Consider the following 55,435-nt stretch of genomic DNA (forward strand, 5'->3'; position numbering starts at 1 on the left):
ACGCTTCCAGTAATGACCATATATATCAGCGTATTAGGTGAACATCTTTTTGTCGAACCGATCCAGGTTGCCTCGCCGGCCTTCCGCTGGGTGATGTCTTCGTTTGCACGAAAGTTGCCCCATAAACCTTACTTCCGGATGTTAAGTTACGAAGCCGGCAAAATCGTCCGACTCGCCGACGTTACCAGCGGCGAATCCAGGCGAATCTTGCCCCGACGAGGAGAATCGCCGCGCCGAGGTAGGTCAGCGATTCCACCGTCCAGACCTTCTCCTGCATGACGAAGTGCACTCCCCCCAACAAAACGGCGACATAGACGAGTCGATGCAGGCGCCCCCAGGCCTTGGCGCCCAGCCTTCGGATCGCCCCCTGCCAAGACGTCGCCGCCAGCGGGATCAGAAGAACGAACGCCGCGAAGCCTACCGTCAGATACGGGCGCTTCGCGATCTCCGCGCCGATCATGGTCCATCGGAGCTGAAGGTCGAGCGTGAGCCAGACAAGGAAATGCAGGGCGATGTAGCCGAAGGCCAGAAGGCCGAGCACCTTGCGGAACTTCAGAAGGTTGATCCGGAAAAACCGCAGCAACGGACTGATGGTCAGCGAGGCCAGAAGGAACTGCAGCGACAGCAATCCCAGCTCAAGTTCGAGCGTTTTGACAGGATCGAAACCCAACTGCCCTGCAACTGCGCGATACAGAAGCCATGCGCCCGGCATCATGCCGATGAGGTAGACGGGCCAGGCCGGAACCTTCCGGGCAACGCCCGTCACCGCGGGCCCGAACGCAGCCACCGCCATTAGAAGTTCGCTCGCAGGTCCATCCCGTCATAGAGCGACGCCACCTGGTCTGCGTATCCATTGAACGGCAAGGTCGGAATCCGGCCACCGAACAGCCCCGCGCCGATCACGCGCTCGGATGCCTGGCTCCAGCGTGGGTGGTCCACCTCGGGATTCACGTTGGCGTAGAAACCGTATTCGTCGGCATTGGTATCCTGCCAGGTCGCGAACGGCTGGTCCTCCACCAGAGAGATGCGGACGATCGACTTGATCGACTTGAAGCCGTATTTCCATGGCACGACCAGCCGCATCGGCGCGCCGTTCTGGTTGGGGATCGGGCGGCCGTAGATGCCCGTCGCCATCATGGTCAGCGGATGCATCGCCTCGTCGAGGCGCAGCCCCTCGCGGTACGGCCAGTCGAGGATGGGGCGCCGCACGCCGGGCATCACCTCGGGAAGGACCGCCGTCTCGAAAGCCACGAACTTCGCATCATCCTGCACGCCCACCTTTTCAAGCAGACGGCTCAGCGCGAACCCGTTCCACGGAATGACCATCGACCAGGCTTCGACACAGCGGAACCGATAGATGCGCTCCTCGGTCGGGATATCGCCGATCAGATCGTCCAGAAGATAGTCGCCCGGCCTGTCGACCAGCCCGTCCACCTTGACCGTCCAGGGGGAGGTCTCCATCGCGGGGGCGTTCTTCGACGGGTCCCCCTTGCCGGTGCCGAACTCGTAGAAGTTGTTGTAGCCGGTGATCTCGTCCCATTCGTTGGGCTCCAGATCCTCCGCACGGGCCCGTGCACCCAGACCAGCAGCCAGCGACCCGGCCCCCAGCCCCGCGATGAGCTGCCGGCGGTTGAGCCAGAAACGCTCCGGCGTGACATCGCTGCGGGTCAGATCGGGCTTGAACATGGTCGCTCCTGCTTGCTGTCGGTCGAGGTTCACATCTAGGGCATCGGCCGCCTGCGTGAAACGAAAGCGGGCGACCCTCACGTGAATGTAACTCCTCATCGTCCACAAAGGATCGGTTCCTTCACGAAAAAGGCCCCGGAATCTCTCCGGGGCCGTCTCATTTCAGGATGAAGTGCAGGTCACTCGGGCAGCATCACCGTGTCGATCACGTGGATCACGCCGTTGGACGCCTCGACGTCTGCCTGCGTCACGGTCGCGTCGCCGAGCATGACGGCATCGCCGTCCATGGAGACGGTCAACGTCTGATCGCCCGCGGTGGTGGCTTCCATGCCGTCGGAAAGGTCGCCGGACATCACCTTGCCCGGAACGACGTGATACATCAGGATCGAGGTAAGCTGATCCTTGTTCTCCGGCATCAGAAGCGTTTCGACGGTGCCATCGGGCAGGGCGGCGAAGGCTTCGTCGGTCGGCGCGAAGACCGTCAGCGGCCCCTCGCCTTTCAGCGTCTCGACCAACCCGGCCGCTTCGGCGGCGGCCAGAAGGGTCGTGAAGTTGCCCTGGGCCGCTGCGGTGTCGACGATGTCCATGTCCTGCGCGAAGGCAGGTGTGGAAAGGGCGGTGACAGCGGTCAGTGCGATGAAGGTTCTGCGAAACATATCGGTATTCTCCCATCAGGTGATGTGCGGGGCCTTCTGGCATCCACATGGAACACTACGGCCCGTACCCCGTGGCGGTTTCCGCCGATCGCGGTATTTCCCTATCACATCTGCGATTGTGCCTGTTTACGCACCAGAACCGGCGGAAACTCGCCCGTTCCGTGTTCAGCCCTCACGAAAGGGGGCGGCCCGAAGACCGCCCCTCATCTAGGTTCCGCAGCTCAGATCAGTGAACCACCGCATCCTCGGGGGGGCGATGGTCCGACGTGGCCAGGCGGTCGCCAATGACCAGACCGTCGGGCCCCGCGCGGACCGGGATGACGCTGCCGTCGCCCACGTCCCCTGACAGCAGCATCTCGGCGAGCGGGTTCTGCAGGCTACGCTGGATGACCCGCTTCAGCGGGCGCGCCCCGAAGACCGGATCGTAACCTTCCTCCGCCAGCCAGGACCGCGCGCTGTCGTCGAGCTGCAGCGTGATGTGGCGCCCCGCAAGGCGCCGCACCAGACGTGCGATCTGAATATCGACGATCCCCGCCATGTCGCTCCGCGCCAGACGGTCGAAGATGATCGTCTCGTCCAGGCGGTTCAGGAACTCCGGCCGGAAGTGGGCGCGCACGGCGTCCATCACGTCCCGCTTGGCCTCCGCCGGATCGGCTCCGTCGGGCAGACGGCTCAGCGCCTGCGTGCCGAGGTTCGACGTCAGGATGATCAGCGTCTGCTTGAAATCGACCGTCCGTCCCTGCCCGTCGGTCAGCACGCCGTCATCCAGCACCTGAAGCAGCACGTTGAACACGTCCGGATGCGCCTTCTCGACCTCGTCGAACAGCACGACCTGATAGGGCCGGCGCCGCACGGCTTCCGTCAGCACACCGCCCTCCTCATAACCGACATACCCCGGAGGTGCGCCGATCAGACGGGCCACGGAGTGCTTCTCCATGAACTCCGACATGTCGATGCGGACCATGGCGCCATCATCGTCGAACAGGAATTCGGCCAGCGCCTTGGTCAGCTCGGTCTTGCCGACGCCCGTCGGTCCGAGGAACAGGAAGCTGCCCAGCGGCCGCGCCTCGTCGTTCAGACCCGCGCGCGCCCGGCGCACGGCATTCGACACGGCGGTGACGGCCTGACGCTGACCGATGACACGGCGGCCAAGCTCTTCCTCCATGCGCAGCAGCTTCTCGCGCTCGCCTTCCAGCATCCGCGCGACCGGGATGCCGGTCCAGCGTTCCACGACGCTCGCGATCTGCTCGGGGCGCACGGCCTCCTCGACCATCATGTCGCCTTCGCGGCTCTCGGCCTCGGCCAGTTCCTTCTCCAGCGAGGGGATGCGTCCGTACTGCAGCTCGCCCGCCTTGCCGAAGTTGCCCTCGCGCTTGGCCTGGTCCAACTCGACGCGCGCGTGATCCAGCCGCTCCTTCAGGTCGCGCGCCGACTCCAGCTTGTCGCGCTCGGCCTGCCAGGCGGCGGTCATCTCCGACGACTGCTCCTGCAGGTCGCCCAACTCCCGCTCCAGCTTCTCGAGCCGGTCCTTCGACGCCTGGTCGTCCTCCAGCCGCAACGCCTCGACCTCGATCTGCTTCTGCAGGATGTCGCGGTCCAGCGCGTCCAGTTCCTCGGGCTTGGAATCCACCTCCATCCGCAGGCGGCTCGCGGCCTCGTCCACAAGGTCAATGGCCTTGTCGGGCAGGAACCGGTCGGTGATGTAGCGGTTCGACAGCGTCGCCGCCGCCACCAGCGCAGAATCCGAGACCCGCACCCCGTGGTGCAGCTCGTACTTCTCCTTGATGCCGCGCAGAATGCTGATGGTGTCCTGCACCGTCGGCTCCTCGACCAGCAGCGGCTGGAACCTCCGCGCCAGCGCCGCGTCCTTCTCGACGTACTTGCGATATTCGTCGAGCGTGGTCGCACCGATGCAGTGCAGCTCGCCCCGCGCCAGAGCCGGCTTGATCAGGTTCGCGGCATCCATCGCGCCATCGCCCTTTCCAGCGCCGACCAGCGTGTGCATCTCGTCGATGAACAGGATGATCTCGCCCGCGGCTGCGGTGACTTCGGACAGGACGGCCTTCAGCCGCTCCTCGAACTCGCCGCGATATTTCGCGCCCGCGATCAGCGCACCCATATCGAGCGCCATCAGACGCTTGTTGCGCAGGCTCTCCGGCACGTCGCCGTCGACAATCCGCAGCGCAAGGCCCTCGGCGATGGCGGTCTTGCCGACGCCCGGCTCACCGATCAGGACGGGGTTGTTCTTCGTGCGCCGCGACAACACCTGCATGGCGCGGCGGATCTCCTCGTCGCGGCCGATGATCGGGTCGATCTTGCCCTCGCGCGCGGCCTCTGTCAGGTCGCGGGCGTATTTCGATAGCGCCTCATAGGTGTCCTCCGCCGAAGCGGAATCGGCTGTCCGGCCCTTGCGGACCTCGTTGATCGCGGCGTTCAGCGCCTGGGCGTTCACCGCGCCCGCGTCCAGCGCCTCCTTGGCCTTCGACTTGACCATGGCCAGCGCCATCAGCACCCGCTCGACGGGCACGAAGCTGTCTCCGGCCTTCTTGGCCACCGTCTCGGCCTCGTCCAGAACGCGTGTCAATTCGCGCGACAGGAACACCTGCCCCGCGTCGCCCGACACCTTGGGCAGCTTGGCCACCGACACGTCCACCGCCTGCCGCACCCGGTCGGGCGCGCCCCCTGCGGCCGCGATCAGATTGGCTGCCATGCCCTGTTCGTCGTCCATGATCGCCTTGAGCAGGTGCTCGGGCATCAACTGCTGGTTGCCTTCGCGCGTGGCGATCGTCTGGGCTGCCTGCAGAAAGCCGCGCGCCCGTTCGGTGAACTTTTCCATGTTCATGGGATACTCCTTCGAAAAGCGTCCGCATTCCTGCGCCCGCCCCTGTCGGGCACGGCCGCGTCGCGGACCTCAATGAGCAAGATGGGGGCCGCCCCCGCGCCCCGCAAGCCCTGTTCCCCGAACGCAAACTGGTGCCGGACCGGTCGGTGGACACCCGTGGAAACGCGGTGATCTCGTATCAGCCGTAGACGCTTTCCTTGCCGAAGTGCTTGGTCAAAAGATAGTAGACGACGGCCCGATATTTGCTCCGCTCGGACCTGCCGTATTTGTCCATGACGGTATCGATCCCCTCGTCCAGCTTCGGGCCGTCGCTCAGGCCCAGCTTCTTGATGAGGAAATTGTTCTTCAACGTCTCCATCTCGCCGGGCTGGCTCGCCGCGACGGTCTCGCTGTCGGAATTGTAGATCGAGGGTCCGCAACCGATGGTCACCTTCCGTAGAAGGTCCATGTCCGGCTCCTCGCCGATCTTGCCGCGGATGGTACCCGCGTATTTTCCGATCAGTTCGTCGCGTTTGCTCATCGTTCGGTCCCTTCTGTCATGATGCGGAGGCCGGGCCTCCGGGCGGCATGATCGCGCCCGCTTCTGCGAAAAGAAAGTGAAACCTCGGGTCCGTCCCGATGCCCGGATCGACGGCCCAATAGAAAAGGCCCCCGAAACGGGGGCCCCTCCTGTCACGATGGCGGTCGGCTTACAGGTCGCCGACGAGCGTGTCTGTGGGGACAAGCTCACCCGCATTGCTGTCCCAGGCGGGCATGCCCTGCAGTTCGCTTTCGGTCATCGAATTCAGGACGACGACACCGTCGCGCACCTCGAGTTCGTCGAGCGGAATGGCGACGCTGTGCTTGCCGAGCCCGAGGAACCCGCCGACACCGACCACGGCCGCGACTTCGTCGCCCATCATGACGACCCCGTCGATCTTGCCGAGGTTGTTGCCGGTCTCGCCCATGACGTCGACACCGTTCAGGTCACCAACGCGATATTCCGCGAACATGGCATAGCGGCTGTCCATGTCGGCATCGACCGCGACGTTCGCATCGCCCGTCTCCTCGATCTGGACTTCGGCCTCGGCCTGTTCCACGGCCACGTCGGCACCTTCGGCTTCCTCGATGTTCACCACCGGATCGGCCTCGGTCACGTTGACGTCGCCGCCACCTTCCTGTTCGATCTGGACGTCGGCATCGGCCTGCTCGACAGCCACTTCGGCGGCGTCGGCGCGGTTCACGCGGACTTCGGGCTCAGCCGAGGTCACGTTCACCTGCGGTTCGGCCTCCTCGATCGTGATGCGCGGCTCGGGGCGCACGAAACGAACGATCGGCTCGGGCTGATCGACGGAGATCTCGGGCTGGGAAGTCGACACGTTCACGTCGGGCTCAGGCATCCGTACGGTGACGACCGGCTCGGGGATGGTCACCAGGACCTCGGGCTGCGCCTGCTCGATCGTGATGATCGGAGCCTGCTGCTCGACCGTCACGGTCGGTTCGGCCACGGTCACGGTGATCTCGGGCTCGGCCTGTTCGACCAGAACCTCCGGACGCGCCTGATCGACGGTCACGGTGGGGTCGGCGACGGTGACGTCGACGTCCGCGTCGGGCTGTTCGACGACGATCTGGCCGCCCATCGCACCCGTGGTCGCATCGGCGTCGATCGGATTGCCGTCCGCGTCCAGAACGATCTGGGCGTCATCGGTTGGGGTCGTGGCGTCCTGGGCGAACGCGCCAGTGGCGAGCAGTGCAGCGGTGGCGACACTGCCGAGAAGCAGCTTGTGCGTGGTCATCGGAATCTCCCGGTTTTCTGTTTGCAGTGCCATCTCAACAAGTGACTCTGCGACAGGTTCCTTACGTTCCGCGATCGGCATGATCCGGCCGGTGGCCGAACGGGCGGGCCGGGTCGCCCCGGCCCGTCGCGCTCACTCCGTGGGCGCGGTGGCCGGGTCGGCCGCGGGGTCGGCGGGAACGGCCTCAGGGACAGGCTCCCCCGAGACGGTGACATCCATGGGAAGCTCCTCGCCCATGCCATCGTACTCCGGCATCGCCTCCAGCGCCTCCCGGTCGAGGGCCTGCAGCAGCAGCATCCCCTCCGCCGGGGCCAGTTCGGTCAGCGGCACGGCGACCTTGTGCTCGCCCAGTCCCAGGAACCCGCCGACACCCAGGACCGCCATGATCGTACCGCCCGCGGACACGAGGCTTTCCACCTCGCCCACCGAATCCCCGGCATTCGTGGTGACGTTCTGGCCGATAACATCGGCGACCGGCATGTCGGCGAAGGCGCCCGGCGCGTCCGTAGCGGCGGGGTCGGCGGGGGCGACCTCGGGCGCCGCGGTTGCGGCTTCGGGCGCGGCCGCTTCCGGCGCGGCGGGGTCCGTTGTCGTGGCGTCCTGTGCAAAGGCCGGCGCCAGGGAACTCGCCAGCAACAGGGCGCTGGCGCTCAGGGAAACGCGTAGGGACATCGCAGGGCTCCTCAGAATGATCTGCACCGGCAGGATGGGCCGGCCGGGAAAGCCTAGGCCTCCCCCGCGCCCTTTCGCGCCCGCCATCCGTGCGGCATCCGCAAGCCGCTGCTTTCCGCTCAAACCGGCCCATGGCGCAGGCACGAAAACGCCGCGCCCCGGATCTCTGCGGAACGCGGCCGGAAATCGCCGACGACGCCTCAGTAGCGGTAGTGTTCCGGCTTGAAGGGCCCCGCCACGGTCACGCCGATATAATCGGCCTGCTCCTTGCGAAGTTCGGTCAGCTTCACGCCGATCCGCGCGAGATGCAGCCGCGCCACCTTCTCGTCGAGATGCTTGGGCAGGATGTAGACGCCGGGCTTGTAATCGTCGCCCTTCGTCCAAAGCTCGATCTGCGCCAGCACCTGGTTGGTGAAGGACGCGGACATGACGAACGAGGGATGTCCCGTCGCGTTGCCCAGGTTCAGAAGACGCCCCTGCGACAGCAGGATGATCCGGTTGCCGGACGGCATCTCGATCATGTCCACCTGATCCTTGACGTTGGTCCACTTGTGGTTGCGCAGCGACGCGACCTGGATCTCGTTGTCGAAGTGGCCGATGTTGCCGACGATGGCCATGTCCTTCATCTCGCGCATGTGCTCGATCCGGATGACGTCGCGGTTGCCGGTGGTGGTGATGAAGATGTCCGCCGTCTCGACGGCATCCTCCAATGTCACCACCTCATAGCCATCCATCGCCGCCTGCAGCGCGCAGATCGGATCGACCTCCGTCACCTTCACCCGCGCGCCCGCGCCCGACAGCGAGGCCGCCGACCCCTTGCCCACGTCGCCATAGCCGCAGACGACGGCGACCTTGCCGGCCATCATCGTGTCCGTGGCCCGCCGGATGCCGTCCACCAGCGATTCCTTGCAGCCGTACTTGTTGTCGAACTTCGATTTGGTGACGGAGTCGTTCACGTTGATCGCCGGGAACGGCAGCAGGCCCTTGCGGTGCAGGTCATACAGGCGGTGCACGCCGGTCGTCGTCTCCTCCGACACGCCGCGGATCGCGTCGCGGGTGCGGGTGAACCAGCCCGGGCTCTCCTCCATGCGCTGCCGGATCTGCGCGAAGATAGCCTCCTCCTCCTCCGAGGTGGGCACGTCGAGCAATTCGGTTTCGCCCCCCTCGACCCGCGCTCCGAGCAGGATATAGAGCGTCGCGTCCCCGCCATCGTCCAGGATCATGTTCGCACCGTCGGCGAACTGGAACGAGCGATCGAGATAGTCCCAATGCTCCACGAGCGACTGCCCCTTGACCGCGAAGACCGGCGTCCCGCCTGCCGCGATGGCCGCCGCGGCATGGTCCTGCGTCGAGAAGATGTTGCACGAGGCCCAGCGGACATCGGCGCCCAGGGCCACCAGCGTCTCGATCAGGACGGCGGTCTGGATCGTCATGTGCAGGCTTCCGACGATCCGCGCGCCGGCCAGCGGCTTCGCCTCGCCGAACTCCTCGCGCAGCGCCATCAGGCCGGGCATCTCGGTCTCGGCGATGTCCATCTCGCGGCGGCCGTATGCGGCCAGGTCGACGTCCTTGACGACGTAATCGCTCATCACTCGCTCTCCTGCGGAAATCCGTTGCGGCGGGCCTAGCAGGCGCAGGATCACGGCACAACGCGGCCGGTGGCCTCACGCGGGGCGCGCTGCTAGCCTCCGCCCGTTGCACCCCCGACACGGACCCCGATCATGCGCCTTCCCTTCGCCGTCCTCCTCGCGCTGTTTCCCCTGCCCGTCGCCGCCGACTGGACCCTGTCCGGCGACGCCTCGACGCTGGCCTTCGTGAGCATCAAGAACGGCAGGACCGCCGAGACCCACGGCTTCACCGACCTGACCGGCACCGTCTCCGATGCGGGCGAGGTCGAGATCTCGATCCCCCTCGCCTCGGTCGAGACGTCGAGCCGCGTCTACGGCGAGCGGATGAAGGCCTTCCTGTTCCGCGTCGCCCATTTTCCCGAAGCCACCGTCACCGCGACCGTCGACATGGACGCCTTGGCCCTCATGGCCGATGGCACGCGCCGCACGGCCCTCATCGACCTGACCCTTACCGCGAACGGACGAACCGCCGAATACCCGGCGGAGGTCTCCGTCACCCGGATCGGCGAAGACGCCGTGACCGTCGGCACGACGCGCCCCGTGATCGTCGACGCACGCGACCTCGGCTATGAAGACGGCATCGAAAAACTGCGCGCGCTCGCCAATCTCGACGCCATCGCCTCCGCCGTGCCAGTCACCTTCGACCTGATGTTCAAGCGGTGACGTGGCGCCCCGACGCGCTTGCATCGCCGGCCGTCGCCGCTACGACAGGGGCATGACACGCAACGCCCCTCCCGCACGCGCCTGGCAGCGGATGCTGTCGGGCCGCCGTCTCGACCTGCTCGACCCGACGCCCATGGACATCGAGGTCGAGGACATCGCCCACGGCCTGGCCTTCGTCGCGCGCTGGAACGGCCAGACCCGCGGCGACTGGCCCTATTCGGTGGCCGAACACTCGCTGCTGGTGGTCGACATCCTCGGGCGCATCGACCCCGATGCAGGGCCCCGCGACCTGCTGACGGCCTTGCTCCACGACGCGCCGGAATACGTCATCGGCGACATGATCTCGCCCGTGAAGGCCGCCGTGGGGCCGGGCTACGGCGCGCTCGACGACAGGCTCCAGGCGGCGATCAATCTGCGCTTCGGACTGCCCGCCGCGACACCGCCGCGCCTCAAGGCGCGCATCAAGAAGGCCGACCGCCTCTCCGCCTGGCTGGAGGCGGTGCAGATCGCGGGTTTCGCGCAGCCCGAAGCCGACCGCTTCTTCGGTCGCCCGCCGCCTGACCTGCTCGCGGACCTGCATATCACGCTCCGCCCCCCGGCCGAAGCGCGCGCCGCCTATCTGGCGCGACACGCGGCCCTGCTCGCCGACTGCGACGGCCGATGACGCGCATCCACGTCCGCCCCGGCCGGCCCTTCGACGCGGGCGCCATGGCCGCCCTGCTCAACGCGATCATCGCGCGGGGCGGCTCCACCGCCTTCACCACGCCGGTCACGGGGGACGTCCTGCGCGACTGGATGGCGGCAGGCGATGCCTGGCACGTGGCGGAGCAGGACGGCGACGTGATCGGCTTCCAATGGGTCGGCCCCCACGCCGACCTGCCCGCCGACACTTGCGACATCGCCACCTTCGTGGCGCTCGACCGTCACGGTCTGGGCGTGGGCTCGGCCCTGTTCGATGCCTCCCGCCGCGCCGCGCGCGACCGCGGTTACCGCTTCATCGTGGCCGTCATCCGCGCGGACAACGCGGGCGGCCTCGCCTACTACGGCTCCCGCGGGTTCGAGATCACGCGCCACCTGCCTTCGCAGCGCCTCGACGACGGCACGACCGTCGACAAAGTCTTAACCTCCTATCGCCTATGAGGGCCCCCGACAGGCCATCGAAGGAACACCGATGCAGTTCTTCCTCCTCTACCTGACCACGCTCACGGTCTTCGCCGTTCTGGATGCGGCGGGGCTGACCTTCGTGATGAAGCCCCTGTTCCAGCGTCATCTGGGCGACCTCTTGCTCAGCCCGATCAACCTCGCGCCGGCCGTCGGCTTCTACCTGTTCTACATTGCCGGCCTGGTCTGGCTCGTCTCAATGCCCGCGCTGCGGGACGGCTCGGTGGGTCAGGCAGCGCTGAACGGCGCGATCCTCGGGGCGCTGGCCTATGGCACCTATGAGTTCACCAACATGTCGACGCTCCGTGGATGGGACTGGACGATGGTTGCGGTCGATACGTCCTGGGGCACGCTGCTCACCGCCTGCTCGGCCGCCGCGGGGGTCTGGGCCGTGCGCCTGATGGCCTGACCGCTCAGGCGCAGGACAAGCCCGCGCGGTCCGATACGCTGTCCCAGCCGACAAAGGTCCGGCCGCGGAACACGAGCCGCAGGCCGCCTGCCGTGGCATAGGCGTCGCGCCCGCTGCCGCAGGGGACGGGCCGGGGTGCGACCCCCTCGATCCGCGCGACGGTGTCCAGCACGCCAGGCCGGTCGCGCCCGAAGCCGATCTCGCGCCCGCCCGACCCCGCGACGTCGAGCCCGCCGGGCGCCGGAACGAGCGTCAGCCCGGCCAGCCGGGTTGACCCTCCGCCCGTCGCCCCCGGCGCGCAGGCCGTGAGCGCCACAACCGAAAGCACCGCGCAGGCTGCCCTCACCTCGGCGACCGCTTGGCCAGGATGCGCTGCAACGTCCGCCGGTGCATGTTGAGCCGACGTGCCGTCTCGGAGACGTTGCGTTCGCACAGCTCGTAGACCCGCTGGATATGCTCCCACCGGACGCGGTCGGCCGACATCGGGTTCTCCGGCGGCGGCGGCAGACCCCCGTCACCGACGAGCAGCGCCTGCACGATGTCGTTGGCGTCCGCCGGCTTCGACAGGTAATCCGTGGCCCCGATCTTGACCGCCGCGACAGCCGTGGCGATCGCCCCGTATCCGGTCAGCACGACGACCCGCGCGTCGGGCCGCTTCTCGCGCAGCCGTTCCACGACGTCGAGCCCATTGCCGTCCTCGAGCCGCAGGTCCACCACCGCATAGGCGGGGGGGCGGGCCGTGGCGCGTGCGATCCCCTCGGTGACCGACAGCACGGCCTCGACCTCGAACCCCCGTTTCGCCATGGCCCGTTCCAGCCGCCGCAGGAACGGTTCGTCGTCGTCCACAAGAAGAAGGGTCCGGTCCGGTCCGATCTCCCGGATGGCGTCGTCCATTGCGTCTCTCCCGAAGGCCTTGTCCTTTTGGGGATATGTCGCTTTTCTGCATGCGGTCAAATGCGAGGGGCCTTCCGCCATGCCGACCCAGCCCACCCGCAGCCTGCTCCCGCCCGAGACCGGCGCGCCCCACGTGCGGCTCGGCACGCTGGTCAACCTGCGCTGGCTGGCACTCGCGGGGCAATTCATCACCGTGCTGGCGGCGCATCTGCTGCTCGACCTCGACTTCGCCTTCGGCCTCTGCCTTCTGGCCATCGGGACGGGCGCGGTGGCGAACCTCACCACCTCCGCCACCCATCCAGCCAACACCCGCCTGCCGGAGCGCGGAACCTTCGCGTTCCTGCTGTTCGACCTCGTGCAGCTGTCGGCCCTGCTGTCGCTGACCGGGGGGCTGAACAATCCCTTCGCCCTCCTGTTCATGGCGCCGGTCACGATCTCGGCGACCTCCCTGTCGCTGCGCTCGACCATGACGCTTGGGGCCATCGGCATCGCGCTCATCTCTCTTGTCGGCGGGTATCACCTGCCCTTGCGGCTGCCCGACGGCGCGGCGTTGGAACTGCCCGACCTGAACCTCATCGGCTTCTGGATCGCCATCGTCATCGGCATGGTGTTCCTGTCGGCCTTCGCCTTCCGCCTCACGCTCGAGACGGAGCGGATGTCGAACGCGCTCCTCGCCACCCAGACCGCGCTGGCACGGGAACAGAAGCTCCACGACCTGGGCGGGGTGGTGGCCGCCGCGGCACATGAACTCGGCACCCCCCTCGCCACGATCAAGCTGGTATCGTCGGAACTGGCCGAGGATCTGGCAGACCGCCCCGCGCAACGCGAAGATGCCGAACTCATCCGCTCGCAGGCCGACCGCTGCCGCGACATCCTGCAATCCATGGGCCGCGCCGGCAAGGCCGATCGCCAGGTGCGGTCCGCTCCCCTCGAGGCGGTGCTGGTCGAAGCGGCCGAACCGCATTCCGATCGCGGCATCGCCATCGCCTACAGCTGGGCGCCGCAGGGCGACGGCACGGACCGGATGCCCCGCATCCAGCGCCTGCCCGAGGTCATCCACGGCCTGCGGAACCTGATCCAGAACGCGGTGGATTTCGCCGCGTCGGAGATCTGGATCGACGGCCGCTGGACGGCGGACGAGATCGTCGTGCGGATCATCGACGACGGCGCGGGCTATCCGCCCGAAGTGCTCAACCGTCTCGGCGATCCGTTCCTGCGCAGCCCCAGGCGACTGGGCTACGACGGGATGGGGCTGGGCCTCTTCATCGCCAAGACCCTGCTGGAGCGGACCGGCGCCACGCTGTCCTTCGCCAACGGCACCGCGGGGGGCCGACGCCCGCCCGCGCGCGGCGGCGCCATCGCCGAAGCCGTCTGGCCCCGCGCCCGCATCGGCGCCGCAACCGGCGCGCTGGGCGAGAACACGCGCCTGTCGGAATAGGGCGTCGGGGACGGTTGACCCGGCGTGCCGTTAACGTCGCCTTAACCAAAATCGATGAGGCTCCCGCCATTCGTCGAAATCCCGGAGCGTCCCATGTCTTCTGCCCTTGAGATACTGGTTCCGGTGCTCGGCGGCTTTCTTGCGGCAGCGGGTGCTCTGCTGGCGGTTCTCTGGCTGGCGCCCGGCGGCCGCGCCGTCCGGCCCCCCCTCGACTCCGACAGCCTGTCCGAGCCGCGGCAGTTCCTGTTCCGCAACGGCTATCTCACCGAACACTCGCAGAACGTGTCGTTCCTGTTGCCCGACCCCATCGACCATCTGCGGGCCTGGGACGATCTGGTCGATGCGCTCTCCGACATCGGCGATGGCGTCGCAGCCGCCTTCGCCGCGCTGCGCGACGCGGGCCAGCCGTTCCGCCTGACGGGCGCCTTCGGACGCGACCGCGTCGTGGTCCTCGGGCTGCGCGACGGCCCCGAGATGCGCATCACCGTCTCGACCGCGGAGGAGCGGCAGGGCTCGCTTCGCATCGACCTGCCCAGCCTGCGCGCCATGGAGACCGAGATGTCCATGCTCGCGCGCGCGGGCGACAGCAATCCGGCGCTGAGCTGGGCCATCGACGCCGAGGGACGGGTGATCTGGTCGAACGCGGCCTACCTCGATCTCGTCGGTCGCTGCGCCGGTCCCGACGCCGCGCGGGGCTGGCCGCTGCACGCGCTGTTCCCCGACACGGGCTCGGGTCAGCCCGACCGCTCCCGCCGCAAGGCGCGCGGCCGCGACGGGCAGGAATTCTGGTTCGACGTGACAACGACCGCCGCCGATGCCGACGGCATGCGCCACGGCCACGCCATCCCGCTCGACGCCGTCATCAAGGCCGAAGACTCGCTTCGGACCTTCATCCAGACCCTGACCAAGAGCTTCGCTTTCCTGCCCAGCGGCCTCGCCATCTTCGACCGGCAGGGACAGCTCGCGCTGTTCAACCCCGCGCTCATGGACATGACCGGCCTCGACGGTGCCTGGCTGTCGCGGCGGCCGCGTCTGGCCGATTTCTTCGACGCCCTGCGCGACCGCCAGAAACTGCCCGAACCGCGCGACTACAAGACCTGGCGCGACAGCCTGACCGACATCGCCCGCACCGGAAGCCAGGGCACATACACCGAAACCTGGAGCATCGCCGACGGCACCGTGTACCGCGTCACCGGCCGGCCGCAGGGCGACGGCGCCGTCACCCTGATGCTGGAGGACGTCTCCGCGGATGTCCGCGCCGACCGTACCCACCGGACCGAGCGCGAGATGCTGGGCGGCCTGCTCGATGGGCTCGACGACGGGGTGATCGCCTTCGACGCCGAGGGGCACCGGCTGTTCTGCAACGACGCCGCGCGACGGCTGTGGTTCGGCGAGGACGGCGACGCCATGCTTCCCGCGACGCTCGACGGCTGCATCGCCTTCTGGAAGACCGTCGCCGCCCCGACCCCTGCCTGGGGCGAGCTTCGCGGTTTCCTGTTGTCCCCGGAACGGGAGCGGGCCGAGTGGTCCGAGACCGTCCGTCGCCCGGGCCAGCCGGATCTGGACCTTCGGATCGCGCCCCTGCCCGGCAACCGGATCGCGCTGTTCTTCCGCCCCGATGTGGCCGGATCGGCTCATCTGCCCGATGCGCGCCCGCTTTCCCGGCTGCACGCCTGAGGCCGCTCGCGTCACCCTTGCGCGTGGATGGCCCGCACGTCTAACTGCCGCCGGATGACGCGCGCGACCCTGACCCTCGACCTTCCCACGCTCACGGCGACCGCAGGCTTCGCGGGCCGCCTCGCGCCCCTCCTGCGCGGGGGCGACGTGATGCTCCTCTGCGGGCCGATGGGTGCCGGCAAGACGGCGCTGGCTCGTGCCCTGATCGGGGCATTGCGCGACCGGGCGGGTCTTCCGCCGGAAGACGTCCCCTCGCCCACCTTCACCCTCGTGCAGACCTACGACACCGGCCCGTTCGAGACCTGGCACGCCGACCTCTACCGCCTCTCCGACCCTTCGGAGGTGACGGAACTGGGCCTCGACGAGGCCTTCCGCGACGCGCTCTGCCTCATCGAATGGCCCGACCGGCTGGGGGCCGACGCGCCGACGGATGCGCTGCATGTCGCGTTGCAGCCGCTGGCGGACGAGACCCGGCGCCTGGCCCTGACCGGCCCGGACGACACCCTCCGCCGCCTCGCCCCCGCCTTTGCGAAGGACAGCCGATGACCGACCGCGCCGCCACCATCGCCGCCTTCCTCGACGCCGCGGGCTGGGGCGCGGCCCGGCGGGTGCCGCTCGCCGGCGACGCCTCGCTGCGCCGCTACGAACGCCTGCACCGGGGCCGCGACACCGCGATGCTGATGGACGCCCCGCCCGAGACGGGTGAGGACGTGCGCCCCTTCCTGCGGATCGGAGACTGGCTGTCTGTGCGCGGCTTCTCGGCGCCCGCGGTCCTGGCGCGCGACCCCGATGCGGGGCTTCTCCTGCTGGAAGATCTGGGCGACGACCTGCTGGCCCGCCATGCCGCCGCCCGGCCGGAGGATGAGCCACGGCTCTACGCCGCCGCGGGCGACCTCCTCGCGCATCTGCACCGGCAGGCACCGCCGGACCTGCCGTCCTACCCCGACCAGATGCCCGACCTCGCGGCCACCGTCTTCGACTGGTACGCCCCGAAGGCCCGCGACCGGCGCGGCGCCCTGCGCGATGCCCTGCGCGATGCCATCGAGCGCACGCTGACCGGGCCGCAGATCCTGGTCCATCGCGATTTCCATGCCGAGAACCTGCTCTGGCTCCCGAACCGCGACGGCCCCGCGCGCATCGGCCTGCTCGACCATCAGGACGCGATGCGCGGCCCGGCGGCCTATGACCTCGCCTCTCTCATCCACGACCCGCGCCGCTCAGTGACGCCGGCAGCGCAGCAGGCGGCGACCGGTGCCTATCTCGCGGCCACCGGCACCGACCCCGACGCGCTGGCCGCGCAGATCGCCGTCTGCTCGGTCCAGCGGTCGCTCAGGATCATCGGGCGGGTGTTCACGCGCCTCTGCCTCCACTCCGGCCGCACCTCCTACCTCCGCTTCATCCCTCCGACCTATGCGACGCTGCAACGCGAACTGCGCCACCCTGCGCTGACAGAGGTGCGCGCCGTCCTCGATGGACACCTGCCCGAACCCGATGCCGCCTGGCTCTCCGACACGGCCGCCCGCGCGGGCACGCTCCGGGGCCGCGACCACGCGGGCGCGCCATGATCGCCGCCATGGTCTTCGCCGCCGGCCTCGGGACCCGGATGCGTCCGCTGACCTGCGACCGGCCCAAGGCGCTGGTGCGCGTCGCGGGGCGTGCGCTGATCGACCATGCGCTCGATCAGGTCGCCGGCGCCGATCCCATCGTCGTCAATGCGCACCACTTCGCCCCCCTGCTGGCGGGGCACCTGGCGAGCCGCGACGTGAAAGTGCTGCACGAAAATCCCCTGCTCGAAACCGGCGGCGGCCTGCGGAACGCCCTGCCGCATCTGGGCGCGGGACCTGTGCTGACGATGAACTCCGACTCCGCCTGGACCGGCCCGCGTGCCCGCGACACCCTGCTCGCCGCCTGGGACGGCGACCGGATGGAGGGCCTGATGCTGATGGTGCCCCCCGCACGCGCCGTCGGGCGCGGCGGCCAGCGGTTCCGGATGGACGCGGACGGACGGCTGGCGCCGGACGATGCCGGCCTGATCGCCACGGGTGTCGGTATCTTCCGCACCGAAGGGCTGCTGGCCGACCCGCGACAGGTCTTCTCGCTGCGCGACCTCTGGTTCGACATGCTGGACCGGGGGCGCCTTCACGGCGTCGAACACCCCGGCCGCTGGGCCGACGTGGGCAGCCCCGATGCCATCGCCCCGGCCGAGGCGATGCTGGCGGCAACCCCATGATCCGGGGCCTCCACGCCGAACCCATGGGCGTCGACTTCAGCCGCACCTTCGCGGAAGGCCTGCGCGCGCGCCTGGCCCGCACCCCGCCCGAGGCGATGGCCCGCGTCACCCTGCTGGTGAACACCTCGCGCATGGCCCGCCGGATCGAGGCGGCGCTCGCGGAAACGGGAGCCACCCTCCTGCCGCGTATCGGGCTGGTGTCGGATCTGGCCCCCCTCCTGCCGCCGGGCGATGCTCCCGTGGCCGGCATCGCGCCACTGGCGCTGCGGCTGCGGCTGACGCGGCTGGTGGCGCACCTGCTCGAAGCGCGGCCCGACCTCTCGCCCCCCTCCGCCGCCTTCGACCTTGCCGGCAGCCTCGCCACGCTCCTCGCCGAAATGCAGGAGGAGGCGATGGATGCCGAGGCCCTGTCCCGCCTCGATGTGGCGGACCTCTCGATCCACTGGCAACGGTCGCTCGACTTCCTGCGGATCGCGACCGACTGGCTGGCCGCCGACGGCACGCTGACGTCCGCGGGCGCGCAGGCGTTGGCGCTCGACCGGCTGCTGGCGCTCTGGGCCGAGGTTCCGCCGTCCGATCCGGTGATCGTCGCGGGCTCGACCGCGTCGCGCGCGCCCACGCGGCGGCTGATGCGCGCGGTGCTGGACTTGCCGCAGGGTGCGGTGATCCTGCCGGGGCTAGACGACGCCATGCCCGACGAAGCCTGGGCCGGACTCACGGCAGGCGACGGGCCGGGCCAGCAGGACCATCCGCAGTACCGCCACGCGGCGCTCCTGGCCGACCTGGGGCTGACCCGCGCGCAGGTGCCGCGATGGGGCCATGCCGCCCCTGCCGTGGCCGCCCGCAACCGCCTGATCTCGCTTGCCCTCCGGCCCGCGCCCGCGACCGATGCCTGGCTGGAGGAGGGGCCGCTTCTGAACGACGTGGCCGGGGCCTGCGCGGGCATCACGCTCCTGCGCGCCCCCTCGCCGGGGGCAGAGGCCGCGGCCATCGCCACCGGCTTGCGCGCCGCGTTGGAACAGGGCCGTCGCGCTGCGCTCATCACGCCCGACCGGGTTCTGTCGCGACAGGTCACGGCGCAACTCGATCGCTGGGGCATCCTGCCCGACGATTCCGCCGGCCGCCCGCTGCACCAGTCGACCCCCGGGCGCCTTCTGCTCCAGACCGCCGCGATGCGCGGCCGCCCGGTCGAGGCCGAGGCGCTGGCCATCGTCCTCAAGCACCCGCTGACCCACGCGGGCGGCGACCGCGCGACGCATCTGGCCCGCGCGAGGGAGGTCGAGGTAGCGCTCCTGCGCAGCAAGCCCCTGCCCTTCCCCACCCGCGCCGCCTTCGACGCCTGGCTGGACGGGCGGGATACGCCCCGCGACGGCTGGGACGACTGGCTCGGGCAGATGCTCGACGCGATGGGCGCACAACCGGCCACGGCGCCGCTCGCCGATCATGCCGCCGGCCACCGCGCCCTGGTCGAGGCGCTGGTGCGGGGCTGCGGCTCCGACGCCGGCCCCCTTTGGTCCGACGAGGCGGGGCGCAAGGCGCGTGCCGTGCTCGATGCGCTCGCCGATGCCGCGCCCGAACGGGGCGAGCCCGTCGAGGCGCGCGATTACGACCGCATCCTCCACGCCCTCCTCTCGGCGGAGGAGGTGCGCGAGACCTACAGCCCCCACCCCGACGTGATGATCTGGGGCGCGCTGGAGGCGCGGGCCCGCAACGCCGACCTGGTGATCCTGGGCGGGTTGACCGACGACGTCTGGCCCGGCCAGCCCACGCCCGACCCCTGGCTCAACCGCGCGATGCGGACGGCCTGCGGGCTGCGCCTGCCGGAACGCTCCGTCGGGCTGTCGGCGCATGACTTCCAGCAGGCCGCCGTCGGGCCCGAAGTCTGGCTCAGCCGCGCGATGCGGACGGCGGAGGCCGACACGGTGCCGTCGCGTTGGCTCAACCGGATCGAGGGGCTGCTGGCCGGCATCGGGCCGGAGGGCGAGGCCGCGCTGGCCGCCATGCGCGCCCGCGGCGACCGATGGCTCGCGCTGGCCGACCGGCTTCACACGCCCGATCCGGCCCGCCACGCCGCCGCGCGCGCCCCGCGCCCCGCGCCGCGCCTGCCTGCGGGCGTCACGCTCGACCGGCTGTCTGTCACGGGGGTCGAGACACTGATCCGCGACCCCTATGCCATCTATGCGCGCCAGATCCTGCGCCTCTCCCCCCTCGACCCGCTGCGGCAGGGGCCGGACGCGCGGATGCGCGGCACGGCGGTCCATGACGCCATGGAACGCTTCGCCCGCGCCACTCCCGACGCGCTGCCCGAAGACGCCGCGCGCCTGCTGCACGAGGCGCTGGAGCAGGCGCTGGACGCGACCGCGCCCTGGCCGGGCCACCGCCGGCTGTGGCTGGGCCGGTTCGGCCGCGTGACCGCCGACCTGGTCGCGGCGGAGGCCGTCCGACGTGCGCGCGGCCGCCCCCTGCACGTGGAGCGCAAGGGCGAACTGCGCTTCGCCGACCCGCCCTTCACCCTGACCGCCCGCGCCGACCGCATCGACGACCGCGGCACGGCGGTGGCGATCTACGATTACAAGACCGGCACCCTGCCGTCGCACAAGCAGCAGGAGCATTTCGCCAAGCAGCTTCTGTTCGAGGCGCTGATGGTTACCGAAGGCGCCTTCCCCGACATCCCCCAGCGTGAGGTGGAGGAGGTGCGGTATCTCTCCGTCGGCTCCGGTTACGCCGAAACCGGTCCCAAATCGCTGGATGCCGACGTGCTGGCCGAAACCCGGGTCCGGCTCCTCGACCTGATCCGGCGCTACGCCACCGGCGCGCCCTTCATCGCCCGGCTCGCCCCCGACATGATGACCTGGGCCAGCTCCTACGACCACCTGTCGCGGCACGGCGAATGGGCCGACACCGACGCCGCCGTGGCCCTGTCCGTGGGCAACCCGTGATGGACGACGACGCACCCGAGTTCCGCCCCGACGCCGCCACGCGCGCACAGATAGATGCGGCCGATCCCGCGGGGTCCGTCTGGCTGGCCGCGAACGCAGGCTCCGGCAAGACTCGGGTGCTGACCGACCGGGTGGCCTGGCTTTTGCTGAACGGGACGGCGCCCGAGCGCATCCTCTGCCTGACCTACACCAAGGCCGCGGCAGGCGAGATGCAGAACCGCCTGTTCGCGCGGCTGGGCCGGTGGACCATGCTCTCCGACGACGCGCTGCGGGTCGAGATCACGCATCTGGGCGCGGGGCGGGGCACGATCCCGACGGACGTGCTGCGCCGCGCCCGCACCCTGTTCGCCCGCGCGATCGAGACGCCGGGCGGCCTCAAGATCCAGACGATCCACGCCTTCTGCGCCTCGCTCCTGCGGCGCTTTCCGCTGGAGGCCGGGGTCTCGCCCGCCTTTTCCGAGATGGACGAGACCGCCGCCGCGCGCCTTCATGCCGAGGTGCTGGACGCCATGGCCTCCGATCCCGAGACGCAGCCGCTGGTCGATGCCGTGGCCGCGCGCCTGACCGACGGCGAGCCGAGCAAGTTCCTTGCCGCCGTGGCGAAGGCCCGCGACGCCTATTCCTCCCCGACCGAAACCGAGTTGCGCGCCGCCCTGGGCATCGGCCCCGAAACAACCGAGGAGATCCGGCAGGAGGCGGCGGGCGAAGCCGCGCTCGACCTGCTCGACACCTTCATCGAAGGGGCGAGCGGCGCGACCGGCAAGACGATGCTCGACCTGACCGAGCGGTTCCGGCAGGCGCGGCTGGCCGATCCCGATACGCGCTACGACCTGCTCGTCGCGGCCTGCCTGACGGCCAAGCTGGAACGGCGCAAGACGGGCGGCTGGCCCAAGGCGGTGAAGGACGGCGACCACGGGCCGCTGGTCGAAACCTTCGACGCGCTCGTGGACCGGATGCTCGATGCCGTGGCCCGCGTCGCGGCGCTCGACGCGCTGGCGCAGACGCGGGCGCTCCACGCCTTCGGCCCCGCCTTCGCCGCGCGGGTCGAGACGCGGAAGGCCGCGCGCGGATGGCTCGACTTCGATGACCAGATCGCGCGGACGCGGCGGCTCCTGTCCACCTCGGACATGGCGCAATGGGTCTTGTTCAAGCTCGACGGCGGCATCGACCACATCCTCGTGGACGAGGCGCAGGACACCTCGCCCGACCAGTGGCAGGTCATCACCCGGCTGGCCGCCGAATTCGGCGCGGGTCAGGGTGCGCGGCCCGACGTGGCGCGCACGATTTTCGTGGTGGGCGACCGCAAGCAGTCGATCTACGGCTTCCAGGGCGCGGACCTGACCGCCTATGAGCGGATGCGCGACACCTTCGCCGCCATGCTTTCCCCCGGCGGGCCGAAGCTGCGCGACCACGCGCTGCGCCATTCCTTCCGCTCCTCGCCGGTGATCCTCGATCTGGTCGACGCCACCTTCGCCGACGGCGGCGGCGTCGGCGCGCCGCCCGAACATCTGGCCTTCTTCGACGACCTGCCGGGCCGCGTCGATCTCTGGCCCGTGATCGAGAAGGAGACGGAAGACCACTCCGATCGCAAGTGGCACGACCCCGTTGACCGCCCCGCGCGCAACGACGCCGACGTGCTGCTGGCCGAACGGGTGGCGGACGCGGTCGAGGCGATGCTGCGCGACCGGGTGCCGGTGAAGCGCGGTGCCGATCGCCGCGCGATCCGGCCCGGCGACATCCTGATCCTGCTGCAACGGCGCAAGGCGCTGTTTCACCACATCGTCCGGGCGTGCAAGGCGCGGGGGCTCGACCTGGCGGGGGCAGACCGGCTCAAGCTGTCGGACGACATGGCGGTCAAGGATCTGGTCGCCGCGCTGACCTGGGCCGCCACACCCGACGACGACCTGTCGCTGGCCGAGGTGCTGCGCTCGCCGCTGTGCGCGGTGGACGAGGCGGGGCTCTTCGCGCTGGCCCACGGGCGGCGCGGGCGGCTCTGGGACGTGCTGCGCGACCGGGGCGGCGATCCGGCGGGCCTTGCCATGCTGACCGACCTTCTGCGCGTGGCCGACATCCTGCGCCCCTACGAGGTGCTGCAGCGCATCCTGATCCGCCACGACGGCCGCCGCCGCCTGCTGGGGCGACTGGGCCCGGAATCGGCCGAGGCCATCGACGCCCTGCTGGCGCAGGCGCTGGCCTACGAACAGCTGGAGACGCCCAGCCTGACCGGCTTTCTCGGCTGGCTCGCTTCAGCCGATGTGGACGTGAAACGTCAGGCCGGGTCAGGCTCGATCCGGGTGATGTCGGTGCACGGCGCCAAGGGGCTCGAATCGCCCGTCGTCATCTTGCCCGAAACCATGAAGCGCCAGGAGAAGGTTCCCTCGGGCATCCAGCGCCTGCCCTGCGGCACCCCGGTCTGGATGCCCCCCGCCGCCAACCGCTCTCCCGCGCTGCACGATCTGGTCGAGGCGCGGGCACAGGCCGAGGCGGAGGAGCGCGACCGCCTGCTCTATGTCGCGATGACGCGGGCCGAAAGCTGGCTGATCGTCGGCGCGGCGGGCGACACCGGGAAGGAGCGGACTTCGAGCTGGCACAACATGGTCGCGGCCGGGATGGAAGCGCGGGGGGCCGAGCCGCACGACTACGGCTTCGGCGAGGGTCTGCGACTGCAATCCGGCGACTGGGCGCCGGTGCAGGACGCAGTCGCCGACGTTCCGGACACGGCGGACACGTCCCCCGACTGGCTGGAAACCCCCGTTCCCCCCCCCGCGCGACCCGTCCTGCGCATCGCGCCCTCGGGCCTGCCCGGCGCCAAGGCGCTGCCGGGCGAAGGCGAGGGCGACCCCGCGGCGCTGCGGCGCGGCACGGCGGTCCACCTGCTGCTGGAGCATCTGCCCCGCCTGCCCCGCGCCGACTGGACCGTGCGCGCGCGGGCCATCCTGTCGGCGGCCGGGCTCGGTGATGTGGGCGACCCCGCCGACCTTCTGTCGGAAGCGCGCGCGGTGCTGGAGGCACCCGACCTCGCCCACGTCTTCGCGCCCGGGACCCTGGCCGAAGTGCCCTTCGCTCTGCCCGGCACCGATACCCGCCCCCCGGTCTTCGGCACCATGGACCGCGTGATCGTGACCGACGCCGAAATCCGCATCGTGGACTTCAAGACGAACCGCATTGTCCCCCACACCCCCGCCGACACGCCCGCCGGCCTGCTCGCGCAGATGGCCGCCTACCGCGAGGCCGCGATGGCGATCTGGCCGGGCCGCCGGGTCCGCGTGTCGATCCTGTGGACCCACGCTCCCTCGCTCATGGATCTCCCCGACGATGTTGTAACGGTCGCGCGCGCTGCCATTGACCCGGAGAGGCCGCCTGCCTAGCTGTTCAGCACAGCGCCCGGCGCATCAATGCAGGAGTATCCCATGGCCACCATCGCAGCCACCGACGCCACGTTCGACGAAATCGTCAAACAGTCCGACATCCCCGTCATCGTCGATTTCTGGGCCGAATGGTGCGGCCCCTGCAAGCAGATCGGCCCGGCGCTGGAAGAACTGTCCGCCGAATACGACGGCCGCGTGAAGATCGTGAAGGTCAACGTCGACGAGAACCCGTCGAGCCCTGCTGCCATGGGCGTGCGCGGCATCCCCGCCCTCTTCATGTTCAAGAACGGCGAAGCCGTGGACCAGAAGATCGGCGCCGCGCCCAAGGCCGCGCTGAAGGACTGGATCGAAGGCGCCGTCTGATCCCTTCGCCCGATGCACCGAAGGCCCCCGTCGCCACCGCGACGGGGGCCTTTTCCGTTCAGCCCCGCGCGAACTCGGGATAGGCCTCCATCCCGAGCTCCGCGATGTCGAGGCCGGTGACCTCGTCCTCCGGGCTCACCCTGATGCCGGTCAGCGCGGCCAGCACGGTCCAGGTCGCGAAGCTTGCGGCGAAGACGAAGCCGCCCACGGCCGCGACGCCCACGGCCTGCATCCCGAAGGACGCGTCGGCGGTATGGACGGGCACCACCAGCGTGCCCCAGACCCCCGCAAGCAGGTGGACGGGAATGGCCCCCACCACGTCGTCGATGCCCATGCGGTCGAGCATCGGCACGGCCAGCACGACGATGCCGCCGCCCACCGCGCCGATCCACAGCGCTCCGAAGAGCGACGGGTCGAGCGGCCCCGCCGTGATCGACACCAGCCCCGCCAGCGCACCGTTCAGCACCATCGTCAGGTCCACCTTGCCGTAAAGTGCCTGCGTCAGCCCCAGCGCCGCCAGCGCGCCTGCCGCCGCCGCCATGTTGGTGTTGACGAAGATGCGGCTGATGTCGGCCGCGTCGGCAATCGTTCCGAGTGCCAGCTGCGACGCGCCGTTGAAGCCGAACCACCCCAGCCACAGGATGAAGGTGCCCAGCGTCACCAGCGCCAGGTTGCTGCCCGGCATCGCCACCACGCGCCCCTCGGCGTCGTATTTCCCCAGCCGCGGACCCAGCACGATGGCCCCGGCCAGCGCGGCGCAGCCCCCCGCGGCATGGACCAGCGTGGACCCTGCAAAGTCGCTGAATCCCGCCTGCGCCAGCCAGCCGGTGCCCCATTGCCAGGATGCGCCGATGGGATAGATCGCGCCCGTCAGGACCACGGTGAAGGCGAGGAATGGCCAGAGCCGGACCCGCTCGGCCAGCGCACCCGACACGATGGACGCCGTGGTCGCCACGAACATCAGCTGAAAGAAGAAATCCGACCCGACCGAGGCATAGGACAGGTCGGCGATGGCCTCCGCGCCGGGCCCCACGGGCTCCAGCACGGTAGGGGCGAAGATCGCGCCGACCACGCCGGGGACGATCCATGCGTCGGGCCAGAGCCCCGTCGCGGCATCGAAGGCGCCCGGATACATCAGGCCGTAGCCGCAGATCCAGTACATCACCGCCGCCACCGAAAAGAGGGCCACGTTCTTGGTCAGCTGCATCGCCACGTTCTTGGACCGGACCAGCCCGGCCTCCAGCATGGCGAACCCGGCGGCCATCCAGAAAACGAGGAACCCGCCCACCAGAAACAGCAGCGTGTTGAAGATGAAGGCGGTATCGGCGGCGGTGGCGTATTCGATGTCGGCCGGTTGCGCGGCGGCCCAGCCGGGCGTCAGAACGACGGCGAGTGTCGTCAAGGTGCGGTATGTCATGGGCGTCTTCCCTCGGGGATTCAGGTCGGCCCATCCGGCCCCCGAAGGCGGCCGCGCGCAATGCGACGGGGCCTTCGGCCGCCGCCCCCACGGACCGGTGCCGCATTTTCGATCACGGATCGCGCACGATGCCTGCATTTCGGGCACGACATGAATGCTGCGGACGCAAAGGAATCGCGCTACGGGGTGCACAATCCGCGCCGACGTCGCTATGTTCGCGCAAAACCCGTCCAATGGGATGAGCAGTGATGGCCAAGTCCGCCAAGACACGCCTGGTCGCAGACAAGCGGCGCAGCGCCCCTCCGGCGGCCAAACCCGCCCCGAAGAAGCGTGTCCGCCGCAAACCCGCGCGCCGTCCGCGCGGCCTTTTGGGCTGGCTGCTGGCGCCGGTGCGCTTCCTGCTCCGTCTGGCCTTCGCGGTCGCCTGGCGCGGTGCGGCGGTGGTCGCGCTGATCCTCGCGGTGGCGACGATCTGGAACTACACCCGCATCCCCGACATGGCGACGCTGGCCGACGGGCGGGCGCGCGGCTCGGTCACGCTTCAGGACCGCGAGGGACGCACCTTCGCCTGGCGCGGCGACAACTACGGCGGGCTCGTCACCATGGACGGTGTGGCGCCAGTGCTGGCTCAGGCCGTGATCGCCTCGGAGGACAAGCGGTTCTACGGCCATATGGGCGTAAGCCCGCGTGGCATCGCGGGTGCCATGCGGACGAACATCGCGGCGGGGCGGGGGCCGTTCTCCGGCTCGGGCGGCTCGACCATCACGCAGCAGGTCGCGAAGCTTCTCTGCCTCGGGCAGGACTGGGACCCCTCGCTCGGCATGACCGAGGCGGAGTTCGAAGACGACTGCCGCGCCGGCTCCGTCTGGCGCAAGCTCAAGGAAATTCCCTATGCCTTCGCGCTGGAGGCCAAGTTCACCAAGGACGAGATCCTGGCGATCTATCTCAATCGCGCCTATCTCGGCGCCGGCGCCCGGGGCTTCGCGGCGGCCAGCCAGCGCTATTTCGGCAAGTCGGTGGCGCAGCTCGACGCGGCCGAGGCGGCGATGCTCTCGGGCCTGCTGCCCGCGCCGTCCTATTACGCGCCGACGAACAACCTGCAACGCGCGCAGGACCGCGCCGAGACCGTGCTGCGGCTGATGCGCGACCAGGGCTATCTCAGCACCGCGGAGTTCACCCATGCGGTCGAGACCCCCGCCACCCTGTCGCCCGCCGCGCGCCAGGACACCGGCGGCTATTTCGCCGACTGGGTCATGTCCGACGGCCCCGATTTCCTGACCGACGACACGACCGAGGACGTGATCGTCCGCACCACGCTGGACCAGCGCATCCAGAAAGCGGCGGAGGAGGCGCTGGCCGAGGTCTTCGCCACCAAGGTCTCGCCCGGGTCGGAGGCGCAGGCGGCAATCGTGGTGATGTCCGCCGACGGTGCCGTGCGCGCCATGGTGGGCGGGCGCGACACGCGGGGCGGCGGGCAGTTCAACCGCGCCATCCAGGCGGTCCGCCAGACCGGCTCCAGCTTCAAGCCGTTCGTCTATGCCGCCGCCCTCGATCTCGGCAGCCGGTTCGACGACTTCATCCTCGACGCGCCGCTCACCATCCAGGTACCGGGGTCCGGGCCCTGGTCGCCCGAGAATTACACCCGCAACTATTCCGGCGACGTCACGCTTACCGAGTCGCTGGCGCGATCGCTCAACACCTCGACGGTGCGCCTGTCGCAGCAGGTGGGCCTCGACATCGTGCGGAACGTCGCGCGCCAGTTCGGAATCGACAGCGACCTGGCCGAAGGCCCCGCGCTGGCCCTCGGCGTCAGCGAATCGACCCTGCTCGAGATGACGGGCGCCTATGCCGGAATCCTGAACGGCGGCACCTCGGTCACGCCCTACGGCCTGACCTCGCTGACGCTGCGCGGCGACACCGATCCGCTGCTGGACCACGACAGCGGGCTGGGCGAGCGGGTGATCCAGGAACAGGCGGCGCGGCAGCTCATCTACATGATGTACCGCGGGATCGAGGACGGCACCGGCCAGCGCGCCCAGCTGCCCGACGGCCGGCCCGCCGCGGGCAAGACTGGCACGACGCAGGCCGCGCGCGACGCCTGGTTCATCGGCTTCACCGGCGACTACGTCGCGGGCGTCTGGATGGGCTACGACGACAACACGCCGCTCAAGGGCGTGACCGGCGGCGGCCTTCCGGCCGAGATCTGGCGCGAGACCATGATGCGCGTCCACGATGGCCTGCCGATCCGGCCCCTGCCCATGATCGACCCGGCCGCGGAGGCCCGACCCGCCCCCCAGATCGTCCGCCAGGACCCCGTCCCGGAAGCGCAGCTGCCGGCCGAGCGGGAACCCGACCTGGCGGAACGCATCCTGATGGACGTGCTCGGCGGAATCTTCCGGCGGAATTGACGAAATATTCATGTTAAGGGGCCACGAACCCCGAACGACCCGCAGCGGAGCCCCCACGGCATGAAGACACCTCGCCCCACCAACCGGGTCTCCGGCGCGGAGGAACTGGCCGCCGTCCGTGGACGGGTCAACGGCCTTCTGGTCATGGTCTTCGTCTTCTCCATGGTCGTGAACGCGCTGATGCTGACCGGGCCGCTCTACATGCTGCAGGTCTACGACCGCGTCCTCGGCTCCCGCTCGGAGGAGACGCTGATCGCGCTCTCGGTGCTGGTCACGTTCCTGTTCCTGATGATGGGCGTGCTCGACCATGTGCGCGGCCGCGTGATGGCGCGGGTGGGCGCGCGATTCCAGTCGGCGCTCGACGGACGGGTCTTCGCGGCCCACCTGAAGCGCGCGGCGGCGACGCCCGGCGGCGCGGGCATCCGCAACCCCCTGCGCGACGTCGAGGCGGTGCAGCGGCTGCTCGCCTCACCCGTGTTCCTCGCGCTCTTCGACATTCCCTGGACGCCTCTCTTCATCGCGGCCATTTTCATCTTCCACCCCTACCTGGGCTTTCTCGCCGTCGGCGGCGGGCTGGTTCTGGTGCTGCTGGCGCTGGTGAACCAGTCCACGACCGCGGGCCCAATGGCGCAGGCCAACACCGCCGCCGCCCGCGCCGAACTCACCGCCCAGCAACTCGCGTCGGAGGCGGAACTGGTGCAGTCGCTGGGGATGCGGGGGGCTGCCTTCGACCGCTGGCAGACCGCGCGCGAGACGTCGCTGGCGCAGTCCATGGCCTTCTCCGACCGCTCCGGCTTCTTCACGGTCACGACCAAGACGCTGCGGCTGTTCCTGCAATCGGCCATGCTGGGCCTCGGTGCCTGGCTTGTGCTGCAGGGGCAGATGACGGCCGGCGCGATGATCGCGGGGTCGATCCTGATGGGCCGCGCGCTCGCCCCGATCGAGATGGTGATCGGCCAGTGGCAGCTGGTGGATGCCGCCCGCAAGGGGCGCGCATCGGTCGTCGAGCTCCTCGACCGGGTGCCGCCCGACACGCCACGCACGGCGCTGCCGCGTCCCCGCGCGCTGCTGGTGGCTGAGAACGTGACGCTGGTGCCCCCCGGCGCCTCGCAGGCGTCGCTGCGTGGCGTGTCCTTCACCCTGAAACCCGGACAGGCCATGGGCGTCATCGGCCCCTCGGGCGCGGGCAAGTCGTCGCTGGCGCGCGCCGTCACCGGCGCCTGGCCCCCCGCCGGCGGCAAGCTCCGGCTCGACGGCGCGACGCTCGACCAGTACGACCCCGACGTGCTGGGCGGCCACATCGGCTATCTGCCCCAGACGGTCAGCCTGTTCGACGGCACCATCGCCGAGAACATCGCCCGCCTTCAGCCCGACGCCGACCCCGCCCGCATCGTCGAGGCGGCGAAGAAGGCCGCGGCCCACGACATGATCCTGCAACAGCCGTCGGGCTACGACACCGTCGTCTCGGCGGTGGGCGGGCGGCTCTCGGGCGGCCAGATCCAGCGCATCGGCCTCGCCCGGGCCATGTACGGCGATCCGGTGCTTTTGGTGTTGGACGAGCCGAACTCCAACCTCGACAACGAGGGGACGATGGCGCTGAACCGCGCGATCAAGGCGCTCAAGGCCGAGGACAAGTCGGTCATCATCATCGCGCACCGCCCCGCCGCCATCCAGGAATGCGACGTGCTCCTGATGCTCGAACACGGTGCGCGCACGGCCTTCGGCCCGCGCGAGGAGGTGCTGCAGAAGATGGTCAAGAACCATGCCCAGATCACGCAGGCCCAGCGCCCCGGGGGCGTGACATGAGCGCGCCCGGCCGCTGGTCCGCCGTCCGCCCCATGACGCTGGGGCTGCTGGGGCTGCTTTTGCTGTTCGGCGGCTTCGGCACCTGGGCGGTGATGGCCGACATCTCGGGCGCCATCGTGTCGTCCGGCCGCGTCGCCGTCGACAGCAACCGCCAGGTCGTCCAGCACCCCGACGGCGGCGTCGTGACCGAGATCCTGGTGCGCGAGGGCGACCGGGTGGAGGCAGGCGAGGTGCTGATCCGCCTCGACCCGACCGACCTGCGCTCGCAGGCCGACATCCTGCGCGGCCAGCTTCAGGAGATCGCGGCCCGCACCGCACGCCTGACGGCCGAACGCGACGACCTCGAGGAAGTGACCTTCTCCGACGACCTGCTGGAAGCGGCCCGGACGAACGCCGACGTTGCCGACATGATCGAAGGCCAGCGCAACCTCTTCGACGCCCGCGCCGAGACCCGCGCCCAAGAGGTCGAGCAACTCGCCCGCCGCAAGGAACAGATCGCGAGCCAGGTCGACGGCATCGCCGCCCAGTCGGAGGCGCTGGAGCTGCAACTGGGCTTCATCCGCGAGGAACTCGACGCGCAGAAAAGCCTGCTGGAGCGCGGGCTGGCCCAGGCGCCCCGCGTCCTCAATCTTCAGCGGGAGGAAGCCGCGCTCCTGGGGCAGGCGGGGGAATTCACGGCCACCGTGGCCGAGTTGCGGGGCCGCACCACCGAAATCGACCTCGAGATCCTGAAACTGCGGACGCAGGCGCGCGAAGGTGCCATCACCGAACTGCGCGACCTCCAGTTCCGCCAGATCGAACTGGCCGAGCAGTACCGCGCCATCCTGCAACGGATGTCCCGGCTCGACATCACCGCGCCGGTGGACGGCGTCGTCTACGACATGCAGGTCTTCGCCGAACGCAGCGTGATCCGCGCCGCCGAACCGGTGCTCTATCTCGTGCCCCAGGACCGGCCCCTGGTGATCCAGACGCGGGTCGACCCGATCCATATCGACCAGGTCTTCCCCGGCCAGCCCGCGACCCTGCGCCTGCCCACCTTCGACGCGCGCACCACGCCGGAGCTGTTCGGCTCCATCGTCCGGGTTTCGCCCGACGCCTTCACCGACGAGCAGACCGGCGCCACCTACTATCAGGCCGAAGTCCTGCCCGACGAGGGCGAGATCGACCGCCTGGGCGATCTGGTGCTGCTGCCGGGAATGCCGGTCGAGGCCTATCTGCGGACCGACGACCGCAGCCCGCTGGCCTATCTGGTCAAGCCGCTGGCCGACTACTTCAACCGCGCCTTCCGGGAGTGATGGGCCGGGAGTGATGGGCCGGGCGGCGCTTGGCATCCCGCGCCGCCCGTGTCAGCAAAGGGACGACCAACCGACAGGAGCCTGCGTCCCATGTCCTTCACCGAAACCCTCGCCCGCATGGGCGTCACCCTGCCCGATGCCCCCGCGCCGGCCGCGAACTACGTCCCCGCGATCCGGGCGGGCGACCTGCTGTTCGTCTCGGGGCAGATCTCCAGCGGCCCGGACGGCCTCATCAAGGGGCGGCTGGGTGACGGCATGTCCATCGAGGACGGCGCCGCCGCCGCGCGCCACTGCGCCATCAGCCTGCTGGCGCAGGTCCGCACCGCGATGGACGGCGATCTCGATCGGTTGCAGCAGGTGGTGAAACTCACCGGCTTCGTGAATTGCACCCCCGATTTCACCGACCAGCCCAAGGTCATCAACGGCGCCTCCGACTTCCTGGTCGAGGCCCTGGGCGAGTCCGGCCGCCACAGCCGCTCGGCCGTGGGCGCGGTCCTGCCTTTCGGCGTCGCGGTCGAGATCGAAGGCATCTTCCGCGTCCGATGACCCTGCCCGCGGCCTTCCTGCGCGGGCACATCGCGCACCGCGGCCTGCACGGCCCGGACCGGCCGGAGAACTCCATGGCGGCTTTCCGGGCCGCCATCGACCAGGGCCTCGCCATCGAACTCGACGTGCAGCCATCGTCCGACGGCGTCGCCATGGCCTTCCACGATACGGACCTGCACCGGCTGACCGGACAGGCAGGGCGCACCGACGGAACCGACGCCGACACGCTGTCGCGGACGCGGCTTCTGGGCGGCGATGGCGGCGTGCCCCGCCTGTCCGAAGTGCTGGCGCTGATCGCGGGCCGCGTGCCCTTGCTGATCGAGATCAAGGACCAGGACGGCGCCATGGGCTCCGACGTGGGGCCGCTGGAGCGCGCGGTGATCGACGCGCTCGACGGCTATGCGGGCGACGTGGCGGTCATGTCCTTCAACCCCCATTCCGTCGATGTCTTCCGGCGCGAGGCGCCGCACATCCCCCGCGGCCTCGTGACCGCGCCCTTTCACGCGCACCAATGGCCCGACCTGCCCGACGCCACCCGCGCGCACCTTGCCGCCATCGCCGATTTCGACCGTACGGGCGCGTCCTTCGTCAGCCATCAGGCCGATGCGCTCGACATGCCCGTCGTGGCCGAACTGCGCGCACGGGGCGTGCCGGTCCTCTGCTGGACCGTCCGTTCCCCGGCGGAGGAGGCGCTGACCCGCCGCCATGCCGATGCCGTCACCTTCGAGGGCTACTTGCCTTGACGCGCCCGCGCCCCACCTGACGCGGATGTCCGAGACCCAGATCGAGATCAGCGTCCTGCCTTCGCTGGAGGCCATCGACGCCGCCCAGTGGGATGCCTGCGCCCGTGCCACGGGCGACGGCCCCCCGCCCGACCCCTTCACCACCCACCGCTTCCTCGGTGCGCTGGAAACCAGCGGCAGCGTCGGCCCCGGCACCGGCTGGCAACCGCAGCATCTGGTCGCACGGGCGAACGGGCAGGTCATCGCCTGCGCGCCGATGTACGCCAAGGGCCACAGCCAGGGCGAATACATCTTCGACCACGCCTGGGCGCAGGCCTGGGAACGCGCGGGCGGCGATTACTACCCCAAGCTGCAGATCGCCGTGCCCTTCACACCCGCGACCGGTCCCCGCTTCCTGCTGCGTCCGGGCCTGGAGCAGGTCGGGTTCGAGGCGCTTGTGCGCGGCGCCACGCAGCTCACCGACGCGAACGACCTATCGTCGCTGCACGTCACCTTCTGCACCGAGGCCGAGCGCGCGGCGGGCGAGGCGATGGGTCTTCTGGGCCGGTCCAGCCAGCAGTACCACTGGTTCAACGACGGCTACGCCAGTTTCGACGACTTCCTCGCCGCGCTCTCCAGCCGCAAGCGCAAGACCATCCGCCGCGAACGCGCCGTGGCGCAGGGCTTCGGCGGCACGATCCGGTCCTATACCGGCGATGCCATTCGCCCCGAGCACTGGGACGCCTTCTGGCGGTTCTATCAGGATACGGGCGCGCGCAAATGGGGCCGCCCCTATCTGACCCGCGCCTTCTTCGACGAGATCCAGGCCCACATGCGCGACGACGTGCTGCTGGTGCTGGCCGAACGGGGCGGCGTGCCCGTGGCGGGCGCGCTGAACTTCATCGGGCGGGACGTGCTCTACGGCCGTTACTGGGGCGCTGTCGAACATCACCCGATGCTGCATTTCGAGCTCTGCTACTATCAGGCCATCGACCATGCCATCGCCCGCGGTCAGGGCCGCGTCGAGGCGGGCGCGCAGGGCGAACACAAGCTCGCCCGCGGGTATCGTCCCGTCACCTGCCACAGCCTGCACCACATCCCCAACGCGGGCTTCCGCCGCGCGGTGGAGCAATTCACAACGGCCGAGGCCCGCGCCGTCGAACAGGACATCGAGGTGCTGACCGCCTGGGGCCCCTTCAGGCGCAACACGGTGGAGGAACAGGAATGACCCGACCGCAGATCCCCGACACCGCCATCCCCGACGGCTGGACGCGCGACGGCGACGCCATCGCCCGCCGCTTCACCTTCGCGAACTTTTCGCAGGCCTGGGGGTTCATGTCCCGCGTGGCGCTCCTGGCCGAGGCCGCCGATCACCATCCCGACTGGCGCAACGTCTGGAACCGGGTGGACATCCGGCTGACGACGCACGATGCCGGCGGCCTGACGGCGAAGGACACCGACCTCGCCCGCGCGATCAACGACCTGAAAGACGACCACCGCACATGAACGACTTCCTCTCGACCGAAATCTACGCCGGGCGCACGCTGGGCGATTTCATCTCGCTCGAATTCCTGGCCAGCATCTTCGGCAGCATCCTCGCCGCCATCCTCGTGCTGTTCGCGGGCTTCCTCATCGCCGGCTGGACCGCCCGCCGGATCGAGGGCATCGCGCGCAAGCATCCCCGCCTCGACGCCACGCTGTTCGACTTCCTGGCCAATATCGCGCGCTATGCGATCATCGGCCTGTCGTTCCTGATCGTCCTCAACACCTTCGGCATCCAGACGACCTCCCTCGTGGCGGTCATCGGTGCGGCGGGCCTCGCCATCGGCCTCGCCCTGCAGGGGACGCTGTCGAACGTGGCGGCCGGCGTCATGCTCATCTTCTTCCGGCCGCTCAAGGTGGGGGACTATGTCACCATCAACGGCGAATCGGGCACGGTGAAGTCGATCAACCTGAACTTCACCGAGCTCGCCAGCATCGGGAACTTCCAGATCATCATCCCCAATTCCGAGGTCTGGGGGAACACGATCATCAACTATTCCGCCTATGACACGCGGCAGGCGGAATGGACGTTCCAGGTTGCCTATTCCGCCGATCTGGAACTGGCCGAACGGGTGATCCACGACACGATCACATCCGACCCGCGCTTCCTACCGGACCCGCCGCCCCTCATCAAGGTGACGGAACTGGGGGCGAGCAGCGTGGACATTCTCGTGCGGGCCTGGGTGGCACGCGCGGACTTCTTCATCTTTTCCAAGGACATGACGCGCGAGGTCAAGCTGGCTCTCGACCGTGCGGGGGTCGAGATTCCGTTCCCCAACCGCACCGTCCACATCGTGCGCGACGACTGACGGACGGGGCGTCGTGCCCCGCCCGCCCCGGCCTCAGAGCTCGGCCAGCAACGCCTCGCCGCCGGACGTGTCGCAGACGCCGGGATTGTCCTCGACGTGCAGGGTGCGGATCACACCGTCCTCGACCAGCATCGCATATCGCTTCGACCGGTTGACCAGCCCCTTCGGCGGGGCCGAGAAGGTCATGCCCACCGCGCGGGTGAAGGCGCCCTCGGGGTCGGCCAGCATGTGCAGCCCCGCCTCCGCCGCGCCGGTGGACTTGGCCCAGGCATCCATGACGAAGGGGTCGTTCACGGCCACGCAGACGATGGTGTCCACGCCCTTCTGCGCGAAATCGTCCTTCGTGCGGATGAAGCTCGGGACATGCGACGTGGTGCAGGTGCCGGTATAGGCGCCGGGCACCGCGAACAGGGCGATGGTCTTGCCAGCCGCCAGCCTGCCCAGCGACACCGTCTCCGGCCCCCCCTCGCCCAGCCGCATCAGCTCGGCCTCGGGCAGCTTGTCACCTTCGGAAATGGCCATGAAACGCCTCCTCGCGTTTGAAGTTTCCACGCGCCGGTTATAGCTGTCCGCCCATCCCGCCACCAGTGAGGCCGCATGGATCATATCGCCGTCATCGGCGCCGGACAGGCCGGGGCCACCCTTGTCGAGACGCTGCGCAAGCAGGGCTTCGATCGCCGCATCACGCTCTGGGGCGACGAACCGCTGCCCCCCTATCAGCGCCCTCCGCTCTCCAAGGGGTATCTATTGGGCGAGATGGCGCGCGACCGCCTGCTGCTCCGGCCCGCGTCCTTCTACGACGATCAGCGGATCGAACTGCATACGGGCAGCCCCGTCCTGTCCATCGACCCCGCCGCCCGCACCCTGACCCACGGGGGCGGCACGATGGCCTGGGACGCGCTGGCGTTGACCACGGGATCGCGCCCCCGGACACTGCCCGCGACCGTCGGCGGCACGCTCGGCGGCGTCTTTACCGTCCGCACGCTGGCCGACATCGACGCCATGGCGCCCGCCTTCCGCGAGGGCGCGCATCTTCTGGTCGTGGGCGGCGGCTACATCGGGCTGGAGGCGGCGGCCGTCGCCCGCAAGCGGGGCCTGCGCGTCACCCTGATCGAATCCGCCGACCGCCTGCTGTCGCGCGTCTCCAGCCCCGAAACCGCCCGCTGGTTCGCCGAAAAGCACCGCGCGGAGGGCGTCACCATCCGCGAGAATGCCACGCTGGAACGGCTCACCGGAACCGGCCGCGTCGACGGCGCGGTGCTTTCCGACGGCACGCATCTTTCGGTCGATGCGGTGGTCTGCGGCATCGGCATCCTGCCCGACGTGTCGCTGGCGCAGGCGGCAGGCCTCGTCATCGACGACGGCATCGCGGTGGACGGCCAAGGGCGTACCTCGGCCGCCGGCATCTGGGCCGCGGGCGACTGCTGCTCCTTCCCGTGGCGGGGGGGGCGGCTGCGCCTCGAATCCGTGCCCCATGCCATCGACCAGGCGGGCGTCGTGGCGCGCAACATCCTGGGCGCGGAGGAGACCTATGAACCCCGTCCGTGGTTCTGGTCCGACCAATACGACGTCAAGCTGCAGATCGCGGGCCTCAACACCGGCTACGACCGCGTCGTGGTCCGCGACGGCGACGGCCGGTCGCATTGGTATTTCCACGGCGACACCCTGCTGGCCGTCGACGCCATGAACGACGCCCGCGCCTACATGGTGGGCAAGCGCCTGATCGAGGCGGAGCAGTCGCCTGACCCCGCCGCCGTGGCCGACCCGCAGGTGCCGGTCAAATCGCTGCTGCCCGCCGCATGAGAATTGTGGGCGGCCTCTGGCGCGGGCGGCGGCTGACCCCGGTGGGTCAGGGCGATGCGGCCGCGCACCTGCGACCCACGGCCGACCGCGTGCGCGAGTCGATCTTCAACCTGCTCCTCAACGGCGGCCATGCCGACCGGCTCGACGGCACGCGCGTCCTCGACGTCTTCGCGGGCACCGGCGCCCTGGGGCTGGAGGCGCTGAGCCGCGGCGCGGCGACCGCCACCTTCATCGAACAGGGCCGCCGCGCCCAGGCCATCCTGCGCGCCAACATCGCCCTGCTCGACGCCCCCGCCCGCGTCCTGCCCCGCGACGCGCGCAAGCCGGGGCCGGGCACGCCCCACGACCTGCTGTTCCTCGACCCACCCTATGGCAAGGGCCTGGGCGAAGCGGCCGTCGCGGCCCTCCTCTCCGCCGGCTGGATCGCCCCCGGCGCGCTGGTGGTGTGGGAGGAGGCGACGCCCCCCGCCCTCGGCCCCCTCACCCCCGTGGACCAGCGCCGCTACGGCGACACGCTGGTGACGCTCGCCACCGCGCCCTGATCGCCCGCTCACGCCTTGCCCGCGGCGGCCCCATGTGTGATTCCCCCACCATGACCGCCACCGATCCCCGCACGCTCCTTGCCTCCGTCTTCGGCTTCGACGCCTTCCGTCCGGGGCAGGAGGAGATCGTGGAGGCCGTCTGCGCCGGCCGCGACGTGCTGGCGATCATGCCCACAGGGGGCGGCAAGTCGCTCTGCTTCCAACTGCCCGCGCTGGTGCGCGACGGGCTGACGGTGGTGATCTCGCCGCTCATCGCGCTGATGCGCGACCAGGTCCGCGCCCTGCAGGAGGCAGGCGTCTCCGCAGGCGCGCTGACGTCGGGCAACACCGAGGAGGAGACGGCACAGGTCCGGCAGGCCATCACCGAGGGGCGGCTGAAGCTCCTCTACATCGCGCCCGAACGGCTGGCCTCCACAGCGACGGAACGGATGCTGCGCCGCGCCGACACCCGCCTCATCGCCGTGGACGAGGCGCATTGCGTCAGCCAGTGGGGCCACGACTTCCGCCCCGACTACCTGCGGATCGGCGAGTTGCGGCGCACGCTCGGCGTGCCGCTCGCCGCCTTCACCGCCACCGCCGACGCCGAGACACGGGCCGAGATCGCCACCCGCCTGTTCGACGCCCCGCCGCAGGTCTTCCTGCACGGCTTCGACCGTCCAAACATCGCCCTGTCGTTCCAGCCCAAGGACGGACCCCGCCGTCAGGTCCTGTCCTTCGCCGCCGCGCGCAAGGGCCAGTCGGGCATCGTCTACTGCGGCACCCGCGCCAAGACAGAAAGCCTGGCGCGTGCGCTCCGCGAGGATGGGCACTCCGCCTGCCATTACCACGGCGGAATGGACGCGGGCGACCGCCGCGAGGTGGAGCGGCGCTTCCAGCAGGAGGACGGGCTGATCGTCGTGGCCACCGTCGCCTTCGGAATGGGCATCGACAAGCCCGACATCCGCTGGGTGGCCCATGCCGACCTGCCCAAGTCGATCGAGGCCTATTACCAGGAGATCGGCCGCGCCGGCCGCGACGGGGCGCCCGCCGACACGCTGACGCTGTTCGGCGCCGATGACATCCGCTACCGCCGCCAGCAGATCGACGAGGGGCTGGCCCCGGCGGGCATGAAAGGCGCCGACCACGGCCGCCTGAACGCCCTTCTGGGGCTGGCCGAGGCGCAGAAATGCCGCCGCCAGACCCTGCTCGCCTATTTCGGCGAAAACACGGCCCCCTGCGGCAACTGCGACCTCTGCGAAAGCCCGCCCGACCTCTTCGACGCCACGACCGAGGTGCGGATGGCCCTCTCGGCCATCCTGAGGACGGAGGAACGCTTCGGCACCGGCCACCTGATCGACGTTCTGACGGGCACCGACACCGACAAGACGCGCCGCTTCGGTCATGATGCGCTGCCCACCTGGGGCGTCGGCCGCGGCACCGCCCGCCCCCGGTGGCAGGCGATCTTCCGGCAGATGATGGGGCTCGACCTCGTGCGGCCCGACGCCGAGCGCCACGGCGCGTTGCGGATGACCGACCCCGCCCGCCCGATCCTGCGGGGCGAGGCCAGCGTGACGCTCCGCCGCGACAGCGTGGCGCGAACCGAGCGGCGCCCCGCCGTCAAGCAACTCGTATCGGAGGAGGACGCGCCGCTGCTGTCCGCGCTCAAGGCGAAACGCCGCGCCCTGGCCGAAGCGCAGGGCGTCCCCGCCTATGTCGTCTTCAACGACCGCACCCTGATCGAGATGGCCGAGACGAAGCCCGCCACCCTCGACGCCATGGCGCGCATCACCGGCGTGGGTGCCACCAAGCTCGACCGCTACGGCGCAACCTTCCTCGCCGTCATCACGGGTGAGGCACCCGATCCCGTCCACCCCGCACGCCGCAAGCTCGCGGGGCGGGAGCAGGGGGCGATCTACGACCGGCTGCTCTCGGCGCAGAACGACCTCGCGCGGGGGGAGACCGGACAGGACAAGCCCATGACCTGCACCTCGGCGCAACTGGCCCGCGTCGCCCGCGCGCGCGCCGACGCGGACGAGGTGGCGCGCATCCTGGGCCCCCGCCACGCCGAACGCTTCGCAGATGCCTTCCTCGACATCCTGCAAGGCGGCTGAAGGCTCAGCGCAGCGCGTCCACCGCTTCGGCGATGGGCAGGTCCAGCGCCTCCATCCCCGCTTCCAGGTGGTCGGCGAAATGCGGCGTGCCCAGCAGGTAGTCGGCGGTGGGCGTGTTCGCCTCGGCCCGCGCGGTGGCGACCGCCTCGTCGAAATCCTCGGGCTGGAAGCTGTCGCGCCCGATCCACATGATGGCGATCAGCTCGTGATGCTCCTCCTCGTTCAGCGTCTCCAGGAACCCGCGCAGCTCCCCCTCGGCCCGGTCCATCTCCCAGCCGTAAAGGATGATCTGCGCGACCTTGGAGGTCGGTATCTCGGGCATCGTCTCTCCTCCTCGGGGCTGCCGTCGCATCATGCTGCCCGCAGCGGCCCGCGTCGGCCATGATCTGCATCAACTGCCGGTTGCGACCCCCGCCCCTCCCGCTAGACTGCGCCGCTCCGCACCGATCAGGACCTGCCCCATGCTCACCGTCATCTCGCCCGCGAAAAAGCTCGACCTCGGCCCGGCGGACCATGCCGCGACCGAGCCGCGCCTGACCGGAGACACCGACGCCCTGCTCGGGGTCATGCGGCGGCAGGGGGTGGAAGACCTGATGGGCCTCATGTCGATCTCCGAAAACCTCGCCCGGCTCAACCGTGACCGCTTCCGCGACTGGGATACGGCGCCGGCGAAACCCGCCGTCTTCGCCTTCGCGGGCGACACCTACACCGGCCTCGACGCCGCCACGATGTCCGACGACGCGCTGCGCCAGGCGCAAGGGCGGTTGCGCATCCTCTCGGGGCTCTACGGCCTTCTCCGCCCGCTCGACGGCATCCGGCCATATCGGCTGGAGATGGGCACGCGGCTCGCCACCGGGCGGGGCCGCAGCCTCTACGACTTCTGGGGTGACCGTATCGCGCACCTCCTGAACGACGACGCGCGGCAGGCGGGAACGGACCTGCTCCTGAACTGCGCCAGCCGGGAATATTTCGGCGCGGTGCGCCCCGACGCGCTGGCGCTGCGGGTCGTCACCCCCACCTTCCTCGAAGACAAGCCCGGCGGCCCCCGGGTCGTCGGCTTCTTTGCCAAGCAGGCCCGCGGCGCCATGGCGCGCTTCGTCGTGGACAACCGCATCGACGATCCCGCGGGTCTCCGCGCCTTCGATGCCGGCGGCTACGCGTGGCAGGCGGATCGCTCGGCCCCCGACGCGCCGGTCTTCCTGCGCGCCGACCGCGCCCGCGCCGCGGCTTAACGCTTTCTTCATCGCTCGGGCCGAGAACCGCACCGTCGCAACAGCGAAGACGACGGGTCGTTTCTGCCCGCCGGCATCATCGGGGATCGCTCCCCGATCCTTCCGGGTGAACCCAGAGGGCAGGAAACGGGGTCTGACACGCCCCGGCATGACCCGCCCGCCCTGAAATGGCGCGGCGCCGGTTTTCCACCAATGCGGCTTCGGGGCTCCCAATCCCGTGGCCGCACCCCGAGACCGCCGCACCTCGACCGGACCCAAGGCCCGGACGCGGGCGAAGCCGTGTCAGCCGAAATAACCCCGCAGGATGCGTCCGTAGATCGCTTTCAGCTGTCCGATCTGCTCCACCCGCACGCGCTCGTCCACGGCGTGCATCCGGTGGCCCACCAGTCCGAACTCCACCACCGGGCAATGGTCCCGCACGAAGCGGGCGTCCGAGGTGCCGCCGCTGGTCGAAAGCTCCGGGCTGCGATTCGTCTCGACCTGAACGGCCTCGGCCACAAGGTCCGACAGGGTGCCGGGCGGGGTCAGGAACGCCTCGCCCGACACGCGCACCTCGACGGAAACCGATACGCCGGTCCGGGCCTGGGTGCGGGCCGCCTCCGCCTCCAGCCAAGCCGTCAGGGACGCGCCGGAATGGCTGTCGTTGAAGCGGATGTTGACCGTGGCCCGCGCCTCGGCCGGAATGACGTTCGTCGCCGGATTGCCCGTGTCCATCGTCACCACGGCCAAGGTCGAGGGGTCGAAATGCCCGGTCCCCCGGTCCAGGTCATGCTCCGACAGGTCGGCCATCATCCGCGCCATCGCCGGCAGGGGGTTCAGAGCCCGATCGGGATAGGCCGCGTGCCCCTGCCGCCCGCGAAAGGTGAACCGCGCGTTCAGCGACCCGCGCCGCCCGATCTTTATCATCTGGCCCATGTGGTCGGGGCAGGTCGGCTCGCCCACCAGGCAGACGTCCATCGTCTCGCCCTCCGCCTCCATCCAGTCGAGCAGGGCCACGGTCCCGTCGGTCGCCTCCCCCTCCTCGTCGCCGGTGATGGCCAGGATGACGGCACCGTCGGGGGGCGTGCCTTCCACGAAATCGATGGCGGCGGCGACGAAGGCGGCGACCCCCGATTTCATGTCGGTGGCCCCCCGGCCGTAGAGCCAGCCATCCTCAATCACCGCGCCGAAGGGGTCGTGCGTCCAGGCGGCAAGGTCGCCCACCGGGACCACATCGGTGTGGCCGTTGAAGCCGAAGCTGCGGGCGTGACCCTTCGCGCCCCAACGCGCGAACAGGTTGGCGACGCCCCCCCGGTCCACGCGGGTGCAGGCGAAGCCCGCGGCGCCGAGCACCTCCTCCAGCAGGACGAGCGCGCCGCCCTCCTCCGGCGTGACGGAAGGGCAGCGGACCAGCCGCGCGGTCAGGTCCACCGGGTCGATCACGCGTCGTCCTCCGGCGCGTCGCCCACCTCGTCGCCCTCGCGGAACACCGTGGTCTGCGCCACCACGACCGAGTTCTCGCGCAGCGCGCGCGCCATCAGCTTACGCTCATCCACCTCGATGTCGTGGCCTTCCGCCTCCCGCTCCTCCAACGAGCCGTAGCCAGTGACTTCCAGCACGTTCAGGTCGGCCGTCTTGAGGACGGCGACCGTCTCGCGCACGGCCTCGTCCTCGTCCACGCCGGAGGCATAGCACATCAGCGCGGCGCCGGTCGCATCCGGGGGCAGGCCGTCGCCGGACTTGCGCCCGACCTCCACCAGCAGGGTGTAGACGTGGTGCGGGCGCTTGGGTTTTCTGTCGGTCATGGGGCGGGTGTCCGCCGCGCGCGAGCCGGTGTCAACGCCCCGAAACGCCAGACGCCGCGCCCGGGGCGGGGCGCGGCGTCGGATCGTCCGGTGACGGACCTAGCTGCGGATGGCGCGCACGCCGAAGATCAGGATGCAGGCGCCGATGATCCCGACGATCAGCTGCGGGATCCAGGCATCGGCGGCATAGATGCCCATGAGCCCCAGGATGAAGTTGAGGACCACGGCCCCGACGATCCCGAGGATGATGTTGAGAAACAGGCCGGTGTCGGCCTTCATGATCATGCTGGCGATCCAGCCGGCCAGTCCGCCGACGATGATCGATGCGAGAAATCCGAGACCCATTGAAGGTCCTCCCTTGTTGAGTGGTTGCGCACCCGAAAACGCACCCTCCCCCCGGGCAGTTCCACGTCCGCGTTTGACAGCGCCTTCCCGCCGACCCATCTCAAGCGCCATGACCGATCCGCCCTCCCTTCGCCGGGCGCGCGACCGCAGGCGCGTGATGGCCGATTACGACGCGCTGCCGCCCGCGCTGCGCGAATGGCTCGCGGGGGCGCGGCTGCAATGGTCCCCCGCCTCGGCCCGGCGGGCGTGGCGGCGGGCCATGTGGCAATCGCTCGGCCGCAAGCGTGCCGCCATGGCCCGCATGGACGCGCTGGAGGATGCGGCGCTGGCGCGCGAGGGGCTGCACCCGCCCCCCGAGTGACCAGTCAGTCGCGCAGAAGCTCGTTGATCGCGGTCTTGGAGCGGGTCTTCTCGTCCACCCGCTTCACGATGACCGCGCAGTAAAGGTTCACACCGTTCTTCGACGGCATCGACCCCGCCACGACCACCGAATAGGGCGGAACCTCGCCATAGGTCACCTCGCCCGTCTCCCGGTCGACGATCTTGGTGGATTTGCCGATGAAGACCCCCATGCCCAGCACGCTGCCCTCGCGCACGATGCAGCCTTCGACGACTTCGGACCGCGCGCCGATGAAGCAGTTGTCCTCGATGATCGTCGGACCCGCCTGCATCGGCTCCAGCACGCCGCCGATGCCCACGCCGCCCGACAGGTGCACATTCTTGCCGATCTGCGCGCAAGACCCGACCGTGGCCCAGGTGTCGACCATGGTGCCGCTGTCCACATGGGCGCCCAGGTTCACGAACGATGGCATCAGCACCACGCCCGGCGCGATATACGCCGACCGCCGCACGATGCAGTTGGGCACCGCGCGAAAGCCCGCGCTTTCCCAGCGGGCGGCGTTCCAGCCGTGGAACTTGCTGTCCACCTTGTCCCACCAGGCGCCGCCCTGCGGCCCGCCTTCCTGCAACTCCATGTTCTTCAACCGGAACCCCAGCAGCACCGCCTTCTTGGCCCATTGGTTGACGTGCCAGACGCCATCGGGCCTCGGCTCGGCCACGCGCAGCTTCCCTGCGTCGAGCGCGTCCAGCGTCGCCTCGATCGCCTCGCGCGGCTCGCCGGTGGTCTGGGGGGTGATCCGCTCGCGGTCCCCCCAGGCGGCTTCGATGGCGGATTCGAGGTGCTCGTTCGACATGGGACAGGTCCTTCGGGCCAGGGCTTTCGCGGTGATTGACCCGGGCGCTTCTATCGGTCACGCCGCAGTCAGGCAATCGCAGGCCGGACAATCGCGAAAGGCACCGCGCATGAACTCCCTCTCTCCCGCCCTCCTCGTCCCCGTCGCGGTGGTCTTCGTCGCAGGGCTGGGCTTCGGGCTTCAGGCCCCGCTCAACGCCACGCTGGGCCGCCTGATCGGCAGCGGGCTCGGGGCGGCGACGGTGTCCTTCGGCGTGGGCTTCGCGGCGCTTCTGGTGCTGACCCTCGTCATCGGCGACCCAGCGTCGATCCTGCGGGCGGGCGGTGTCTCGCCGCTCTACTGGATCGGCGGGTTCCTCGGCGCGGTGGTGGTCTGGGCGATGCTCTGGTCGGTGCCGGTGACGGGGGTGCTGACGGCGATCTCGGCGCTGCTTCTGGGGCAGCTTACGGCGGCGCTTCTGCTCGACGCGGTGGGGGCCTTCGGCGCGCCGGTCCACGCCATCACGCCGCAGCGGGTGCTGGCGATGGTCATGGTGGCGGGCGGCCTGATCCTCAGCCGCTTCTAGGCCCCCGCCTCGCCGAACCGCGTCACGTCCAATGCCGCGGACATCAGCGTGCGGGTGTAGTCGCGTTCGGGTCGGTCGAAGATTTCCTCCACCGGGCCTTCCTCGACGATCCGTCCGTCCTTCATCACCAGGATGTAGTCCGACACGGCGCGCACCACGGCCAGGTCGTGGCTGATGAAGACATAGCTCAGCCCGTGTTCGGCCTGAAGGTCGCGCAGCAGTTCGATGATCTGCTTCTGCACCGACCGGTCGAGCGCGCTCGTCGGCTCGTCCAGCACGATCACGCGGGGCCGCAGGATCATGGTGCGGGCTATGGCGATGCGCTGGCGCTGCCCGCCCGAGAACTCGTGCGGATAGCGGTTGCGGACGGAGGGGTCGAGCCCGACCTCGGTCAGCGCCTCGCCCGCGCGGCGGTCGCGCTCGGCCGAGGACAGGTCGGGGGTATGGATCAGCAGCCCCTCGGTGATGATCCGCCCGATGGTCATGCGCGGCGAGAGCGAGCCGAACGGGTCCTGGAACACCAGCTGCAACTCGCGCCTGAGCGGCCGCATGACCGACGGCGCGGGGTCGAGCGGCTGGCCCAGATAGACCACCCGCCCCTCGGTCGGCACGAGGCGCAGGAGCGCGCGGCCCAGCGTCGATTTCCCCGACCCGGATTCGCCCACCACGCCGATGGTCTGCCCCTGCCGCAGGCGGACGCTGACGCCGTCGACGGCGTGGAAAAGCTCGGGCTTGCTGAACAACCCCTGCTTGTCGGTCCGGAACGACACCCGCAGGTCGTCGCCGCGCAGCAGTTCGGGCGCGTCCTCGGGCGGTGCGGGTTTCTCGCCCTCCGGCTCGGCGGCGAGCAGCATCCGGGTGTAGGGATGCGCGGGCGCGGCGAACAGCGCGGCCGTCTCGTTCGTCTCGACCACCTCGCCCGATTTCATGACGTAGATGCGGTCCGCGAAGCGCTGCACGATGCCGAGATCGTGGGTGATGAAGACGATGGCCATGCCGAGCTTCGCCTGAAGCCCCGCCAGCAATTCCAGGATCTGCGCCTGCACCGTCACGTCGAGCGCGGTCGTCGGCTCGTCCGCGATCAGCACGTCCGGGTCGCAGGCCAGCGCCATGGCGATCATCACGCGCTGACGCTGGCCGCCGGAGAGTTCGTGTGGATAGCTGTCGATCCGCCGCTCCGGCTCGGGGATGCCCACGAGGTCGAGCAGTTCGATGATGCGCGGCCGGGCGTCGCGCTTGCTGACGCCGCGGTGGTGGCGCATCGGCTCGGCCAGTTGGGTGCCGATCCGGTAGAGCGGGTCGAGCGAGGTCATCGGCTCCTGGAAGATCATGGTGATCTTCTCGCCCCGGATGCGGTTCAGCTGCCGGTCGGACTGCCCCAGCAGTTCCTTGCCGCGGTATTTCGCCGACCCCCCGGCGCGGCCGTTCGACGCCAGAAGACCCATGATCGCCATGGTCGTCTGGCTCTTGCCCGAGCCGGATTCGCCGACGATGGCGACGGTTTCGCCGGGCATCACGTCGAGATCGATGCCCCGCACGGCGCGCACCACGCCGTCGTTGGTGTCGAAATCGACCGTCAGGTCGCGGACGGAAAGAACGGGGTCCATGTCAGCGGTCCTTCGGGTCGAGCGAATCGCGCAGGCCGTCGCCCAGGAAATTGAGCGCGAAGAGGATCAGCGTGAGCGTCGCGGCGGGCCAGATCAGAAGCCAGAGCGCGCCGCGCATGTTGGCCGCCCCTTCGGAGATGAGCAGCCCCAGCGAGGTCAGCGGGTCCTGCACGCCGAGGCCGAGGAACGACAGCAGGCTTTCAAGGAGGATCGCCTTGGGCACCAGCAGCGTGACAAAGACGACGACCGGGCCCAGCGTGTTGGGGATGATGTGGCGGAACAGGATGCCCGCCTTGGTCGCGCCCATCGCTTCGGCCGCCTGAACGAACTCCTGCCGCTTGAGGCTGAGCGTCTGGCCGCGCACGATCCGTGCCATGTCCAGCCATTCGGTCGCGCCGATGGCGATGAAGATGATGACCAGACTTCGCCCGAAGAACACCACCAGAAGGATGACGAAGAAGATGAATGGCAGTGAATAGAGGATGTCCACCACCCGCATCATCACGTTGTCCACCTTGCCCCCGAGGTAGCCGGATACCGCGCCGTAGGTCACGCCCAGCAGCAGCGCCATGACCGAGGCGAGGATGCCGATGGAGAGCGAGATGCGGACCCCGATCATGATGCGCGCGGCCATGTCGCGCCCGATGGCATCGGTGCCGAGGTAGAAATGCAGCCGCTCCACCCGCGCCGTCAGCGTGCCGGTCAGGCCGTCGTCCGCAAGGTCGAGCGCGGGCGCGAAGAACAGGTCGGAGCGCTGGAAATAGCGCAGGATCCGGGGGTCGATCGCCTCGTCGGAGGTGAGACCCACGCTGATCTCGCTGCCCGAAAGCTCCGGTTCGCCGTGGTCGACGCGGGCGCGGGTGAGCAGGCGCTCGAAGGCGGGCAGGACGGCCTCCTCGCGCGGATAGGCCTCGAGGCTCGCGGGGACGCGGACGAACTGCTGATAGACGCGGTCGTAGGGATGCGGCCAGATCATCGGGCCGAAGGCGCCGATCAGCGTCAGCACGGCGAGGACGATCATGCTCGCCACCGCCGCGCGGTTGCGCCGCAGCCTGAGCCAGGCGTCCTGCCAGAGCGACCGCCCCTGGGCTTCGCCGGCGGGAAGGGCCTCGGTCGGATCGGGTTTAATGGTCATCGCGGGGCCCCTTCAGTCGAACCGGACGCGGGGGTCGAGCCACGCGTAGATGAGATCGACCAACAGGTTGAACAGCACGATGAAGACGGCGATCACCACCACCGTTCCCATCACCAGCGTGTAGTCGCGCCCGAGCGCGCCTTGCACGAAATAGCGGCCGATGCCGGGAATGCCGAAGATCGTCTCGATCACGACCGATCCGGTCAGAAGGCCCGCGGCCGTCGGCCCGAGATAGCTGACCGCGGGCAGCATCGCGGCGCGGAGGGCGTGGACGCCGACCACCACCCGTGTGGGCAACCCGTAGGCCCGCGCCGTGCGGACGTGGTTCGAGCGCAGCGCCTCGATCGTGGCGCCGCGCACCAGCCGCGCGATGATCGCCACCTGCGGCAGCGCCAGCGTCACCACCGGCAGCACCCAGTAGATCGGGTTCGCCTGGCTCCACCCGCCGGCGGGCAGCCAGCCCAGCACCACGCCGAAGAACAGGCTGAGAAGGGGCGCCACGACGAAGGTGGGTGTCGTGATCCCGAAGGTGGCCACGCCCACCACCGCGTAGTCCACCGCCGAGTTCTGGCGCAGCGCGGCCCAGGCGCCGAAGAAGGTGCCCAGCACGGCGGCCAGCGACAGCGCGAGGGAGCCCAGCAGGATCGACACCGGCAGGCCCACGGCGAACAGGTCGTTCACCGAGAAGTCGCGGCGCGTGAAGCTGGGCCCGAGGTCGCCCTGCAGCAGGTTGCCCAGATAGGTCAGGTACTGCGACCAGAGCGAAGCGTCGAGGTTGTAGGCCCGGTTCAGGTTCGCGAGGATCAGCGGGTCGAGCGGGCGTTCCAGGTCGAACGGCCCGCCCGGCGCCAGACGGATCAGGAAGAACGTCAGCGTCACGATGATGAACACCGTGGGCACCGCGCTCATCAGCCGTTTCAGGGTATAGGACAGCATCTCGTCCCTTTCACGCAGGCCGGCGGCAGGCCCATGCCCCTGCCGCCGGTGGTGTCGGTCAGTCTTCCAGCGTCAGCCAGCGCGTCGCGTGGTTGTTGAGGATGTTGTCCTCCCACCCCGACACGCGGTCCGAGACCAGCGCGCGCGACGAATAGTAGAGCAGCGGGATCGTCGGCACCTCGTCGAGATAGATGCGTTCGGCTTCGGCCAGGATCCTGGCCCGCTCGTCGAGGTCGAGCGTCTGCGCCGCCTCGGCCATCTTGGCGTCGTACTCCTCGTTCACCCACTTGGAGTAGTTGAACGAGACGTCGCCCTCGTTGAGGTAGAGGAAGTTCTGCGGGTCGCTGTAGTCGCCGATCCATCCCGCGCGCGCGATGTCGAAGTCGCCGTCTTCGCGCAGGTAGTTGAAGTAGCCCGTCCCTTCCATCTCGTTGAGGCTGGACTTGATTCCCACGTTCGACAGCATGTCGGCCACCGCCGCCATGGTGTTGCGATGGTTCTCGGAGGAATTGTACGACAGCTCGACCGTCAGGTCGGCCGGGTCCACGCCCGCTTCCTCGAAGAGTTCGAGCGCCCGGTCCTCGCGGTCGAGCAGGTCCATCTCGGCATAGTCGAGCATCGGCGGCTCATCGACGTAGTTGGCGATGCCCGGCGGCACGAGGCCGTAGGCCGGGATCATCGTCTCCTGCCAGACCTCGTCGGCCAGGAACTGACGGTCGATCAGCATGGAGATCGCCTGCCGCACGCGGGGGTCGGCGAACTTGTCCTTGGTGGTCTTCACCGGCAGGTAATAGGTGCCCAGATAGGGCGCGATGCGAAGCCGGTCGGGCAAATTGTCCTGCATGTAGGCCATCTGTTCGGCCGGAACATCGGAGCAGACATGCACCTCGCCCGCCTCGAAGCGGCGCAGGCAGGCGGAGCGGTCCTCGAAGGGGATCCACTGGATCTCCTCGATCTGGACGTTCTCCGCATCCCAGAACTCGGGGTTCTTCTTCATGACGATCTTGTCGTTCGGCACGAAGCTTTCGAGCATGTAGGCGCCGTTGCTCACGAGGTTGCCGGCACGGGTGAAGTTGACGCCATGCTCCTCGACGCTGGCCTGGTGCAGCGGCTTGCCCGTCTGGTGGGTCAGCAACTCCAGGAAATAGGGGGTGGGCTGCTTGAGGGTGATGACCAGCGTCTGCGGGTCGGGCGCGGCGACGCCCAGCTCCGCGGGCTCCATCTCGCCCTTGGTGACGGCCTCGGCATTCTCGATGTCGAACAGGATGCTGGCATAGCCCGCCGCGGTGGCCGGGGTCATCATCCGGCGCAGCGTGAACAGGAAGTCGTCCGAGGTCACGGGGTCGCCGTTCGACCACTTGGCCCCTTCGCGCATCTTGAAGGTATAGGTGCGGCCGTCCTCCGACACCTCCCAGGATTCGGCGGCGCCGGGGATCACGTCGCCACCCGCGTCCTGCGTCACGAGCCCCTCGTAGAGGTCGCGCAGCAGGTTCGCCTCGGCCACGGTGGAGGTCTTGTGCTGGTCGAGCGTCGAGGGGTCGGTGTCGTTGCCGCGCATGAGCACCTGCGCGGAGGCCTGCATCCCCGGCAGGCAGAGCGCGGCGGCGAGCAGCCCCGGAAGGATCGAAATGCGTTTCATCGTCGTTTCCTCACATATGAGAATGTCGGGATATCCCACGTATCGTTGCCGCAAATCCCGGTGGGCGCAAGAATTCAATATTTCCCCGACGTCACCCCATCCGGACGCCAGCCCCTTGTTTCCCGGCACCTTTCCCGGCGCCGATGCCACGACCGGGGCGATACCGTGTCGCGCGCGCCCGCATCGCCTGCTACACCGCCGCGGACCCATTGGACGCAAGGCAGGACCATGAACGACACCGACCGCACCCATCCCCTGCGCGACTCGCGCGAGGATACGCGCACCGCGCGCACCGTTCCCGACACGCCGCAGACCCGGTCGCCCGCCTATCGCCTGGCCTTCGCCGACGAGGACTTCCTGTGCCGGGCCGACCTGCGACCGGTGCGCCTGCAACTCGAACTGCTCAAGCCCACGCTGCTGATGGACGAGGCGGAGGTGATGTCGACGGTCGTGCTGTTCGGCGGCGCGCGCATCCCGAGCCCCGCCGAAAGCGACCGCGCCCGCACGCCCGCGCTGCGCGACCTCGCGGGCCAGTACGAGGAGGCGCGGCGCTTCGCGCGGCTGGTCACGGAGCGGTCCATGGCCGAGTCGGGCGGGCGCGAGAACGTCATCGTCACCGGCGGGGGCCCCGGCGTGATGGAGGCCGGCAACCGCGGCGCATGGGAGGCGGGGGGGCGGTCCGTCGGCCTCAACATCGTGTTGCCGCACGAACAGGCGCCCAACGAATACGTCACGCCGGAGCTTGCCTTCAACTTCCACTATTTCGCCATCCGCAAGATGCACTTCCTGATGCGGGCCGCCGCGATCTGCGTCTTTCCGGGCGGTTTCGGCACATTGGACGAGCTGTTCGAGTCGCTGACCCTGATCCAGTCGGGACGGATGGAGCGGGTGCCCTTCCTCCTGTTCGGAGAGGATTTCTGGCGCAGCATCGTCAACTGGGAGGCGCTGCGCGATGCGGGCACCATCGGGGAGGACGACCTGGAGCTGTTCCGCTTCGTCGAGACGGCGGAGGACGCGCTGGCCTTGATGGAGGACTGGCCCCTGCCCCGGACCCGGCGCGACTATCCCCGCTGACGGGGGCGGTCAGTCGAGGATGTAGTCCACGAACTCGGTCCGCTGCACGGCGGGCCGCTGGTTGTCGTCCGAGATCATCGTGACCCGCATCCGGCCCCGGGCGTCGCGCCAGACGGCGATTCCTTCGAGGTTGTCATGGGTGGCGATCGCGGTCTCGATCTCGGTCCGCTCGTCCCCGCCGCCGAGGTCGAAGCTGCGGACGCGGGTGCGGAAGCCGAAGAAGGCGAAGTCCCGTTCCAGCAGGTAGAGCCGCCCGTCCGGGCCGATGTCGGCGCCCGACACGAGGTAGCGGCCGTCGCGGCGCAAGGCGAAGGGCACGTCCCAGACCCCGCCCCGGAAGCGGTGGACGGGGAACGGCCGGTCCACCGCGCCGGAGCGTTCGGGAATGGCGTAGAGCGTGCCGTCCGCGTCGGCGGCCAGCGCCTCGATCCCCGAATTGCCCTGAAGCCCGGCGAAGGCATCGGGCTGCGGGATGCGCCGGGGCGGGGCGGCGAGGTCGTCGTGGCGCATGATGCGGTGCGTTCCCTCGAAGGCCACGAAAAAGGCGCCATCGGCGAAGGCCAGCGACTCGGCATCGGCCTCCCGCCCCTCCAGCGGCTCGCCGGTGGAGCGCAGGAGGGGGCCATGGTCGGCCACGGCGACATCCGCCACCCCGCCGGCCCCGTCGCGCAGGAGCCGCCCCCGGATCCAGCGGCCCCGGTCCGACAGGGTCACGAACTCCGCCCCCGCGTCGTCGAGCCACAGCGCCGAATACCCGCCCGCGCCGTCGAACGCGGGCTGCCAGGTATGGCTGCCCAGATGTTCGGCGGCGATGGCGGGTCCGGTCGCGGCGATCAGCGCGAGGAGAGGACCGAGGCGCATTGTTGCGGCAGATCGGCCAATTGCAACTCACGTCGCGGCGCGGGCGGTGGGGCGTTCGGATCGGCGGGCGGCGGGTTCAGGATGTTGGCCACCCATTGCCGCGCCTCGGCGCAGCCATCGCCGGGGGGCGGTGGGTCCTGGTTCTGACACCCGCGGGCGCCCGCCGGGCAGGCGATGCGGACGTGCATGTGATAGTGGTGCCCGTACCACGGCCGCACCTTCCGCAGCCACGACCGGTCGCCCGTCTCATCGGCGCACATCTGCACCTTGGCGCCGGGGAAGATGAAGATGCGCGCAGTGCGCGGATCCTGCGCGGCGCGCTTGACCAGCTCGTGCTGCCCCCGCGTCCAGTTGGAATTGACGTAGGCGCCGTTCGCGCGGCGCATCGACACGGCGGACAGGTTCTCGCGCTGGCGCGGCGACAGGGTCATGTCTGTCGCGGGATAGAGCCAGACGTCGGCATCGAGGCCGATCTGGTGGCTGCGGTGCCCGTCGGTCATCGGGCCGCCGCGCGGCTGGCTCATGTCGCCCACGTAGACGCCGGCCCAGCCGATGCGGTCCATGTGGCGGCCGAGGTCCTGCACCAGGTCCACAAGCTCCGGGTGGCCCCAGTTGCGGTTGCGCGACAGGCGCATGGCCTGCCACGACGGCCCCGTTTCGGGCAGCGCCACGAGGCCCGCCGCGCAGCCGCGCGAATAGCCGCCGAAGGGTTCGGGCGCCTGGGCCGAGGGGGCGCGGGCGGCGCCGAACTGCGTCTTGGCGATCTGCGCCTGCGCGGGGGCCGCCAGAAGCGCGAGACATATGAAGAAAAGGCGGATCATGCGGGTTCCCCTTCCGGTTTCACCCAGACTAGCAGGATCAGGCCGAGCGTGAACAGCCCGACGATGGGCAGGATGCCGATCTGCTGGCTGCCGGAGGCGAGCGTGACCGCACCGATCAGGACCGGGGCGAGAAAGGCCGTGGCCTTGCCGGCCAGCGCGTAGAGGCCGAAGCCCTCGGTCACATGGCCGGGCGCCACGACGCGCACCAGCATCGTCCGGCTCGACGCCTGAAGCGCGCCGCCCGCACCGCCGATGAGCGCACCGAGGACGTAGAAGGCCACGTCGGGCAGCGGCGAGCCCTCTGCCACCGGGATCAGCAGCACCGCCCCCGGCGTGACCGTGACCACGATCAGCGACACGGTGAGCAGGATGGCGACGCAGGCGACGATCACCGGCTTCGGCCCCCGCGCCCGGTCGGCGCGCCCGCCGGCCCAGGCGGCGATGGCGCCGGTGACGGCGGCGAGGATGCCGAAGACCCCGATATCCACCACCGACCAGCCCAGCACCCCCGCCGTGTAGATGCCCCCGAAGGTGTAGAGGCCGTTCAGCGCATCGCGGTAGAGCATCGACGCCCCGAGATAGGCCGCGAAGCCCGGCCTGCGCGGCAGCGAGCGGAGCGTCTGGCCCAGCCGCGCCAGCGCGGCCCGCACCGGCGTCACGGTTCGCGCGACGGGCCGGACAGGCCGGACCCAGAGGAAGAAGGGCACCATGAAGACCACGTACCAGAGCGCCGTGAACGGCCCCACGAACCGCGTCCCCGCCCGCGTGTCGGGGTCGAGACCGAAGGCGGGCGGCCGGCCCAGCAGCGTCGTGCCCACGGCGTTTTCCGCGAAGAACCCCAGCATGAGCACGAGCGCCAGCACCCCGCCGACGTAACCCAGCGCCCAGCCGGAGCCGGAGATGCGGCCGATCTCCTCCCTCGGGCCCAGCGCGGGGAGCATGGCGTTGGTGAAGATCGTCGCGAACTCCATCCCCACGAGGCCCGCGCAGAAGACGAGCAGGATCGGCCAGACCGGATCGGCCAGCGGCACCGCGAACCACAGCGATGCCGCCCCGAGGACGTAGAGCAGCGAGAAAAGCTTGATCCACGCCAGATGCCGCCCCGAAGCGTCGGCCATGGCGCCCAGCACCGGCGCGCCCAGCGCCATGACGACGCCCGCAAGACCCACCGCGAAGCCGAAGGTCGATTGCGCGCGCACCGGGTCGTCCATCACCGCCGAGGCGAAGTAGGGGCCGAAGATGAAGGTGAGCAGCAGCGTGTTGTAGGGCTGCGACGCGAAGTCGAACATCATCCAGCCGCGCACCCGGCGCCTGAGCGCGATGTCCGTCATTCGGTCCCCCCATCCGGTCGCCCGACCTTGCGCGCAGGCTGCGCGGCGCGCAACAGGGATGGCGGGGGGACGTCATGACCCGGCTTGCCGTGGCTCCGGGCGAAGGCGCCATCCGCGATTGCATCGAACGGGCCCATGCCCGCCGGGTCGATCCGATCGGACGGCGACCCGCGCCGATGGAGGCCGATTTCGCCGCGCTGATCGCGGTCGGGTGCGTCCGGGTTGCGCTGCGCGACGGCGCGGTGGCGGGCCATGTCGTGTTCGACCCCGAGGGTCGCCGCATGATCCTCGACAGCGTCGCCGTGCACCCGGGGATGGCCGGACAGGGCACCGGCCGGACCCCGGTCGAGACCTGCGAGGCGGAGGCGCGGCGGCTGGGGCTGGACGCGCCGCATCTGTTCACCGACGCGAAGATGACCGCGAAGCTGATGCTCTATCCGCATCTGGGCCACGTCGAGACGGGCGCGCCCGACAGGACAGCTTCGACCGCGTGTTCTTCGGGAAACGGCCGTTACGAAGGGCGGCTTGCCCGGGAACGGTCAGTCCGGGGCTGCGGGGGGCCATGGGCGTATGGCCTCGGCATCGATCCAGGCGGCGATCCAATCGGGCATCTCGGGGGCGGGGCCGGTCCAGCCCAGTTCGGCCGCGACCTCCTGCGTGGGCACGGCGCGGCCGCGCGCCACCACCGCCGTCCGCAGCAACGCCTGCGACGTGCAGGTGTCGTCCACCCACATCGACTGCACGATGTAGAAGAACCGCTCGTCCCACCCGGCCACCCGCGTCCGCATCTCGATCCGCTGGAACAGGGTCACGCGGCGGCGGTAGCGGATGCTGGCCCCGGCCACGGCCAGGCCCCAGCGGCGGCGGCGCAGCGCGGCCAGAAGCCCGACCCGCGCGCCCAGCGTGAACCGCCCCAGGTCATAGAGCGTCAGCGTGCGGCCGTTGTTGAGCTCCCCGAACCCGTCGAGATCCCACGGCAGGCAGAGGTGGTGCGACAGATGCGGGTCGAGCACGCCCAGCGGCGGCGCGGACCGGGTTTTCAGCATTTGCCAGCCAAGGCGGACGAAAGGATACATGGCGGCCCCCTGACCCGCGCCGGTGCCCGCGTCAATCGCAACGGTGCGTCAGGTTGCGCGCGGGGCCGTGCGCGCATAGATCGGGACCGCACCGCAAGAAGGCACGCCCATGTTCACGATTATCCAGATCCTGCACCTGCTGCTGAACGTGGCCTGGTGGTTCGCCGTCGCGCACATCATCATGTCGTGGCTCATCAACTTCGGCGTGCTGAACCTGCACCAGCCCATCGTCGCGCAGCTCTGGGACGGGCTGAACCGCATCCTGGAGCCGGCCTATTCGCGCATCCGCAGCGTGCTGCCGGCGACCGGGGGGCTGGACCTCGCGCCGCTGGTGTTCATCCTGGGCATCATCATCGCGCGGATGATCCTGACCAACGCGGCGATCTCGCTGGCGACCTGACGGGCAGAAGGCGCTTGCAAACCCCCCCGTCGTGACGGCACCAACGGGGCATGGA

At 69.8% G+C, this 55,435-nt stretch carries 54 protein-coding genes and 1 pseudogene (1 of these 55 only partly in view); 30 read left to right on the forward strand and 25 right to left on the reverse strand.

Annotated features, from left to right (window positions below; genetic code table 11):
• Positions 1-181: 181 nt before the first annotated feature.
• From msrQ to ahcY, 8 genes are all read right to left on the reverse strand, one after another.
• The gene (msrQ, locus tag JAN5088_RS05945) at positions 182-793 is read right to left on the reverse strand and encodes a protein-methionine-sulfoxide reductase heme-binding subunit MsrQ (RefSeq protein WP_055681901.1); all 612 of its coding nucleotides are present in this window, start codon (positions 791-793) and stop codon (positions 182-184) included.
• The gene (gene msrP, locus JAN5088_RS05950; RefSeq protein WP_055681902.1) at positions 793-1,686 is read right to left on the reverse strand and encodes a protein-methionine-sulfoxide reductase catalytic subunit MsrP; all 894 of its coding nucleotides are present in this window, start codon (positions 1,684-1,686) and stop codon (positions 793-795) included. The genes msrQ and msrP overlap by 1 nt, the downstream gene beginning before the upstream one ends.
• 179 nt (positions 1,687-1,865) lie before the next feature.
• Complete coding sequence (locus JAN5088_RS05955; RefSeq protein ID WP_055681903.1) at positions 1,866-2,342, reverse strand: fasciclin domain-containing protein; 477 nt, start codon at positions 2,340-2,342, stop codon at positions 1,866-1,868.
• 226 nt (positions 2,343-2,568) lie between these two features.
• Entirely contained in the window at positions 2,569-5,184 is a 2,616-nt protein-coding gene (gene clpB, locus JAN5088_RS05960; protein ID WP_055681904.1) for an ATP-dependent chaperone ClpB, read from the reverse strand.
• A 178-nt stretch (positions 5,185-5,362) separates the two neighbouring features.
• The gene (locus tag JAN5088_RS05965) at positions 5,363-5,704 is read right to left on the reverse strand and encodes a DUF2853 family protein (RefSeq protein ID WP_055681905.1); all 342 of its coding nucleotides are present in this window, start codon (positions 5,702-5,704) and stop codon (positions 5,363-5,365) included.
• 169 nt (positions 5,705-5,873) lie between these two features.
• Complete coding sequence (locus JAN5088_RS05970; protein WP_074962429.1) at positions 5,874-6,959, reverse strand: PRC-barrel domain-containing protein; 1,086 nt, start codon at positions 6,957-6,959, stop codon at positions 5,874-5,876.
• Between the two features lie 132 nt (positions 6,960-7,091).
• Entirely contained in the window at positions 7,092-7,631 is a 540-nt protein-coding gene (locus JAN5088_RS05975; protein ID WP_055681907.1) for a PRC-barrel domain-containing protein, read from the reverse strand.
• A gap of 200 nt (positions 7,632-7,831) precedes the next feature.
• Entirely contained in the window at positions 7,832-9,223 is a 1,392-nt protein-coding gene (gene ahcY / locus JAN5088_RS05980) for an adenosylhomocysteinase (protein WP_177220037.1), read from the reverse strand.
• A gap of 129 nt (positions 9,224-9,352) precedes the next feature.
• Between ahcY and JAN5088_RS05985 the strand changes: the two genes are divergently transcribed.
• Genes JAN5088_RS05985 through JAN5088_RS06000 form a run of 4 tightly spaced genes read left to right on the forward strand, consistent with a single transcriptional unit; the run spans position 9,353 to position 11,492 of the window.
• Positions 9,353-9,922, forward strand: coding sequence for a YceI family protein (locus JAN5088_RS05985; protein WP_055681909.1), 570 nt, complete (start codon positions 9,353-9,355; stop codon positions 9,920-9,922).
• 52 nt (positions 9,923-9,974) lie between these two features.
• A complete protein-coding gene (locus tag JAN5088_RS05990) occupies positions 9,975-10,586 on the forward strand; it encodes an HD domain-containing protein (RefSeq protein WP_055681910.1) in 612 nt (203 codons plus the stop codon).
• On the forward strand, positions 10,583-11,062 hold the full coding sequence (locus JAN5088_RS05995; RefSeq protein ID WP_055681911.1) for a GNAT family N-acetyltransferase: 480 nt from the start codon (positions 10,583-10,585) through the stop codon (positions 11,060-11,062). The genes JAN5088_RS05990 and JAN5088_RS05995 overlap by 4 nt, the downstream gene beginning before the upstream one ends.
• Positions 11,063-11,093: 31 nt before the next feature.
• Complete coding sequence (locus JAN5088_RS06000) at positions 11,094-11,492, forward strand: DUF2177 family protein (protein ID WP_055681912.1); 399 nt, start codon at positions 11,094-11,096, stop codon at positions 11,490-11,492.
• Positions 11,493-11,496: 4 nt separating this feature from the next.
• On the opposite strand, the gene JAN5088_RS06005 is transcribed toward JAN5088_RS06000, so the two are convergent.
• Together JAN5088_RS06005 and JAN5088_RS06010 are read right to left on the reverse strand one after the other, a co-directional pair.
• Positions 11,497-11,838, reverse strand: coding sequence for a hypothetical protein (locus tag JAN5088_RS06005; RefSeq protein ID WP_143114561.1), 342 nt, complete (start codon positions 11,836-11,838; stop codon positions 11,497-11,499).
• Positions 11,835-12,386, reverse strand: coding sequence for an ActR/PrrA/RegA family redox response regulator transcription factor (locus JAN5088_RS06010; RefSeq protein WP_055681914.1), 552 nt, complete (start codon positions 12,384-12,386; stop codon positions 11,835-11,837). The genes JAN5088_RS06005 and JAN5088_RS06010 overlap by 4 nt, the downstream gene beginning before the upstream one ends.
• A gap of 79 nt (positions 12,387-12,465) precedes the next feature.
• Here JAN5088_RS06010 and regB point away from each other — a divergent pair, with 79 nt between their 5' ends.
• From regB to trxA, 8 genes are all read left to right on the forward strand, one after another.
• Entirely contained in the window at positions 12,466-13,824 is a 1,359-nt protein-coding gene (regB, locus tag JAN5088_RS06015) for a sensor histidine kinase RegB (protein ID WP_055682235.1), read from the forward strand.
• Between the two features lie 93 nt (positions 13,825-13,917).
• Positions 13,918-15,501 (forward strand): PAS-domain containing protein, encoded by a 1,584-nt coding sequence (locus JAN5088_RS06020; protein ID WP_055681915.1) that lies wholly within the window; start codon positions 13,918-13,920, stop codon positions 15,499-15,501.
• Between the two features lie 54 nt (positions 15,502-15,555).
• Entirely contained in the window at positions 15,556-16,047 is a 492-nt protein-coding gene (gene tsaE, locus JAN5088_RS06025) for a tRNA (adenosine(37)-N6)-threonylcarbamoyltransferase complex ATPase subunit type 1 TsaE (RefSeq protein ID WP_055681916.1), read from the forward strand.
• On the forward strand, positions 16,044-17,066 hold the full coding sequence (locus JAN5088_RS06030; protein WP_055681917.1) for an aminoglycoside phosphotransferase family protein: 1,023 nt from the start codon (positions 16,044-16,046) through the stop codon (positions 17,064-17,066). The genes tsaE and JAN5088_RS06030 overlap by 4 nt, the downstream gene beginning before the upstream one ends.
• The gene (locus JAN5088_RS06035) at positions 17,063-17,731 is read left to right on the forward strand and encodes a nucleotidyltransferase family protein (RefSeq protein WP_055681918.1); all 669 of its coding nucleotides are present in this window, start codon (positions 17,063-17,065) and stop codon (positions 17,729-17,731) included. Before JAN5088_RS06030 ends, JAN5088_RS06035 begins: the two co-directional genes overlap by 4 nt.
• Positions 17,728-20,670, forward strand: coding sequence for a PD-(D/E)XK nuclease family protein (locus JAN5088_RS06040; protein ID WP_055681919.1), 2,943 nt, complete (start codon positions 17,728-17,730; stop codon positions 20,668-20,670). Before JAN5088_RS06035 ends, JAN5088_RS06040 begins: the two co-directional genes overlap by 4 nt.
• Entirely contained in the window at positions 20,670-24,038 is a 3,369-nt protein-coding gene (gene addA, locus JAN5088_RS06045; protein WP_055681920.1) for a double-strand break repair helicase AddA, read from the forward strand. Before JAN5088_RS06040 ends, addA begins: the two co-directional genes overlap by 1 nt.
• Before the next feature lie 42 nt (positions 24,039-24,080).
• Positions 24,081-24,401, forward strand: coding sequence for a thioredoxin (trxA, locus tag JAN5088_RS06050; RefSeq protein WP_055681921.1), 321 nt, complete (start codon positions 24,081-24,083; stop codon positions 24,399-24,401).
• Between the two features lie 58 nt (positions 24,402-24,459).
• Here the strand turns inward: trxA and JAN5088_RS06055 are convergent, their stop codons facing one another.
• A complete protein-coding gene (locus JAN5088_RS06055; RefSeq protein ID WP_055681922.1) occupies positions 24,460-25,818 on the reverse strand; it encodes an ammonium transporter AmtB in 1,359 nt (452 codons plus the stop codon).
• Positions 25,819-26,066: 248 nt separating this feature from the next.
• On the opposite strand from JAN5088_RS06055, the gene JAN5088_RS06060 reads away from it, so the two are divergent.
• The 8 genes from JAN5088_RS06060 (at position 26,067) to JAN5088_RS06095 (ending at position 34,946) form a co-directional block, all read left to right on the forward strand.
• On the forward strand, positions 26,067-28,226 hold the full coding sequence (locus tag JAN5088_RS06060; RefSeq protein WP_143114563.1) for a transglycosylase domain-containing protein: 2,160 nt from the start codon (positions 26,067-26,069) through the stop codon (positions 28,224-28,226).
• Between the two features lie 60 nt (positions 28,227-28,286).
• Positions 28,287-30,032 (forward strand): type I secretion system permease/ATPase, encoded by a 1,746-nt coding sequence (locus JAN5088_RS06065; RefSeq protein ID WP_055681923.1) that lies wholly within the window; start codon positions 28,287-28,289, stop codon positions 30,030-30,032.
• Positions 30,029-31,327, forward strand: a complete 1,299-nt coding sequence (locus tag JAN5088_RS06070; protein ID WP_055681924.1) for an HlyD family type I secretion periplasmic adaptor subunit — start codon at positions 30,029-30,031, stop codon at positions 31,325-31,327. The genes JAN5088_RS06065 and JAN5088_RS06070 overlap by 4 nt, the downstream gene beginning before the upstream one ends.
• A 90-nt stretch (positions 31,328-31,417) precedes the next feature.
• Positions 31,418-31,873 (forward strand): RidA family protein, encoded by a 456-nt coding sequence (locus tag JAN5088_RS06075; protein ID WP_055681925.1) that lies wholly within the window; start codon positions 31,418-31,420, stop codon positions 31,871-31,873.
• Positions 31,870-32,616 (forward strand): glycerophosphodiester phosphodiesterase family protein, encoded by a 747-nt coding sequence (locus JAN5088_RS06080; protein ID WP_055681926.1) that lies wholly within the window; start codon positions 31,870-31,872, stop codon positions 32,614-32,616. Before JAN5088_RS06075 ends, JAN5088_RS06080 begins: the two co-directional genes overlap by 4 nt.
• 25 nt (positions 32,617-32,641) lie before the next feature.
• Positions 32,642-33,823 carry a GNAT family N-acetyltransferase gene (locus JAN5088_RS06085; protein ID WP_055681927.1) on the forward strand — a complete coding sequence of 394 codons (1,182 nt, stop codon included), beginning with the start codon at positions 32,642-32,644 and terminating at the stop codon, positions 33,821-33,823.
• Positions 33,820-34,101, forward strand: a complete 282-nt coding sequence (locus JAN5088_RS06090) for a 4a-hydroxytetrahydrobiopterin dehydratase (RefSeq protein ID WP_055681928.1) — start codon at positions 33,820-33,822, stop codon at positions 34,099-34,101. Before JAN5088_RS06085 ends, JAN5088_RS06090 begins: the two co-directional genes overlap by 4 nt.
• Positions 34,098-34,946 carry a mechanosensitive ion channel family protein gene (locus tag JAN5088_RS06095; RefSeq protein ID WP_055681929.1) on the forward strand — a complete coding sequence of 283 codons (849 nt, stop codon included), beginning with the start codon at positions 34,098-34,100 and terminating at the stop codon, positions 34,944-34,946. Before JAN5088_RS06090 ends, JAN5088_RS06095 begins: the two co-directional genes overlap by 4 nt.
• Before the next feature lie 33 nt (positions 34,947-34,979).
• On the opposite strand, the gene JAN5088_RS06100 is transcribed toward JAN5088_RS06095, so the two are convergent.
• Positions 34,980-35,468 (reverse strand): peroxiredoxin, encoded by a 489-nt coding sequence (locus JAN5088_RS06100; RefSeq protein WP_055681930.1) that lies wholly within the window; start codon positions 35,466-35,468, stop codon positions 34,980-34,982.
• A gap of 75 nt (positions 35,469-35,543) precedes the next feature.
• Here JAN5088_RS06100 and JAN5088_RS06105 point away from each other — a divergent pair, with 75 nt between their 5' ends.
• From JAN5088_RS06105 to recQ, 3 genes are read left to right on the forward strand one after another with little or no spacing between them, the layout of a single operon-like run.
• Complete coding sequence (locus JAN5088_RS06105) at positions 35,544-36,749, forward strand: NAD(P)/FAD-dependent oxidoreductase (protein ID WP_055681931.1); 1,206 nt, start codon at positions 35,544-35,546, stop codon at positions 36,747-36,749.
• Entirely contained in the window at positions 36,746-37,291 is a 546-nt protein-coding gene (gene rsmD, locus JAN5088_RS06110; protein ID WP_055681932.1) for a 16S rRNA (guanine(966)-N(2))-methyltransferase RsmD, read from the forward strand. Before JAN5088_RS06105 ends, rsmD begins: the two co-directional genes overlap by 4 nt.
• Before the next feature lie 50 nt (positions 37,292-37,341).
• Positions 37,342-39,381 carry a DNA helicase RecQ gene (recQ, locus tag JAN5088_RS06115; RefSeq protein WP_082429881.1) on the forward strand — a complete coding sequence of 680 codons (2,040 nt, stop codon included), beginning with the start codon at positions 37,342-37,344 and terminating at the stop codon, positions 39,379-39,381.
• 4 nt (positions 39,382-39,385) lie between these two features.
• Here recQ and JAN5088_RS06120 read toward each other — a convergent pair whose 3' ends face one another.
• Positions 39,386-39,703 carry a DUF3775 domain-containing protein gene (locus JAN5088_RS06120; RefSeq protein WP_055681934.1) on the reverse strand — a complete coding sequence of 106 codons (318 nt, stop codon included), beginning with the start codon at positions 39,701-39,703 and terminating at the stop codon, positions 39,386-39,388.
• A gap of 139 nt (positions 39,704-39,842) precedes the next feature.
• Between JAN5088_RS06120 and yaaA the strand changes: the two genes are divergently transcribed.
• Positions 39,843-40,613 carry a peroxide stress protein YaaA gene (gene yaaA, locus JAN5088_RS06125; protein ID WP_055681935.1) on the forward strand — a complete coding sequence of 257 codons (771 nt, stop codon included), beginning with the start codon at positions 39,843-39,845 and terminating at the stop codon, positions 40,611-40,613.
• Between the two features lie 282 nt (positions 40,614-40,895).
• Here yaaA and dapE read toward each other — a convergent pair whose 3' ends face one another.
• The 3 genes from dapE to JAN5088_RS06140 all read right to left on the reverse strand — a co-directional run bounded on the left by dapE (position 40,896) and on the right by JAN5088_RS06140 (position 42,742).
• Positions 40,896-42,035, reverse strand: coding sequence for a succinyl-diaminopimelate desuccinylase (dapE, locus tag JAN5088_RS06130; protein ID WP_055681936.1), 1,140 nt, complete (start codon positions 42,033-42,035; stop codon positions 40,896-40,898).
• A complete protein-coding gene (locus JAN5088_RS06135; protein WP_055681937.1) occupies positions 42,032-42,397 on the reverse strand; it encodes a DUF8846 family protein in 366 nt (121 codons plus the stop codon). Before JAN5088_RS06135 ends, dapE begins: the two co-directional genes overlap by 4 nt.
• Positions 42,398-42,496: 99 nt before the next feature.
• Complete coding sequence (locus tag JAN5088_RS06140) at positions 42,497-42,742, reverse strand: GlsB/YeaQ/YmgE family stress response membrane protein (protein ID WP_055681938.1); 246 nt, start codon at positions 42,740-42,742, stop codon at positions 42,497-42,499.
• 109 nt (positions 42,743-42,851) lie between these two features.
• Between JAN5088_RS06140 and JAN5088_RS06145 the strand changes: the two genes are divergently transcribed.
• Complete coding sequence (locus JAN5088_RS06145; RefSeq protein WP_055681939.1) at positions 42,852-43,103, forward strand: DUF6525 family protein; 252 nt, start codon at positions 42,852-42,854, stop codon at positions 43,101-43,103.
• Between the two features lie 4 nt (positions 43,104-43,107).
• On the opposite strand, the gene dapD is transcribed toward JAN5088_RS06145, so the two are convergent.
• Complete coding sequence (gene dapD / locus JAN5088_RS06150; protein ID WP_055681940.1) at positions 43,108-43,935, reverse strand: 2,3,4,5-tetrahydropyridine-2,6-dicarboxylate N-succinyltransferase; 828 nt, start codon at positions 43,933-43,935, stop codon at positions 43,108-43,110.
• A 109-nt stretch (positions 43,936-44,044) separates the two neighbouring features.
• Here dapD and JAN5088_RS06155 point away from each other — a divergent pair, with 109 nt between their 5' ends.
• A complete protein-coding gene (locus JAN5088_RS06155; protein ID WP_055681941.1) occupies positions 44,045-44,500 on the forward strand; it encodes a DMT family transporter in 456 nt (151 codons plus the stop codon).
• Here JAN5088_RS06155 and JAN5088_RS06160 read toward each other — a convergent pair.
• Genes JAN5088_RS06160 through JAN5088_RS06175 form a run of 4 tightly spaced genes read right to left on the reverse strand, consistent with a single transcriptional unit; the run spans position 44,497 to position 49,817 of the window.
• Positions 44,497-46,107, reverse strand: coding sequence for an ABC transporter ATP-binding protein (locus JAN5088_RS06160; protein WP_055681942.1), 1,611 nt, complete (start codon positions 46,105-46,107; stop codon positions 44,497-44,499). The genes JAN5088_RS06155 and JAN5088_RS06160 overlap by 4 nt on opposite strands.
• A gap of 1 nt (position 46,108) precedes the next feature.
• Positions 46,109-47,242, reverse strand: coding sequence for an ABC transporter permease (locus tag JAN5088_RS06165; protein WP_055681943.1), 1,134 nt, complete (start codon positions 47,240-47,242; stop codon positions 46,109-46,111).
• Positions 47,243-47,254: 12 nt separating this feature from the next.
• Positions 47,255-48,178: an ABC transporter permease subunit gene (locus JAN5088_RS06170; protein ID WP_055681944.1), complete on the reverse strand. Its 924-nt coding sequence runs from the start codon at positions 48,176-48,178 to the stop codon at positions 47,255-47,257.
• A 58-nt stretch (positions 48,179-48,236) separates the two neighbouring features.
• Positions 48,237-49,817, reverse strand: coding sequence for a peptide ABC transporter substrate-binding protein (locus tag JAN5088_RS06175; protein WP_055681945.1), 1,581 nt, complete (start codon positions 49,815-49,817; stop codon positions 48,237-48,239).
• A gap of 228 nt (positions 49,818-50,045) precedes the next feature.
• Between JAN5088_RS06175 and JAN5088_RS06180 the strand changes: the two genes are divergently transcribed.
• A complete protein-coding gene (locus tag JAN5088_RS06180) occupies positions 50,046-50,891 on the forward strand; it encodes an LOG family protein (protein WP_055681946.1) in 846 nt (281 codons plus the stop codon).
• A 9-nt stretch (positions 50,892-50,900) separates the two neighbouring features.
• On the opposite strand, the gene JAN5088_RS06185 is transcribed toward JAN5088_RS06180, so the two are convergent.
• The 3 genes from JAN5088_RS06185 to JAN5088_RS06195 are packed head-to-tail and all read right to left on the reverse strand — an operon-like array spanning position 50,901 to position 53,904.
• Complete coding sequence (locus JAN5088_RS06185; protein WP_055681947.1) at positions 50,901-51,752, reverse strand: esterase-like activity of phytase family protein; 852 nt, start codon at positions 51,750-51,752, stop codon at positions 50,901-50,903.
• Positions 51,725-52,573 carry a penicillin-insensitive murein endopeptidase gene (gene mepA / locus JAN5088_RS06190; protein WP_055681948.1) on the reverse strand — a complete coding sequence of 283 codons (849 nt, stop codon included), beginning with the start codon at positions 52,571-52,573 and terminating at the stop codon, positions 51,725-51,727. Before mepA ends, JAN5088_RS06185 begins: the two co-directional genes overlap by 28 nt.
• Positions 52,570-53,904 (reverse strand): MFS transporter, encoded by a 1,335-nt coding sequence (locus JAN5088_RS06195; RefSeq protein ID WP_055681949.1) that lies wholly within the window; start codon positions 53,902-53,904, stop codon positions 52,570-52,572. Before JAN5088_RS06195 ends, mepA begins: the two co-directional genes overlap by 4 nt.
• 176 nt (positions 53,905-54,080) lie before the next feature.
• Here JAN5088_RS06195 and JAN5088_RS19635 point away from each other — a divergent pair.
• Positions 54,081-54,281 (forward strand): annotated as a pseudogene (locus JAN5088_RS19635) (GNAT family N-acetyltransferase); the annotation flags it as partial.
• A gap of 162 nt (positions 54,282-54,443) precedes the next feature.
• Here JAN5088_RS19635 and JAN5088_RS06205 read toward each other — a convergent pair.
• Positions 54,444-54,980, reverse strand: a complete 537-nt coding sequence (locus JAN5088_RS06205) for a thioesterase family protein (protein ID WP_055681951.1) — start codon at positions 54,978-54,980, stop codon at positions 54,444-54,446.
• 109 nt (positions 54,981-55,089) lie between these two features.
• Here JAN5088_RS06205 and JAN5088_RS06210 point away from each other — a divergent pair, with 109 nt between their 5' ends.
• Both JAN5088_RS06210 and JAN5088_RS06215 read left to right on the forward strand, forming a co-directional pair.
• Positions 55,090-55,380, forward strand: a complete 291-nt coding sequence (locus tag JAN5088_RS06210) for a YggT family protein (RefSeq protein WP_055681952.1) — start codon at positions 55,090-55,092, stop codon at positions 55,378-55,380.
• Positions 55,381-55,430: 50 nt separating this feature from the next.
• A protein-coding gene (locus JAN5088_RS06215) for an aminotransferase class IV (protein WP_055681953.1) crosses the window boundary here: on the forward strand, positions 55,431-55,435 show its 5' end (the start). 904 nt of this gene lie beyond the right edge of the window; the window shows 5 of its 909 coding nt (coding positions 1-5); it begins with the start codon at positions 55,431-55,433; the stop codon falls past the right edge of the window.

The organism is Jannaschia rubra (assembly GCF_001403735.1).
Classification (GTDB): domain Bacteria; phylum Pseudomonadota; class Alphaproteobacteria; order Rhodobacterales; family Rhodobacteraceae; genus Jannaschia; species Jannaschia rubra.

Coding starts and splice junctions, on each gene's coding strand:
- JAN5088_RS06135 (WP_055681937.1), bottom strand. CDS start 42,397: ATGACCGACAGAAAACCCAAGCGCCCGCACCACGTCTACACCCTGCTG.
- dapD (WP_055681940.1), bottom strand. CDS start 43,935: ATGTCGAACGAGCACCTCGAATCCGCCATCGAAGCCGCCTGGGGGGAC.
- JAN5088_RS05990 (WP_055681910.1), top strand. CDS start 9,975: ATGACACGCAACGCCCCTCCCGCACGCGCCTGGCAGCGGATGCTGTCG.
- JAN5088_RS06080 (WP_055681926.1), top strand. CDS start 31,870: ATGACCCTGCCCGCGGCCTTCCTGCGCGGGCACATCGCGCACCGCGGC.
- JAN5088_RS06035 (WP_055681918.1), top strand. CDS start 17,063: ATGATCGCCGCCATGGTCTTCGCCGCCGGCCTCGGGACCCGGATGCGT.
- mepA (WP_055681948.1), bottom strand. CDS start 52,573: ATGATCCGCCTTTTCTTCATATGTCTCGCGCTTCTGGCGGCCCCCGCG.
- JAN5088_RS06160 (WP_055681942.1), bottom strand. CDS start 46,107: ATGGACCCCGTTCTTTCCGTCCGCGACCTGACGGTCGATTTCGACACC.
- rsmD (WP_055681932.1), top strand. CDS start 36,746: ATGAGAATTGTGGGCGGCCTCTGGCGCGGGCGGCGGCTGACCCCGGTG.
- JAN5088_RS06210 (WP_055681952.1), top strand. CDS start 55,090: ATGTTCACGATTATCCAGATCCTGCACCTGCTGCTGAACGTGGCCTGG.
- JAN5088_RS06100 (WP_055681930.1), bottom strand. CDS start 35,468: ATGGCCATTTCCGAAGGTGACAAGCTGCCCGAGGCCGAGCTGATGCGG.
- addA (WP_055681920.1), top strand. CDS start 20,670: ATGGACGACGACGCACCCGAGTTCCGCCCCGACGCCGCCACGCGCGCA.
- JAN5088_RS06195 (WP_055681949.1), bottom strand. CDS start 53,904: ATGACGGACATCGCGCTCAGGCGCCGGGTGCGCGGCTGGATGATGTTC.
- JAN5088_RS06055 (WP_055681922.1), bottom strand. CDS start 25,818: ATGACATACCGCACCTTGACGACACTCGCCGTCGTTCTGACGCCCGGC.
- JAN5088_RS06165 (WP_055681943.1), bottom strand. CDS start 47,242: ATGACCATTAAACCCGATCCGACCGAGGCCCTTCCCGCCGGCGAAGCC.
- JAN5088_RS06180 (WP_055681946.1), top strand. CDS start 50,046: ATGAACGACACCGACCGCACCCATCCCCTGCGCGACTCGCGCGAGGAT.
- JAN5088_RS06185 (WP_055681947.1), bottom strand. CDS start 51,752: ATGCGCCTCGGTCCTCTCCTCGCGCTGATCGCCGCGACCGGACCCGCC.
- JAN5088_RS06140 (WP_055681938.1), bottom strand. CDS start 42,742: ATGGGTCTCGGATTTCTCGCATCGATCATCGTCGGCGGACTGGCCGGC.
- JAN5088_RS06040 (WP_055681919.1), top strand. CDS start 17,728: ATGATCCGGGGCCTCCACGCCGAACCCATGGGCGTCGACTTCAGCCGC.
- JAN5088_RS06085 (WP_055681927.1), top strand. CDS start 32,642: ATGTCCGAGACCCAGATCGAGATCAGCGTCCTGCCTTCGCTGGAGGCC.
- JAN5088_RS06155 (WP_055681941.1), top strand. CDS start 44,045: ATGAACTCCCTCTCTCCCGCCCTCCTCGTCCCCGTCGCGGTGGTCTTC.
- regB (WP_055682235.1), top strand. CDS start 12,466: ATGCCGACCCAGCCCACCCGCAGCCTGCTCCCGCCCGAGACCGGCGCG.
- JAN5088_RS06120 (WP_055681934.1), bottom strand. CDS start 39,703: ATGCCCGAGATACCGACCTCCAAGGTCGCGCAGATCATCCTTTACGGC.
- clpB (WP_055681904.1), bottom strand. CDS start 5,184: ATGAACATGGAAAAGTTCACCGAACGGGCGCGCGGCTTTCTGCAGGCA.
- trxA (WP_055681921.1), top strand. CDS start 24,081: ATGGCCACCATCGCAGCCACCGACGCCACGTTCGACGAAATCGTCAAA.
- JAN5088_RS06030 (WP_055681917.1), top strand. CDS start 16,044: ATGACCGACCGCGCCGCCACCATCGCCGCCTTCCTCGACGCCGCGGGC.
- JAN5088_RS06095 (WP_055681929.1), top strand. CDS start 34,098: ATGAACGACTTCCTCTCGACCGAAATCTACGCCGGGCGCACGCTGGGC.
- msrP (WP_055681902.1), bottom strand. CDS start 1,686: ATGTTCAAGCCCGATCTGACCCGCAGCGATGTCACGCCGGAGCGTTTC.
- JAN5088_RS06020 (WP_055681915.1), top strand. CDS start 13,918: ATGTCTTCTGCCCTTGAGATACTGGTTCCGGTGCTCGGCGGCTTTCTT.
- JAN5088_RS06075 (WP_055681925.1), top strand. CDS start 31,418: ATGTCCTTCACCGAAACCCTCGCCCGCATGGGCGTCACCCTGCCCGAT.
- JAN5088_RS05965 (WP_055681905.1), bottom strand. CDS start 5,704: ATGAGCAAACGCGACGAACTGATCGGAAAATACGCGGGTACCATCCGC.
- recQ (WP_082429881.1), top strand. CDS start 37,342: ATGACCGCCACCGATCCCCGCACGCTCCTTGCCTCCGTCTTCGGCTTC.
- JAN5088_RS05995 (WP_055681911.1), top strand. CDS start 10,583: ATGACGCGCATCCACGTCCGCCCCGGCCGGCCCTTCGACGCGGGCGCC.
- JAN5088_RS05985 (WP_055681909.1), top strand. CDS start 9,353: ATGCGCCTTCCCTTCGCCGTCCTCCTCGCGCTGTTTCCCCTGCCCGTC.
- yaaA (WP_055681935.1), top strand. CDS start 39,843: ATGCTCACCGTCATCTCGCCCGCGAAAAAGCTCGACCTCGGCCCGGCG.
- JAN5088_RS06170 (WP_055681944.1), bottom strand. CDS start 48,178: ATGCTGTCCTATACCCTGAAACGGCTGATGAGCGCGGTGCCCACGGTG.
- JAN5088_RS05955 (WP_055681903.1), bottom strand. CDS start 2,342: ATGTTTCGCAGAACCTTCATCGCACTGACCGCTGTCACCGCCCTTTCC.
- JAN5088_RS06010 (WP_055681914.1), bottom strand. CDS start 12,386: ATGGACGACGCCATCCGGGAGATCGGACCGGACCGGACCCTTCTTCTT.
- tsaE (WP_055681916.1), top strand. CDS start 15,556: ATGACGCGCGCGACCCTGACCCTCGACCTTCCCACGCTCACGGCGACC.
- JAN5088_RS06205 (WP_055681951.1), bottom strand. CDS start 54,980: ATGTATCCTTTCGTCCGCCTTGGCTGGCAAATGCTGAAAACCCGGTCC.
- JAN5088_RS06060 (WP_143114563.1), top strand. CDS start 26,067: ATGGCCAAGTCCGCCAAGACACGCCTGGTCGCAGACAAGCGGCGCAGC.
- JAN5088_RS05975 (WP_055681907.1), bottom strand. CDS start 7,631: ATGTCCCTACGCGTTTCCCTGAGCGCCAGCGCCCTGTTGCTGGCGAGT.
- JAN5088_RS06090 (WP_055681928.1), top strand. CDS start 33,820: ATGACCCGACCGCAGATCCCCGACACCGCCATCCCCGACGGCTGGACG.
- JAN5088_RS06175 (WP_055681945.1), bottom strand. CDS start 49,817: ATGAAACGCATTTCGATCCTTCCGGGGCTGCTCGCCGCCGCGCTCTGC.
- JAN5088_RS06065 (WP_055681923.1), top strand. CDS start 28,287: ATGAAGACACCTCGCCCCACCAACCGGGTCTCCGGCGCGGAGGAACTG.
- JAN5088_RS06000 (WP_055681912.1), top strand. CDS start 11,094: ATGCAGTTCTTCCTCCTCTACCTGACCACGCTCACGGTCTTCGCCGTT.
- JAN5088_RS06145 (WP_055681939.1), top strand. CDS start 42,852: ATGACCGATCCGCCCTCCCTTCGCCGGGCGCGCGACCGCAGGCGCGTG.
- JAN5088_RS05970 (WP_074962429.1), bottom strand. CDS start 6,959: ATGACCACGCACAAGCTGCTTCTCGGCAGTGTCGCCACCGCTGCACTG.
- msrQ (WP_055681901.1), bottom strand. CDS start 793: ATGGCGGTGGCTGCGTTCGGGCCCGCGGTGACGGGCGTTGCCCGGAAG.
- JAN5088_RS06105 (WP_055681931.1), top strand. CDS start 35,544: ATGGATCATATCGCCGTCATCGGCGCCGGACAGGCCGGGGCCACCCTT.
- JAN5088_RS06070 (WP_055681924.1), top strand. CDS start 30,029: ATGAGCGCGCCCGGCCGCTGGTCCGCCGTCCGCCCCATGACGCTGGGG.